The organism is Microbacterium deferens (assembly GCF_045517775.1).
In the GTDB taxonomy this organism is placed as follows: Bacteria; Actinomycetota; Actinomycetes; order Actinomycetales; family Microbacteriaceae; genus Microbacterium.
The window spans coordinates 505589-562923 of sequence record NZ_JBEUWT010000001.1 but is presented as its reverse complement, the minus strand read 5'-3'; the positions used below and the strand labels follow the sequence as shown (position 1 = coordinate 562923).

At 70.0% G+C, this 57335-nt stretch carries 50 protein-coding genes and 2 riboswitches (2 of these 52 running past the window's edge); of the genes, 28 read left to right on the top strand and 22 right to left on the bottom strand.

All coding sequences use genetic code 11. From position 1 onward, the window contains the following. The 6 genes in view from ABTU82_RS02810 to ABTU82_RS02785 are tightly spaced (at most 11 nt apart) and all read right to left on the bottom strand, a layout consistent with a single transcriptional unit that may run on beyond the window. A protein-coding gene (locus ABTU82_RS02810; protein ID WP_407171609.1) for a glycosyltransferase family 2 protein crosses the window boundary here: on the bottom strand, positions 1-300 show its start. Its footprint begins 603 nt before the window's first position; the window shows 300 of its 903 coding nt (coding positions 1-300); it begins with the start codon at positions 298-300; its stop codon lies off the left edge, out of view. Beyond that, the gene (locus ABTU82_RS02805) at positions 297-1436 is read right to left on the bottom strand and encodes a cysteine desulfurase family protein (RefSeq protein WP_407171606.1); all 1140 of its coding nucleotides are present in this window, start codon (positions 1434-1436) and stop codon (positions 297-299) included. The genes ABTU82_RS02810 and ABTU82_RS02805 overlap by 4 nt, the downstream gene beginning before the upstream one ends. 3 nt (positions 1437-1439) lie before the next feature. Continuing rightward, positions 1440-2297: a carboxylating nicotinate-nucleotide diphosphorylase gene (gene nadC, locus ABTU82_RS02800; protein WP_116646207.1), complete on the bottom strand. Its 858-nt coding sequence runs from the start codon at positions 2295-2297 to the stop codon at positions 1440-1442. Beyond that, a complete protein-coding gene (gene nadB, locus ABTU82_RS02795) occupies positions 2294-3901 on the bottom strand; it encodes an L-aspartate oxidase (RefSeq protein WP_407171601.1) in 1608 nt (535 codons plus the stop codon). The genes nadC and nadB overlap by 4 nt, the downstream gene beginning before the upstream one ends. Continuing rightward, a complete protein-coding gene (gene nadA / locus ABTU82_RS02790; protein WP_407171600.1) occupies positions 3898-5226 on the bottom strand; it encodes a quinolinate synthase NadA in 1329 nt (442 codons plus the stop codon). The genes nadB and nadA overlap by 4 nt, the downstream gene beginning before the upstream one ends. A gap of 11 nt (positions 5227-5237) precedes the next feature. Further along, positions 5238-5954 (bottom strand): NUDIX hydrolase, encoded by a 717-nt coding sequence (locus ABTU82_RS02785; protein ID WP_407171599.1) that lies wholly within the window; start codon positions 5952-5954, stop codon positions 5238-5240. Positions 5955-6054: 100 nt separating this feature from the next. Here ABTU82_RS02785 and ABTU82_RS02780 point away from each other — a divergent pair, with 100 nt between their 5' ends. The 4 genes from ABTU82_RS02780 (at position 6055) to gcvP (ending at position 11978) form a co-directional block, all read left to right on the top strand. Beyond that, positions 6055-7227, top strand: a complete 1173-nt coding sequence (locus ABTU82_RS02780) for a MarP family serine protease (RefSeq protein ID WP_116646209.1) — start codon at positions 6055-6057, stop codon at positions 7225-7227. Positions 7228-7301: 74 nt separating this feature from the next. After that, a riboswitch (glycine riboswitch) is annotated at positions 7302-7397 on the top strand. Next, positions 7398-7511, top strand: a riboswitch (glycine riboswitch). It abuts the riboswitch before it with no gap. Positions 7512-7552: 41 nt separating this feature from the next. Then, positions 7553-8725 carry an aminomethyl transferase family protein gene (locus ABTU82_RS02775; RefSeq protein WP_407171595.1) on the top strand — a complete coding sequence of 391 codons (1173 nt, stop codon included), beginning with the start codon at positions 7553-7555 and terminating at the stop codon, positions 8723-8725. Next, positions 8722-9105, top strand: a complete 384-nt coding sequence (gene gcvH / locus ABTU82_RS02770; RefSeq protein ID WP_116646210.1) for a glycine cleavage system protein GcvH — start codon at positions 8722-8724, stop codon at positions 9103-9105. The genes ABTU82_RS02775 and gcvH overlap by 4 nt, the downstream gene beginning before the upstream one ends. Before the next feature lie 53 nt (positions 9106-9158). Then, positions 9159-11978 carry an aminomethyl-transferring glycine dehydrogenase gene (gene gcvP / locus ABTU82_RS02765; RefSeq protein WP_407173281.1) on the top strand — a complete coding sequence of 940 codons (2820 nt, stop codon included), beginning with the start codon at positions 9159-9161 and terminating at the stop codon, positions 11976-11978. Between the two features lie 29 nt (positions 11979-12007). Here gcvP and ABTU82_RS02760 read toward each other — a convergent pair whose 3' ends face one another. Next, positions 12008-13030 carry a type IV toxin-antitoxin system AbiEi family antitoxin domain-containing protein gene (locus ABTU82_RS02760; protein WP_407171591.1) on the bottom strand — a complete coding sequence of 341 codons (1023 nt, stop codon included), beginning with the start codon at positions 13028-13030 and terminating at the stop codon, positions 12008-12010. 195 nt (positions 13031-13225) lie between these two features. Further along, positions 13226-14029, bottom strand: coding sequence for a CPBP family intramembrane glutamic endopeptidase (locus ABTU82_RS02755; RefSeq protein WP_116646213.1), 804 nt, complete (start codon positions 14027-14029; stop codon positions 13226-13228). A 70-nt stretch (positions 14030-14099) separates the two neighbouring features. Here ABTU82_RS02755 and ABTU82_RS02750 point away from each other — a divergent pair, with 70 nt between their 5' ends. The 6 genes from ABTU82_RS02750 (at position 14100) to typA (ending at position 23828) form a co-directional block, all read left to right on the top strand. Then, positions 14100-15824, top strand: coding sequence for an ABC transporter substrate-binding protein (locus tag ABTU82_RS02750; protein WP_407171587.1), 1725 nt, complete (start codon positions 14100-14102; stop codon positions 15822-15824). A 182-nt stretch (positions 15825-16006) separates the two neighbouring features. Next, entirely contained in the window at positions 16007-17641 is a 1635-nt protein-coding gene (locus tag ABTU82_RS02745; RefSeq protein WP_407171585.1) for a peptide ABC transporter substrate-binding protein, read from the top strand. A gap of 157 nt (positions 17642-17798) precedes the next feature. Further along, positions 17799-18728 carry an ABC transporter permease gene (locus ABTU82_RS02740; RefSeq protein WP_407171582.1) on the top strand — a complete coding sequence of 310 codons (930 nt, stop codon included), beginning with the start codon at positions 17799-17801 and terminating at the stop codon, positions 18726-18728. Then, the gene (locus tag ABTU82_RS02735) at positions 18718-19665 is read left to right on the top strand and encodes an ABC transporter permease (RefSeq protein WP_407171578.1); all 948 of its coding nucleotides are present in this window, start codon (positions 18718-18720) and stop codon (positions 19663-19665) included. The genes ABTU82_RS02740 and ABTU82_RS02735 overlap by 11 nt, the downstream gene beginning before the upstream one ends. Beyond that, a complete protein-coding gene (locus ABTU82_RS02730) occupies positions 19662-21329 on the top strand; it encodes an ABC transporter ATP-binding protein (protein WP_407171576.1) in 1668 nt (555 codons plus the stop codon). The genes ABTU82_RS02735 and ABTU82_RS02730 overlap by 4 nt, the downstream gene beginning before the upstream one ends. Positions 21330-21917: 588 nt before the next feature. Beyond that, complete coding sequence (gene typA / locus ABTU82_RS02725) at positions 21918-23828, top strand: translational GTPase TypA (protein ID WP_116646220.1); 1911 nt, start codon at positions 21918-21920, stop codon at positions 23826-23828. A 54-nt stretch (positions 23829-23882) separates the two neighbouring features. On the opposite strand, the gene ABTU82_RS02720 is transcribed toward typA, so the two are convergent. Beyond that, positions 23883-24071, bottom strand: a complete 189-nt coding sequence (locus tag ABTU82_RS02720) for a hypothetical protein (protein ID WP_407171572.1) — start codon at positions 24069-24071, stop codon at positions 23883-23885. A gap of 926 nt (positions 24072-24997) precedes the next feature. Beyond that, positions 24998-25546 carry a helix-turn-helix domain-containing protein gene (locus ABTU82_RS02715; protein ID WP_116646221.1) on the bottom strand — a complete coding sequence of 183 codons (549 nt, stop codon included), beginning with the start codon at positions 25544-25546 and terminating at the stop codon, positions 24998-25000. A gap of 65 nt (positions 25547-25611) precedes the next feature. On the opposite strand from ABTU82_RS02715, the gene ABTU82_RS02710 reads away from it, so the two are divergent. From ABTU82_RS02710 to ABTU82_RS02685, 6 genes are all read left to right on the top strand, one after another. Next, positions 25612-26379, top strand: a complete 768-nt coding sequence (locus ABTU82_RS02710) for an AzlC family ABC transporter permease (RefSeq protein ID WP_407171570.1) — start codon at positions 25612-25614, stop codon at positions 26377-26379. Then, positions 26376-26690: an AzlD domain-containing protein gene (locus tag ABTU82_RS02705; protein WP_407171569.1), complete on the top strand. Its 315-nt coding sequence runs from the start codon at positions 26376-26378 to the stop codon at positions 26688-26690. The genes ABTU82_RS02710 and ABTU82_RS02705 overlap by 4 nt, the downstream gene beginning before the upstream one ends. Before the next feature lie 35 nt (positions 26691-26725). Then, positions 26726-27121, top strand: a complete 396-nt coding sequence (locus tag ABTU82_RS02700; RefSeq protein ID WP_133241690.1) for a DUF6113 family protein — start codon at positions 26726-26728, stop codon at positions 27119-27121. Continuing rightward, positions 27118-27438: a ferredoxin gene (fdxA, locus tag ABTU82_RS02695; protein ID WP_116646225.1), complete on the top strand. Its 321-nt coding sequence runs from the start codon at positions 27118-27120 to the stop codon at positions 27436-27438. Before ABTU82_RS02700 ends, fdxA begins: the two co-directional genes overlap by 4 nt. Before the next feature lie 4 nt (positions 27439-27442). Continuing rightward, on the top strand, positions 27443-28549 hold the full coding sequence (gene dapC / locus ABTU82_RS02690) for a succinyldiaminopimelate transaminase (protein ID WP_116646226.1): 1107 nt from the start codon (positions 27443-27445) through the stop codon (positions 28547-28549). A 115-nt stretch (positions 28550-28664) separates the two neighbouring features. Next, on the top strand, positions 28665-29960 hold the full coding sequence (locus ABTU82_RS02685; protein WP_407171564.1) for a citrate synthase: 1296 nt from the start codon (positions 28665-28667) through the stop codon (positions 29958-29960). A gap of 106 nt (positions 29961-30066) precedes the next feature. Here ABTU82_RS02685 and dapD read toward each other — a convergent pair whose 3' ends face one another. Then, positions 30067-31023 carry a 2,3,4,5-tetrahydropyridine-2,6-dicarboxylate N-succinyltransferase gene (dapD, locus tag ABTU82_RS02680; protein WP_407171561.1) on the bottom strand — a complete coding sequence of 319 codons (957 nt, stop codon included), beginning with the start codon at positions 31021-31023 and terminating at the stop codon, positions 30067-30069. A 78-nt stretch (positions 31024-31101) separates the two neighbouring features. Here dapD and dapE point away from each other — a divergent pair, with 78 nt between their 5' ends. The 3 genes from dapE to ABTU82_RS02665 all read left to right on the top strand — a co-directional run bounded on the left by dapE (position 31102) and on the right by ABTU82_RS02665 (position 33620). Next, complete coding sequence (gene dapE, locus ABTU82_RS02675; RefSeq protein ID WP_407171560.1) at positions 31102-32178, top strand: succinyl-diaminopimelate desuccinylase; 1077 nt, start codon at positions 31102-31104, stop codon at positions 32176-32178. Continuing rightward, on the top strand, positions 32160-33380 hold the full coding sequence (locus ABTU82_RS02670) for a hypothetical protein (RefSeq protein ID WP_407171558.1): 1221 nt from the start codon (positions 32160-32162) through the stop codon (positions 33378-33380). Before dapE ends, ABTU82_RS02670 begins: the two co-directional genes overlap by 19 nt. A gap of 69 nt (positions 33381-33449) precedes the next feature. After that, a complete protein-coding gene (locus ABTU82_RS02665; protein ID WP_116646231.1) occupies positions 33450-33620 on the top strand; it encodes a DUF3117 domain-containing protein in 171 nt (56 codons plus the stop codon). A 54-nt stretch (positions 33621-33674) separates the two neighbouring features. Here ABTU82_RS02665 and ABTU82_RS02660 read toward each other — a convergent pair whose 3' ends face one another. Further along, positions 33675-34313: an O-methyltransferase gene (locus ABTU82_RS02660; protein WP_116646232.1), complete on the bottom strand. Its 639-nt coding sequence runs from the start codon at positions 34311-34313 to the stop codon at positions 33675-33677. Positions 34314-34385: 72 nt separating this feature from the next. Between ABTU82_RS02660 and ABTU82_RS02655 the strand changes: the two genes are divergently transcribed. Then, a complete protein-coding gene (locus tag ABTU82_RS02655; RefSeq protein WP_246134023.1) occupies positions 34386-34763 on the top strand; it encodes a twin-arginine translocase TatA/TatE family subunit in 378 nt (125 codons plus the stop codon). Positions 34764-34781: 18 nt separating this feature from the next. On the opposite strand, the gene ABTU82_RS02650 is transcribed toward ABTU82_RS02655, so the two are convergent. From ABTU82_RS02650 to ABTU82_RS02635, 4 genes are read right to left on the bottom strand one after another with little or no spacing between them, the layout of a single operon-like run. Continuing rightward, positions 34782-36317, bottom strand: a complete 1536-nt coding sequence (locus tag ABTU82_RS02650) for a carboxylesterase/lipase family protein (RefSeq protein WP_407171556.1) — start codon at positions 36315-36317, stop codon at positions 34782-34784. A gap of 55 nt (positions 36318-36372) precedes the next feature. Further along, positions 36373-37527 (bottom strand): Mrp/NBP35 family ATP-binding protein, encoded by a 1155-nt coding sequence (locus ABTU82_RS02645; protein ID WP_407171554.1) that lies wholly within the window; start codon positions 37525-37527, stop codon positions 36373-36375. Then, complete coding sequence (locus ABTU82_RS02640; RefSeq protein ID WP_116646236.1) at positions 37524-38048, bottom strand: DUF1003 domain-containing protein; 525 nt, start codon at positions 38046-38048, stop codon at positions 37524-37526. The genes ABTU82_RS02645 and ABTU82_RS02640 overlap by 4 nt, the downstream gene beginning before the upstream one ends. Further along, positions 38048-39358 carry a magnesium transporter MgtE N-terminal domain-containing protein gene (locus ABTU82_RS02635; RefSeq protein WP_116646237.1) on the bottom strand — a complete coding sequence of 437 codons (1311 nt, stop codon included), beginning with the start codon at positions 39356-39358 and terminating at the stop codon, positions 38048-38050. Before ABTU82_RS02635 ends, ABTU82_RS02640 begins: the two co-directional genes overlap by 1 nt. Before the next feature lie 64 nt (positions 39359-39422). On the opposite strand from ABTU82_RS02635, the gene ABTU82_RS02630 reads away from it, so the two are divergent. Both ABTU82_RS02630 and ABTU82_RS02625 read left to right on the top strand, forming a co-directional pair. Next, the gene (locus tag ABTU82_RS02630; protein WP_407171551.1) at positions 39423-40031 is read left to right on the top strand and encodes a YflT domain-containing protein; all 609 of its coding nucleotides are present in this window, start codon (positions 39423-39425) and stop codon (positions 40029-40031) included. Continuing rightward, a complete protein-coding gene (locus tag ABTU82_RS02625) occupies positions 40028-40693 on the top strand; it encodes an alpha/beta hydrolase family protein (protein ID WP_407171549.1) in 666 nt (221 codons plus the stop codon). Before ABTU82_RS02630 ends, ABTU82_RS02625 begins: the two co-directional genes overlap by 4 nt. Before the next feature lie 3 nt (positions 40694-40696). On the opposite strand, the gene ABTU82_RS02620 is transcribed toward ABTU82_RS02625, so the two are convergent. Continuing rightward, on the bottom strand, positions 40697-42118 hold the full coding sequence (locus tag ABTU82_RS02620; RefSeq protein WP_407171546.1) for an aminopeptidase P family protein: 1422 nt from the start codon (positions 42116-42118) through the stop codon (positions 40697-40699). 28 nt (positions 42119-42146) lie between these two features. Then, on the bottom strand, positions 42147-43178 hold the full coding sequence (locus ABTU82_RS02615; protein WP_407171544.1) for an endonuclease/exonuclease/phosphatase family protein: 1032 nt from the start codon (positions 43176-43178) through the stop codon (positions 42147-42149). Positions 43179-43235: 57 nt separating this feature from the next. Here ABTU82_RS02615 and ABTU82_RS02610 point away from each other — a divergent pair, with 57 nt between their 5' ends. Next, positions 43236-44099, top strand: coding sequence for a PHP domain-containing protein (locus ABTU82_RS02610; RefSeq protein WP_407171542.1), 864 nt, complete (start codon positions 43236-43238; stop codon positions 44097-44099). 83 nt (positions 44100-44182) lie between these two features. Here the strand turns inward: ABTU82_RS02610 and ABTU82_RS02605 are convergent, their stop codons facing one another. Further along, positions 44183-45640, bottom strand: coding sequence for a DEAD/DEAH box helicase (locus tag ABTU82_RS02605; protein ID WP_116646242.1), 1458 nt, complete (start codon positions 45638-45640; stop codon positions 44183-44185). Between the two features lie 183 nt (positions 45641-45823). Here ABTU82_RS02605 and ABTU82_RS02600 point away from each other — a divergent pair, with 183 nt between their 5' ends. Beyond that, positions 45824-46540, top strand: a complete 717-nt coding sequence (locus ABTU82_RS02600) for a ferritin-like fold-containing protein (protein WP_116646243.1) — start codon at positions 45824-45826, stop codon at positions 46538-46540. Positions 46541-46547: 7 nt separating this feature from the next. Here the strand turns inward: ABTU82_RS02600 and ABTU82_RS02595 are convergent, their stop codons facing one another. Together ABTU82_RS02595 and ABTU82_RS02590 are read right to left on the bottom strand one after the other, a co-directional pair. Further along, positions 46548-46838, bottom strand: a complete 291-nt coding sequence (locus ABTU82_RS02595; protein WP_407171539.1) for a hypothetical protein — start codon at positions 46836-46838, stop codon at positions 46548-46550. Between the two features lie 10 nt (positions 46839-46848). Then, positions 46849-47073 carry a DUF3107 domain-containing protein gene (locus tag ABTU82_RS02590; protein ID WP_116646245.1) on the bottom strand — a complete coding sequence of 75 codons (225 nt, stop codon included), beginning with the start codon at positions 47071-47073 and terminating at the stop codon, positions 46849-46851. 144 nt (positions 47074-47217) lie between these two features. Between ABTU82_RS02590 and ABTU82_RS02585 the strand changes: the two genes are divergently transcribed. Then, positions 47218-50496, top strand: coding sequence for an ATP-dependent helicase (locus ABTU82_RS02585; RefSeq protein WP_407171537.1), 3279 nt, complete (start codon positions 47218-47220; stop codon positions 50494-50496). Beyond that, entirely contained in the window at positions 50493-53879 is a 3387-nt protein-coding gene (locus tag ABTU82_RS02580) for a UvrD-helicase domain-containing protein (protein WP_407171536.1), read from the top strand. Before ABTU82_RS02585 ends, ABTU82_RS02580 begins: the two co-directional genes overlap by 4 nt. Here the strand turns inward: ABTU82_RS02580 and ABTU82_RS02575 are convergent. Beyond that, on the bottom strand, positions 53867-55222 hold the full coding sequence (locus ABTU82_RS02575) for a phosphotransferase (RefSeq protein ID WP_407171533.1): 1356 nt from the start codon (positions 55220-55222) through the stop codon (positions 53867-53869). The two genes, ABTU82_RS02580 and ABTU82_RS02575, sit on opposite strands and share 13 nt — an antisense overlap. Before the next feature lie 63 nt (positions 55223-55285). Between ABTU82_RS02575 and nudC the strand changes: the two genes are divergently transcribed. After that, entirely contained in the window at positions 55286-56194 is a 909-nt protein-coding gene (nudC, locus tag ABTU82_RS02570; RefSeq protein WP_407171531.1) for an NAD(+) diphosphatase, read from the top strand. After that, positions 56191-57335: the 5' portion of an ATP-dependent helicase gene (locus tag ABTU82_RS02565; RefSeq protein WP_407171530.1), read on the top strand. 613 nt of this gene lie beyond the right edge of the window; the window shows 1145 of its 1758 coding nt (coding positions 1-1145); the start codon lies at positions 56191-56193; its stop codon lies off the right edge, out of view. The genes nudC and ABTU82_RS02565 overlap by 4 nt, the downstream gene beginning before the upstream one ends.

Genomic DNA, 57335 nt, shown 5'->3' with positions numbered 1-57335 from the left:
CGCCGGTGTCAGCACGTCGTCGGCGTCGAGGAAGCCGAGGAAGGGCGTGTCGACGAGGTCGAGCCCGGCGTTGCGCGCGGCGCCGAGCCCGCGCTGATGCGTGTGCGTGACGACGCGGAAGCGGGGGTCGGCGTCGGCGGCGGCGCGGAAGATCGCCGCGGTGCCGTCGGTCGATCCGTCGTCGACGAGCACGGCCGTCCAGTCGCCGCGGGTCTGGCCGCGCAGAGAGTCGAGCGCGTCGGCGGCGTACTCGGCCACGTCGTAGCCGGGGACGACGATCGTGATGGCGGGGTCGCTCACGGCGCCGATCCTACGGCCGCCACGGAGGCGGCGAGGGCGTCGGCGACGTCATCGAGAGGGGCGTTCAGGTCGTGCGGGAAGGTGAACCGCACCGCCGTCCGGGCAACGTCTGCGCCGAGGCCGAGCGCGGTCAGCACGTGCGACGGATCGTCGCTGCCGGCCGCGCACGCCGACCCGCTGGAGGAGACGACCCCGCGCCTCTCGAGCTCGAGCAGGATCGCCTCGCCGCTGGTTCCGGGGAAGACGAAGCTCGCCGTGCCGGGAAGGCGCCTCGCGGGATGCCCGGTGAGGGCGGCCCGGGGGACCGTCGCGAGCACCCGGGCGACGAACGCGTCGCGGAACGCGCCCACTCGGGCGGCGGACTCCTCGCGTTCGGCCTCGGCGAGCTCGAGCGCGGTGGCGATCGCGACCGCACCCGCGACGTCTTCGGTGCCCGACCGGCGGCCGCGCTCCTGGCCGCCGCCGTGCATGAGCGGCTCGAGCGGGATGCGCCCGCGCACGGCGAGCACGCCCGTACCCTTCGGCGCCCCGAGCTTGTGGCCGGCGATCGTGAGGGCATCGGCGCCGAGATCTCGCAGGGGCAGCCAGCCGGCCGCCTGCACGGCGTCGAGGTGCAGAGGGACCCCGCGCGCCCGCGTTGCGGCGGCGAGGGCCGCAGCATCCTGGATCGCGCCGATCTCGTTGTTCGCGTACCCGATCGACACGAGCGCGGTGTCATCGCCGATCGCGGCGGCGAGATCTGCCGCGTCGACGAGGCCGGTCGCGTCGACGGGCAGCACGTCGACCTCGAATCGGTGGATCCGACGCAGGTAGTCGGCCGACTGCAGGATCGACTCGTGCTCGATCGGCGTCGTCACGACACGCCCCGCGCCGCGGTTCGCCTGCGCCGCGATCGCGATCCCCTTGAGCGCGAGATTGTTCGCCTCCGTGCCGCCGGAGGTGAAGACGACATCGCCGCGCCGCATGCCGAGAACGGCCGCGACCCGCGAGCGCGCGTCGTCGAGGGCGGATGCCGCGGCCTCGCCCACCGTGTGGTGGCTCGACGGGTTGCCGAACCAGCGGGTCAGGAACGGCATCATCGCCTCGAGAACCTCGGTGCGCACCGGGGTGGTCGCGGCGTTGTCGAGATACCGCACGGATCAGCCCGCGTCGATGGCGATGTCGAGTCCGAGGTCGAGCGCGCGCGCGGAGTGGGTGAGGGCCCCCACCGAGATGACGTCGACGCCCGTCTCTGCGATCGCCCGCACCGTCTCGAGGTTCACTCCGCCGGATGCTTCGACCGTGACACGGCCCGCTACCCGCTCGACACCGGCGCGCAGGTCGTCGAGTGAGAAGTTGTCGAGCATGATCGTTCCGATCCCCGCGGCGAGCACCGCATCGATCTGGTCGAGCCGGTCGACCTCGACCTCCACGTGCGTGGTGTGGGGGAGACGGGCGATCGCGCCCTGCAGTGCGGCGGTGACCGACAGTCCCGTCGCCGTGAGGACGGCGAGGTGGTTGTCCTTCGCCATGACCGCGTCGGACAGCGAGAAGCGGTGGTTGTGACCGCCGCCGCTGCGCACCGCGTGCCGTTCGAACGCGCGGAGCCCGGGCGTCGTCTTGCGGGTGTCGACGATGCGCGCGCCCGTGTGGGCGACCTCGGCGACGTAGGCGGCGGTGAGGGTCGCGATCCCCGACATCCGCTGGGTGAAGTTGAGCCCGATCCGCTCGGCGGTCAGCACGCCGCGGGCGGGTCCTGTCACCCGGGCGAGCACGTCGCCGGGCGCGAAGACCGCCCCATCGTCGATGAGCAGCTCGACGGCGATGCGGTCGTCGGTCAGCCGGAACGCCGCGGCGAACACCTCGCCCCCGCTGAAGACCCCGCTCTCCCGCGCGACGAGGTCGGCCCGTGCCGTGGCCGTCTCGGGAATGAGGCTCTCGCTGGTGAGGTCGCCCCAGGGGGCGTCCTCGTCGAGGGCGGCGGCGACCACGCGGTCGATCCGGGCGCGGTTCATCATGCGTTGATCCCTTCGAGAACGCGCCGCAGGGGAGCGTGCGACGCTGCGGCGGGGCGCGGCGTGCCCGGGGTCGCGCCGTCGGCGCGGTGGTGGGCTCCGACCGACAGGGGGCGACGGCGAGCGGCGTCGACGACGTGCGCGGCGACGAGCAGCAGGTGCGCGTCTTCGTGGTCGGCGACGGTGCGAGCCGTGCGCGGTTCGGCAGACCAGGCGGCCAGCACGGATGCGGCGCGGCCGAGACCTTCGGCGGTGCGGGTGAGCGCAGCATCCGCCCACATCAGCCGCTGCAGCGCGGCGCGCGAGAACGGTTCGGTGCGAGCGGTCATGGGCGGCTCGAGGAGAGGCGAGGGGAGTGCTGCGGGGACGGGCCACCGACCGGATGCCGCGTCGGCGCCGACCGCGTCGCCCACCCGCGCACCGAACACCGCGGCCTCGAGGAGCGAGTTCGACGCGAGTCGGTTCGCGCCGTGCACCCCGGTGCGCGCGGCTTCGCCCGCCGCGTACAGGCCGGGCACGGTCGTGCGGCCGTCGAGGTCGGTGACGACGCCGCCCATGAGGTAGTGCGCGGCGGGAGTGACGGGGATGGGCTCGCGCGACCAGTCGTAGCCGCGTTCGCGGACGGTGCGGTCGATGGTCGGGAAGCGCCGCGCGAGGAACTCCGCCCCGAGCGCGGTGGCGTCGAGCACGACGGGTGCGTCGTGCTGGGCCGCCATCGCGCGGTCGATCGCGCGCGCCACCACGTCGCGCGGGGCCAGCTCGCCGTCGGGGTGCGCCTCGAAGGCGAACCGGCGTCCCGTCGCGTCGCGGAGCACCGCGCCCTCGCCGCGCACGGCCTCGGAGATGAGGAACGGCGCGGCGGCGTCGCCGGCGAGGCCCGCGCGCCCCGGCAGGACGGTCGGGTGGAACTGCACGAACTCGAGGTCGGCCACCGCTGCGCCGGCGCGGAGGGCGAGCGCGATCCCGTCACCGGTCGCCACCGACGGGTTGGTGGTGTGGGCGTACAGCTGCCCTGCGCCGCCGGTGGCGAGCACGACCGCGTCTGCGGCGATCACGCGGCGCTCGCCGTCGTGGAGGATCTCGACACCCACGACACGACCGCGATCGAGGGCGAGGTCGGTGACGAGCGCGTGCTCGACGAGCGTCGCCGCGCTCTCGCGGATCCGTGCGACGAGCGCCGCCTCGATGGCCGCGCCCGTGGCGTCGCCGCCGGCGTGCAGCACGCGGGGGGCGGAGTGCGCGGCCTCGAGCCCGGCGCTCACCGTGCCGTCGGGGTCGCGGTCGAAGGCCACGCCGCGGGCGATGAGTTCTTCGACACGAGCGGGGCCCTCGGTGACGAGCGTGCGCACCGCGATCTCGTCGTTCAGGCCCGCGCCGGCGACGAGCGTGTCGTGCGCGTGGTCGTCGACGCTGTCGGTCGGCGTCCAGACCGCGGCGATGCCGCCCTGGGCGTACCGCGTGTTCGACTCGCTCACCGCTCGCTTGGTGACGACGGTGACACGGCAGCCCGTCTCGAGCGCGTGCAACGCCGCGGTCAGCCCGGCGATGCCCGAACCGACCACGACCACCGTCGAGGGGGACGCCGCGGCAGCCGACAGGTCGCTCACGGCTTGGCCGCCAGCATCCGCTCGAGGGCGACCGTCGCGGGTTCGGACACCGACGCGGGAACGGTGATGCGATTGAGCACCTCGCCTGCGACCAGCGCCTCGAGCACCCAGGCGAGGTAGCCGGGGTGGATGCGGTACATCGTCGAGCACGGGCAGACGACGGGGTCGAGGCAGAAGATCTCGTGCTGCGGGTACTGGGCGGCCAGACGCTGCACGAGGTTCACCTCGGTGCCGATCGCGAACGTCGTCGGCTCGGTCGCCGCGGCGATGGCCTTCTGGATGTAGTCGGTGGATCCGGCCTCATCCGCCGCATCCACCACCTCCATCGGGCACTCGGGGTGCACGATCACGCGGACTCCCGGGTGCTCGGCGCGCGCCTTGTCGATCTGCTCGACGGAGAAGCGTCGGTGCACCGAGCAGAAGCCGTGCCACAGGATCACGCGGCTGTCGAGCAGGGTCGCGTCGTCGTTGCCGCCGAGGGGGCGGCGGGGGTTCCACATCGGCATCTGCTCGAGCGGCACGCCCATCGCCTTGGCCGTGTTGCGGCCGAGGTGCTGGTCGGGGAAGAAGAGCACCCGGCGCCCGCGGGCGAACGCCCACTCGAGCACGGTGCGCGCGTTCGACGACGTGCAGACGATGCCGCCGTGGCGTCCGACGAAGCCCTTGATCGCGGCCGAGGAGTTCATGTAGGTGACGGGGATCACCGGTACGCGCCCGTCGGCGTCGACCGCCTCGAGGTCGCCGAAGACGTCTTCGAGCTGCTCCCAGCACTCCTCGACCTGATCGATGTCGGCCATGTCGGCCATCGAGCATCCGGCGGCGAGGTTGGGGAGGATGACCGCCTGCTCGGGCCGGGAGAGGAGGTCGGCGGTCTCGGCCATGAAGTGCACGCCGCAGAAGACGATGGCCTCGGCCTCGGGGTGGGCCTTGGCCGCGTTCGCGAGCTGGAACGAGTCGCCCACATAGTCGGCGTGGCGAACGACCTCCTCGCGCTGGTAGAAGTGCCCCAGCACCACGGCGCGGTCGCCGAGGGTCGCTTTCGCGGCTCGCACGCGCGCGTCGAGCTCGTCGTCGGAGGCATCGCGATACTCCTGCGGCAGCTCGCCCTGCCGAGGCGACCCCGTCGGGATCACATCGCCCATCGACGACCCGGGACCGTATCCGGGGCGGGTGTCGAAGTTCCACGGACCCGCGGCGAGGTCGGTGGTGCAGGTGGAGTTGAGCGACGCGCCCGCCACGATCGCCTGGATCTCGTGGTCGACCGACGGGTCGAGCGGGGGGCCGTCGCCGCGGCGAAGGTCGAGGGTCAGGGGTGTCGCGGTCATGGGGGCTCCCATCAGTGGCGTGCGGTCAACGGACCGCGCTCGGCGAGCTCGACGTCGGGGTCGTAGCGGTACAGGCGGGCGGGGCGGTGGCTTCCGGTGCGGAAGCGCTCGGTCGGGAAGAGGGTGCCGGAGCCTTCGACCTGGCGCCGGAAGTTCGCGGGGTCGAGTCGGCGGCCGAGGATCGACTCGTACACCTCGCGCAGCTCCGCGAGGGTGAACTCCGGCGGCAGCAGCCCGTGTGCGATACGGCTGTAGCCGACCTTGGAGCGCAGGCGCCAGAGGGCGTACTCGACGATCTCGTTGTGGTCGAAGGCGAGGCGGGGGAGCGAGGCGGCGTCGAACCACTCGACGTTCTCGGGGGCGTCACCCTGGGCCGCGTGCGCGTCGACCTGGGCGTCGACCTCGTCGGCGCGCAGCAGCGCCCAGTAGACGATCGAGACGACACGGGCGGGCGAGCGGCCGACGCCGCCGAACGCGTAGAGCTGCTCGAGGTAGCTGGCCGAGAGCCCGGTGGTCTCGCCGAGGGTGCGGGATGCGGCGTCCTCCAGCTCTTCGGCGGGATCGAGCCATCCGCCGGGCAGTGCCCACAGGCCGTCGAACGGGTCGCGCGTGCGACGGACGAGAGGCAGCATCAGCTCGGCCGGCGCGGAGTCTTCGGTGCGCCGCAGGCTGAAGATCACCGTGGAGACGGCGACGCGGGCGGCTTCGGGAGACGTGCTTTGTGTCATGGTGACCATTACCTCGCGACGATCTTATAGTCAGCGCGACTCGAAGCACAAACCAGGACCCGCTCAGCCACCACCCCTACGCTGTCCGGAGGAGGTACCCGTGCTCGTCGTCGATGTCGTTCTCATCGTGCTGCTCGTCGTGTCGGCGATCGTCGGACTGCGCCGCGGCCTGCTCGCCAGCGTCGGGCTGTTCGCGGGCATCGCACTCGGCGCGGCCGTCGCCTACTGGCTCATGCCGCTGGCCGGGTCGTGGGTCTCCGACCCGTCGTGGCGTCTCGTGACGGTCATCTCCGTCGGCATCGGCCTGCTGCTCCTGGGCGCGGCCGTCGGCTCGGCCATCGGTCGGTCGTTGCGACGAGGCGTCGACCGCATCAAACTCCGCGTGCCGGAACGGATCCTCGGCGGGCTCGCCAGCCTCGTCGGAGCCGCGCTCGCGATCTCGTTCCTCGGCGGGGCGCTGGTGTCCACCGGAACCCCCGTCATCTCCAGCGCCCTGGCGTCATCGACCGTCCTGCGCACCATCGACACCGTCACCCCGGCCCCCGTGCGGGCCACCCTCGCCCAGCTGCGCGGTTCGGTGTTCGGCGACGGCCTTCCCCGACTGGGCGAGCTGCTCGAGCCGGCGCTCGTGCCCGCCGCCCCCGCGGTGTCGCTCGACGACCCCGCGCTCACCGCCGCAGCCCAGTCGGTCGCGAAGATCACCGGTGTCGCCTACGCGTGCGGCATCACGGCCACCGGCACCGGCTTCGCCGTGGCCCCCGACCGCATCGTGACGAACGCCCACGTGGTGGCCGGGGTCGAGCAGCCCGTGGTCGAACTCCCCGGGCGACCGGCACAGGACGGACGCATCGTCTACTTCGACCCCGTCGACGACCTGGCCGTCATCGCGGTGGACGGACTGGATGCGACGCCCCTCGCGATCTCCGACAGCCTCCCGGTCGGATCGGCCGCCGTGGTGCAGGGGTATCCGCACGGTGGTCCGTTCACGTCGGGCAACGCGCAGGTCGTCTCGGTCGGCACGCCGAGCGTCCCCGACATCTACGACGCGAGTTCGACACCCCGTGACATCTACGCCCTGTCGGCCATCGTGCGTCCCGGCAACTCCGGCGGGCCGCTCCTCACCCCGTCGGGCGAGGTGGCCGGTGTCGTCTTCGCGCGCTCCGACAGCGACGACGACGTGGGATACGCCATGACCCCGGTCGAACTCGACCCGGTGATCGCGCGCCTGGGCGAATTCGACGCCCCGGTCGCCTCCGGAGCCTGTACCGCCTGAGGCGGTGCGGCGAGCACCTCCCGCTACGGCGAGCAGCTCCCGCTATGCTGAGCGCGACAAGTCCATACGGCCTCATGATCGTTGCGGGAGAGCCTCGGCACAATCCAGCCGGGCACCGAAGGAGCAAGCCTCCCCGCCAATCTCTCAGGTACGCGTACCGCGCCGATCGGGCCACTCTGGAAAGCGATGCCGAGCGATGCTCGGCGTCCGCCGACGGTGAAAGGCGCAGCATCCGTTCTTCGATGCCGAGCTGAAACTCTCAGGCCCATGACAGAGGGGGAGTTCCCGCCACCGAGAGGTGGCACCCGACGACCGGGAGAACTCGATGTCAGAACCCCGCTCCACCCCGCTTCACCAGCGCCATGAGTCGCTCGGCGCGACCTTCACCGACTTCGGTGGATGGCTCATGCCGGTGCGCTACGCCTCCGACCTCGCCGAGCACCGAGCCGTCCGCGAGGCCGCGGGTCTGTTCGACATCTCGCACATGGCCGAGTTCTGGGTGCACGAGGGCCGCGCCGCCGACTTCCTCGACTACGCCCTCGCCGGTCGCGTCTCGGCCATGCCGGTGGGCACGGCGAAGTACTCGCTCGTGCTCGCCGACGACGGCGGCATCGTCGACGACGTCATCGTCTACCGCACGGGCGGGGAGTACTTCCTCGTGGTCGCCAACGCCGGCAACCGAGCCGCCGTCGCGGCGGCGCTGGATGCGGCGCTCGCCGCCTGGGCTCGCGTGCACGCCTTCCTCGACGAACCCGTCGAGGGGGATTTCGCCGGCGTGCCCGGAGCCGAGCTGCCCCGCGTCGAAGACGTCAGCGACCAGACCGCGCTCCTGGCCGTCCAGGGGCCGCGGGCGCGCGCGATCGTCGAGGCCACGGCCGGTGTCGACATCACCGGCACCGCGCTCGGCGACCTGGGGTACTACGCCTGGATCGGCGGCACCTTCGACGGGGCCTCCCTCTTCGTTGCGCGCACCGGGTACACCGGGGAGGACGGCTTCGAGCTCCTCGTGCCGAACCGGGTCGCCGTCGCCCTGTGGGACGCCCTGCTGGCCGCGGGCGAGGCGTTCGGCCTCGTGCCCGCCGGTCTCGCGGCGCGCGACACGCTGCGCCTCGAGGCGGGCATGCCGCTCTATGGTCACGAGCTCACGCGCGACGTCGTGCCCGCCCAGGCGGGGCTCGCGCGCGCGGTCGCGCTCGACAAGGACGACTTCATCGGCAAGGGTGCGCTCGCCGCCGACATCGCGGATCGGCCGGTGCTCGTCGGTCTCGTGTCCGACGGCAAGCGCGCGGGGCGCGCGGGCTACGCCGTGTACGACGCAGACACCCGGGTCGGCGAGATCACCAGCGGTGCGCTGAGCCCGACCCTGCAGCATCCGATCGCCCTCGCCTTCATCTCGCCCGAGTCGAGCGCGCTCGGAACCGAACTCGCCATCGATGTGCGCGGCACGCGCATCCCCGCAACCGTGACCGCTCTGCCGTTCTACCGGAGGAAGAAATGACCGATCTCGACGCCCTCTCCTACACCGCCGAGCACGAGTGGATCGCGTCGGACGACGCCGTCGCCACCGTCGGCATCACCGACTTCGCCGCCGACAAGCTGGGCGACGTGGTCTTCGTCGACCTTCCCGCGGTCGGCTCGGTCGTCTCCGCCGCCGAGGTCTGCGGAGAGATCGAGTCGACGAAGTCGGTCGGCGAGCTCTACGCGCCGCTCTCGGGCGAGGTCGTCGAGATCAACGCCGCCGTCGTCGATGACCCCTCGCTCGTCAACAGCGACCCGTTCGGCGATGGGTGGCTGCTGAAGATCCGCGTCGACTCCTCGGCATCGGCCGACCTGCTCGACCGCGCGGCGTACGTCGCCCTCACCGGGGGCGCGGCGTGACCACGCCCTTCGTCGACCGGCACATCGGAACGGATGCTGCCGCCCAGCGCCGCATGCTCGACACGCTCGGCTACGACTCGGTCGACGCCCTCGTGCGGGCGGCCGTCCCGGCGTCGATCCACGTGCGACCTCGCGAGACCACCTCGATCCCCGAGGCCGCGAGCGAGGCCGAGACCCTCGCCGAGCTGCGGGAGCTGGCGGGCGACAACCGGCCGGCGCGCCCCATGATCGGCCTCGGCTACTACGACACCGTCACCCCGTCGGTCATCACGCGGAACGTGCTGGAGAACCCCTCCTGGTACACCGCGTACACGCCCTACCAGCCCGAGATCTCGCAGGGCCGGCTCGAGGCCCTGATCACCTTTCAAACGATGGTGAGCGACCTCACCGGCCTCCCCACGGCGAACGCCTCGATGCTCGACGAGGCCACCGCGGCCGTCGAGGGGATGCTGCTGGCCCGTCGTGCGTCGCGGTCGAAGAGCGACGTGTTCCTCGTCGACGCCGACGCGCTTCCTCAGACGAAGGCCGTGCTCGAGCACCGCGCCGCCGCCGTGGGGGTGGAGATCGTCGTGGTCGACTTCCGCGTCTGGGAGGCGGCGGGAGGTCAGGGCGACCGTGCGCTCCCCGACGCGTTCGGGGTGTTCATCCAGTACCCGGGTGCGTCCGGCCGCGTCTGGGATCCGACGGCGGCGATCGGCGCGGTGCAGGAGCGCGGCGGACTCGCCGTCGTGGCGGCCGACCTGCTGGCGCTGACGTTGCTGCGTTCGCCGGGCTCGCTCGGAGCCGACGTCGCCGTGGGCACCACGCAGCGCTTCGGCGTGCCGCTCGGGTTCGGCGGCCCGCACGCGGGATACATGGCCGTTCGCGGCGGTCTCGAGCGTCAGCTGCCCGGGCGCCTCGTGGGCGTGTCGCAGGATGCTGCGGGAAACCCCGCTTACCGCCTGTCGCTGCAGACCCGCGAGCAGCACATCCGCCGCGAGAAGGCCACGTCGAACATCTGCACCGCGCAGGTGCTGCTGGCCGTGATGGCCGCGATGTACGCCGTGTATCACGGTGCCGACGGACTCCGGGAGATCGCGACCGATGTGGCACGCAAGGCCGATGCGCTCTCGGCCGAGCTGCGCGCGTTCGGGCTGTCGACAGCATCCGAGTCGTTCTTCGACACGATCCGCGTGACCACCCCCGGTCCGGCGGGGCGCGTCATCGACCGTGCCCGCGCGCTGGGCTACCAGCTGCTGTGGGTCGACGACGCCACGGTCGGCATCTCGGTCGACGAGACCACCACCGCGCGCGATCTCGCGGCCGTGGCGGAGGCCTTCGGGCTGCCGCGTTCCGAGCGGCTCTCGCTCGACGACGCCCTGCCGCTGCGCGGGGTGAGCGGCGGGATGCGGCGCATCGACGAGTTCCTGACGCACGCGGTGTTCTCGAGCCACCGCAGCGAGACCGCGATGATGCGCTACCTGAAGCAGCTCGCCGACCGCGACTACGCGCTCGATCGCGGCATGATCCCGCTCGGGTCGTGCACGATGAAGCTCAACGCGGCGACCGAGATGGCCGCGGTGTCGTGGCCGGAGTTCTCGCGCGTGCACCCCTTCGCGCCCGAGGCCGACGTGCACGGCTACCTCACGATGATCGAGCAGCTCGAGACGTGGCTCGCCGAGATGACCGGGTACGACGCGGTGTCGCTGCAGCCCAACGCCGGGTCGCAGGGTGAGCTCGCCGGGCTCCTGGCGATCCGCGGCTACCACCGGGCCAACGGAGACGCGGGTCGCACGGTGTGCCTCATCCCGTCGTCGGCGCACGGCACGAACGCCGCGTCTGCGGTGCTGGCGGGCATGCGGGTCGTCGTCGTCGCGTGCGACGAGGCCGGCAACGTCGATCTCGACGACCTGCGGGCGAAGATCGCGCTGCACGCCGCCGAGCTCGCCGCGCTCATGATCACGTATCCCTCGACCCACGGGGTGTACGAGCACGACGTGCTCGAGATCACGCGGGCGGTGCACGACGCGGGCGGGCAGGTGTACGTCGACGGGGCGAACCTCAACGCCCTGCTCGGATACGCGCGGTTCGGCGATCTGGGCGGCGACGTGTCGCACCTGAACCTGCACAAGACGTTCGCCATCCCGCACGGCGGCGGCGGGCCCGGTGTGGGACCGGTGGCGGCCAAGGCCCATCTGGCGCCCTACCTGCCGTCCCACCCGTTCTCCCCGCGCCGCGCGTCGTACGGCGTCGACGGCGGACCGGTGTCGGCCGCCGCCCACGGTTCCGCCGGGATCCTCCCGATCTCGTGGGCCTACGTGCGGATGATGGGCGCCGCCGGGCTGCGGGAGGCCACCGGTGCCGCCGTGCTGTCGGCGAACTACCTCGCCGCGCGGCTCCGCGCGCACTACCCGGTGCTGTACACCGGCGCCGACGGCCTGGTCGCGCACGAGTGCATCCTCGATCTGCGGCCCCTCCGCGAGGAGACCGGCATCACCGTCGACGACGTCGCCAAGCGCTTGATCGACTACGGCTTCCACGCCCCGACGATGTCGTTCCCCGTCGCGGGCACGCTCATGATCGAGCCGACCGAGTCGGAGGACCTCGCCGAGCTCGAGCGCTTCGTCGAGGCCATGATCGCGATCAAGGCCGAGGCGGTTGCCGTGGCCGAGGGGGAGTGGCCCGCCGCCGACAACCCGCTCGTGAACGCCCCGCACACGGCCGAGTCGACGATCTCGGGCCCGTGGCAGCATCCGTACTCCCGCGAACGGGCGGTGTACCCGGTGCGGTCGCTCATCCGCACGAAGTACTGGCCGCCGGTGCGCCGCATCGACCAGGCCTACGGCGACCGCAACCTGGTCTGCGCCTGCCCGCCGCCCGAGGCCTTCGCCTGACCCGCGGGTGGGTTCCTGACCGCGAGACTTCAACCTGGCGACGAGACAGCGGCGTAGCGCTGCAGTCTCGTCGCTGGGGTGAAGTCTCGCGGCTGGGTCGAGGACCGGAGAGCGCGTCGGAGAGAGAACAGCTGGGCCGAGTCTTCGGGGCCGATCAGCGGCAGACCGGCGGAGCGCAGCATGGCACGCAGGGGTGTGGCGGCGATCGCCTCCGCCCACCCCCAGTGCACGACCGCTCGAGCACCGCGTTCGAAGAGCCGGGCATCGCGGGCATGGCGCTCGCGCATGACGGTGTTGTGCGCGCCAAATCGACCGTCGTACTTGAGGTCGCCGTCGCCCTCGCCGACGATCCGCATCTCGGGCCACCACTTATCGACACGATCCCCCGCGGATGCTTCGTCCCCGAGCCAGACCTGGAGCTCGGGTCGAGGAAAGCCCAGCCATTCGAGCACGGCTCTGTCGACGGATTCGAGCGGAGACTCGGCCGATGGCGACACGCGGTCCAAGACCCACCGCGCGCGGAGTCGACCGCGCGACGAGGCGCGCGATTCGTTCTCTCCGACGAGGGAGGCCGTCCCGATCCCGGTGTCCTGCCGCAGCGCCGCGTCGCCGACGGCAAGAGCCACGGCGTTGTGCCGCGAGCGGGCGAGATCGATCACCGTGTCGCGGACGGTGGTGCGCAGCATCCCACCTGCGGTGTCCATCGAACGGTGCTCCGACGTGGTGTGGACCAGCACGCCTCCCGACACGCGCGACGTCGACGAGTCGTCGCGAAGGACATGGACGGTGCCGGGATCACCGAACACTGGCAGGCCGTGGAGCACGCTGGCCGATTCGAGACAGAACACGCTGTCGGGATGCCGTAGAGCGGCCGCGTGCACCCGCGCCGCGTAACGATCCCACGGAGCGAGGGCGTTCCATTCGTCGCTGAGTGCGTACACGCCACGGAACACGCGCGTCAGTTCTCCCGATCGCACGCCCCGTGACGCGTCGCGGACTTCTGCGGTGGGGATGAGGGCGATGGGACTTCGGGCGACGTCGGGCTCGTTCATGAGGGAAGGCTCTCGCTCTCTGCCCGGTCGTCGGCGGCGATCTCCGAATGCTGTGGATCGCCGCCACCTCTTCGTGCCCTGTGCAGGCGCGGGCGCCCGCCCGCCGCCCGCCCGCCCGCCGACCCCGAGACTTCATCCCGTATACGAGACTGCGCGTGAGGGTAGCTGTCTCGTATAGGGGATGAAGTCTCGGGGTCAGGATGCGGGGGCGAAGACGCCGGGCCAGAGGGACGCCGCCAGGGGGTACCCCACGAAGGCGACGACGTCGAGCAGGGTGTGGGCGATGACGAGGGGCATGACGCGCCCCCAGCGCTTGTAGCACCAGCCGAAGACGACGCCCATGACGACGTTGCCGAGCACCGCTCCGAGGCCCTGGTACGCGTGGTAGGCGCCGCGGAGCGCGGCGGTGGAGAGAATGATCGTCCACCACGACCAGCCGATGCGACGCAGCCGGTCGAAGAGGTACGCGATGAAGATGACCTCTTCGGTCAGGCCGGCACGCATGGCCGAGAGGACGAGCAGAGGCACCGCCCACCAGGCGGAGTCGATCGGCGACGCCACCACGGCGACGTTGAAGCCGGTCACGCGGGCCAGTGCATAGAGCCCGAGGCCGGGGATGCCGATGATGGCCGCCAGCGCGACGCCGCGGCCGAGGTCGCCGCCGAAGCGCGTGAAGTCGAGCCCGATGCGCCGCAGCGCGTTCGTGCCGGGCTCCCACAGCAGGTAGATGACCAGCGCGACCGTCGCCAGGGCGAAGCCGACGGAGAGCAGGCGGTAGAACGCGTCCCAGAGAGCCTCGGCGTCCTGCGCCGGGTTCAGCTGCGTCTGCTGCTGCCCGATCGGAGTCGTCCGCAGCGATGCACGGATCAGCGAGAGCACCGAGTACAGCGCCGACTGCCCGACGCTGATCGCCAGGACGAGCGAGACCTCCCAGATCCAGCGCGTCCGCGCCGCCGGGGTGATCGGGGTGGGTCCCGAGGGCGGGGCATCCGTGGGCATCCTCCCAGGGTGCCACAGGGCGATGTGCGACGATTCTCAAGGTTTTTCACGCAGGAGGTCGACAAGCTTTATGGGTTCGGGACGAAAGCCGAAGAACATCGTGCGGGCAGCGGTCGCCGCCGTCGCCGTGGTGGCGCTGCTGAGCGGCTGCACCGCCGCGGCGCCGCCGACCGAACCGGAGCCGACCCCACCGCCCACGACGGCGACGGTCGGCGTCGTCGGCCAGTTCACCAGCTTCAACCCCGAGACGTCGCAGGGTGCGACCCACGCGAACCTCGCCGTCTCGCAGTATCTCCACGAGTCGTTCGCCTACATCGGAGACGACCTCCAGGTCACCGGCAACACGGGGTTCGGCGAGGTCGAGAAGATCTCCGACGACCCGCTGACCGTGGTCTATTCGCTCCACGAGGGGCGCAAGTGGTCGGACGGCACCCTCGTGACCATGGAGGACCTGCTGTTCGGCTGGGCGGTCAACACCGGATGGTTCGACGACGCCGCCTACGACGAGCAGGGCAACGTCGTCAGCGGCACGCGCTACTTCGACACGGCGAAGACCGAATCGCTGAACAGCGGCACCGAGCGCGCCGAGATCGACACGCGCAAGCGCATCATGACGGTCACCTACGACGACCCGTTCGCCGACTGGAACCGCCAGTGGCTGCTCGACCGCCCGCTCCACGTCGTCGCCCAGAAGGCGGGCGTCTCCGCCGGTGACATCCTGCGAGTCATCCGCGAGGCGCCGAAGGGCGACCCCGAGGCGCCCGCCGAGCCGAACGCGACTCTTCTCGCAGCCGGACGCGCGTGGTCGACCGGGTTCGACGTCGACCCCGCCGCGCCCGATCTGTCCGGCGCGGTCTCGAACGGTCCGTACATGGTGGAGTCGCTGCAGAGCGACCGCCTCGAACTCGTCCGCAATCCCGTCTACGAGGGCGCCAACTATCCGGCCATCGATCGCCTCACGGTGCGCTTCTTCCCCGATGAGCAATCGCAGCTCGACGCGGTCCAGGCGGGCGAGGTCGACGTGGCCAACCTGGGGGCCGTCTCGGAGGCGACGATCGGACGCCTCGAGTCGGCCGGCGCCGAGGTGCTGACCGGGGCGCGCCCGCGCACCCTCAGCCTCATCTTCGTCGACGAGGCCGAACGCATGGACGACACGACCCGCGAGGCGCTGATGTTGTCCCTCGACAGGAAGCACCTCGTGGAGGAGTCGGTCGGTGGGGTGAATGCGGATGCGGCGCCCCTGCGCTCGTTCATCTCCTCTGCCGCGTCGGGGTCGGCGTACCGCGACGTGATCGCCGACAACGGTTCGCCCGGCGACGGGCCCGACGTCGACCGGGCGACCTCCCTGCTCGACGGGGAGGAGCCGCAGGTGCGCATCCGTTACGAGCCGACCGACACGGTCGCCGCCGATCTTTTCGCAGAGATCGCGCGCATGGCCGAGGCTGCGGGCATCGACGTCCGCCCCGCCGGCGACGACGACCAGGCCGACGCGGAGCTCGTCTCGGCCGACGTGAGCGGTTCGCTCTACGAGACGGCCCGCCAGCGCGTGACGGAAGGTGCCGGGGGAGTGGACGCCGTTCGGGCTCTGCTGGAGATGCGTCGGAGCACTGATCCCGAGCAGGTCATCGAGGTCGGGCAGGACGTGGACCGTGCGCTGTTCGATGATCTGTACGGGATGCCGCTCGTCGAAGCGTCGGGGGTCGTCGCTCACTCCGCGAAGGTGAGCGGGGTCTCGTACACGAGCTCGCTGTGGGCCGCTCCGAGCCAGTTCTGGACGTGGCAGCCTGTCAAATGACCTGAAGGCGGGTCGTTTTTGTCAGATTGCTACATCAGACGCGCCGCGAGTTAAGGGTATGTAACGTTTGCGCCGATAGTTTTGACCAAGGCTGATCGTTTACTTATCGTTTCCCTATCTGTGTCCCGCCGAGGCCCCCCCGATTCGGCGTGGACGCGCTCACCCCTTGCACAGGAGGAAATGTGTCGAAGAACACGTGGCGCAAACGCGCCCTCGTGACCGGAGCGGGAGTGGCCGTCACGGCGCTCGCGCTCGCCGGTTGCACCGGAGGCGGCGAATCGGCCGACTCGTCGAACAGCGGCGAAGCAACAGCGTCGATCATCACGACGAACGGATCCGAGCCGGAGAACCCGCTGATCCCCACCGCTACCAACGAAACCGGTGGCGGCAAGATCCTCGACGCGATCTTCGCGGGCCTGGTGTCCTACGAGGCCGACGGCACCGCCGTCAATGATCTCGCCGAGGAAATCACGGTTGACGACCCGCAGAACCTCACCGTCAAGATCAAAGAGGGTCAGACCTTCTCCGACGGCGAGGAGGTCACGGCCGACAACTTCATCAAGGCGTGGAACGACGGCGCCCTGTTGTCGAACGAGCGCAAGAACAGTTACTTCTTCGAGGACATCGAGGGATTCAGCTACGACGAAGACAGCGAGCTGACCGGCCTCGTGCAGGTCGATGACTACACCTTTACGATCGCACTGAACAAGCCCGCCTCCGACTTCGCTCAGCGCCTGGGCTACTCTGCGTTCTACCCGCTCCCCGATGTCGCATTCGAAGACTTCGACGCGTTCGGTGAGAACCCGATCGGTAACGGCCCCTACAAGCTCGCTAGTGACGGCGCGTGGCAGCACGACGTGCAGATCGACCTTGTCAAGAATGACGCCTACCAGGGCGTACGTCAGGCGCAGAACGGTGGCCTCACCATTACGTTCTACGCCTCGCAGGATTCGGCATACGCCGATCTGCTTGACGGGGCCGTCGATGTCATCGACGCCATTCCGCCGGCAGCCATGGCATCGTACGAGTCCGATCTCGGCGATCGTGCAGTGAACCAGCCCGCCGCCATCTTCCAGTCCTTCACGATCCCCGGACGCCTGGAGCACTTCTCGGGCGAAGAGGGTCAACTACGTCGTCAGGCTCTGTCGATGGCCATCAACCGTGATGAGATCACCGACACGGTCTTCCAGGGCAGCCGTACGCCGGCCAGCGACTTCACCTCGCCGGTCATCGACGGCTGGTCCGACAGCCTTGAGGGCGCCGAGGTGCTCGAGTTCAACCCCGACCGCGCCGTCGAGCTGTGGGCCGAAGCCGATGCGATCTCGCCCTGGAGCGGAACCTTCCAGATCGCTTACAACGCCGATGGCGGCCACGATGTGTGGGTCGACGCGGTGTCGAACTCGATCAAGAACACGCTCGGCATCGACGCGTCGGGTGCCGCGTACCCCACATTTGCCGAGCAGCGCGAACTCGTTACGTCGCGCGCGATCCAGACGGCGTTCCGGACCGGATGGCAGGCCGACTACCCCGGTCTGTACAACTTCCTGGGCCCGCTGTACGCGACCAACGCATCGTCTAACGACGGTGACTACTCGAGCCCCGAGTTTGACGACCTGCTCGCGCAGGGTATTTCGGCCACGGACCCGGCTCAGGCGAACGAGTTCTACCAGCAGGCTCAGACTGTCTTGCTGCAGGATCTTCCCGCCATCCCACTGTGGTACTCGAACGTCACCGGCGGATACGCCGAGGGCGTTGGGAACGTCGAGTTCGGCTGGAACTCGGTGCCGCTCTATAACGAGATCACCAAGGGGGAGTAGCTCCTTCGTCATACACCTCGCGAGGCGGTGGCGTCAGCCACCGCCTCGCGACATGTGTCGCCGGTAATCTTGTCGCTTCGGTGACGTGCGGGCGATGACTTCAGGTGCGCAGACCATTCCGCGTCTGCGTGCCGACTGATCTCGGAGGGAGATGAGGATGGCCACTTACATCCTCAGACGCATTCTGCAGGTGATCCCGGTGTTCTTCGGAGCCACCCTGCTGATCTATTTCATGGTGTTCGCCATGCCCGGCGACCCGATCGCCGCCCTATTCGGCGATCGTCCGCCGAACCCTGCTCTGCTCGCTCAGATCCGGGCCCAATACCATCTCGACGACCCGTTCATCGTGCAGTACTTCTACTACATCATCGGCGTGTTCCAGGGTGATCTCGGCGTCAGCTACTCGGGCCAGCAGGTGAGTGAGGTCCTCGCGCGCACGTTCCCCGTCACCCTTCGTCTGGCCGTCATGGCGATCGCGATCGAGCTCATCCTGGCGATCGTCATCGGAACGATTTCGGCGCTCCGCAAGGGTAAGTTCTTCGACAACACGTCGTTGGTCGTCGCACTCACGTTCGTTGGTGTACCCGTCTTCGTGTTGGCGTTCCTCGCCCAGTACTTCCTAGCGATCCAACTGGGCTGGTTCCGAGCCACCGTCGGCGCACAGAACGGGTGGTTCGATCTTCTTCTACCGGCGATCGTGCTCGGCATCAGTCTTTACGCGACGAGCATGAGGCTCACCCGGGCTTCGGTCATCGATACCCTGAACCAGGATTGGGTGCGTACCGCCTACAGCAAGGGTCTCTCGCGTCGCCGCGTAATCCCCGTACATGTGCTGCGCAACTCACTCATCCCAACGATCACCAATACCGCAACCAACTTCGGCGTGCTGCTCGTGGGTGCAACCGTGACCGAGGGTATCTTCAACGTGCCCGGTGTTGGCAACACGCTTTACCAGGCCACCATCCGCCAGGAGGGGCCGACCGTCGTCTCCTTCGTGACGGTATTCGTCATCGTGTACGTGCTGGTCAACCTCGTGGTCGACCTGCTCTACGGCCTGCTCGACCCGAGGATCCGCTATGCCAAGTGATCGCCTCTCTCCCACGCACTATGTCGCACCCTTAAAGGACGCGGTCGTCGAGGTGGATGCCGTCCGCGTCGACGAGAAACCGAGCAACCTCTGGCGTGACGCCTGGATCGACATTCGGCGGCGTCCGACGTTCTGGGTCACCGCCGTCGTTGTCGTCATCATCATCGCGATGGCTTTGATGCCGACGCTTTTCACGCAGGTCCCGCCGAACAACGACTGCCAGCTGTCCAATAGCAATGGCGGCCCGACTGCCGGACACCCGCTGGGGTTCACGTTCCAAGGCTGCGATATTTGGTCGCGCATCGTCTGGGGTGCGCAGACCTCACTCCTTGTGGGGCTCCTCGCGACGATCATTGGCTCCGTCGTCGGCGTCGTTGTGGGCGCCCTCGCGGGCTTCTACGGCGGATGGCTCGACTCGGTGCTCTCGCGAGTCGGCGACATCTTCTTCTCAATCCCCTACATCCTGGCCGCGATCGTCGTCATGAGCGTGTTCTCGCAGAACCGCACACCGCTCGTCCTCGCTCTTGCCATCGGCGGTTTCGCCTGGGCGTCGACGGCTCGTGTCATCAGAGCCGAGGTACTGCGCGTGCGTCAAGCCGACTTCGTGATGGCGTCGCGTGCTCTCGGCCTCTCCCGGTTCCGGACACTGCTCGCTCACGTTTTTCCGAACGCGCTTGCCCCTGTGATCGTCGTCTCGACTATCACGCTGGGTGCGGCGATCTCGGCCGAAGCGACTTTGTCGTTCCTCGGCGTCGGTCTCGGTAGCAGCACGATGTCATGGGGGCTCGACATCAGCGCGGCTCAGGCGTCGCTGCGCGTGGCCCCCATGGCGCTCATTTACCCGTCGATTGCGTTGACCGTCACGGTCCTTGCATTCATCATCCTGGGCGAGTTGCTTCGCGACGCCCTCGACCCGAAGGCGAGGGCACGCCGATGAGCGCTGTCGAGAACGCACCGTTGCTCTCCATCCGCGACCTGCGCGTCGCGTTCGATGCAGGCAAGGTTTCCCGTGAGGTTCTTCACGGCGTTAACTTGGATGTGCATCGCGGCGAGACAGTCGCGATCGTAGGGGAGTCGGGCTCCGGTAAGTCGACGACTGCGTCAGCGATCATCGATTTGCTGCCCGGCACCGGTCACGTCACGTCGGGGTCCATCATGCTCGACGGGAAAGACCTCACGGGCCTGACGAGGACGCAGATGGAGCGCATTCGTGGTCGTGAGGTCGGCTACGTTCCCCAAGACCCCATGTCTAACCTCAATCCGGTGTGGAGCATCGGGTTCCAGGTGAAGGAGGCCATCAAGGCGAATGGGGTCGCGGCTGGGCGTAAGGAGATCGAGCAGCGGGCGATAGAGGTTTTGCAGCAGGCAGGACTGAAGGATGCTGCGCGCCGCCTCCACCAGTTCCCGCACCAGTTCTCCGGAGGTATGCGTCAAAGGGCGCTCATCGGCATCGGTCTCGCGGCCGACCCGAAGCTGCTGATCGCCGACGAGCCGACGTCTGCTCTCGACGTCACCGTGCAGCGCGTCATCCTCGACCACATGGCGACCCTTACGCGCGACAAGGGCACCTCGGTGCTCCTTATCACCCACGACCTGGGATTGGCCGCGGAGCGCGCCGACACCATCGTGGTGATGAGTCAGGGCGAGATCGTGGAGTCTGGCCCCAGCCGCGAGATTCTCGAGAATCCGCAGCACCCATACACACGCAAACTGGTCGCGGCGGCGCCTAGCCTGGCATCGAAGCGCATCCAGGCGCGTGCCGAAGACCGCGGTATCACGCATGCGAAGAATGCGTCGGGAGCGGTAGCGATCGAGGTGAAGAATCTCGCCAAGGAGTACAAGATCCGCCAGGGCGGTTTCCGAAGCGAACCGTTCAGGGCCGTCGATGGTGTTTCGTTCGAGATCCCGCGCGGCAAGACTCTCGCGCTCGTCGGTGAGTCTGGGTCGGGTAAGTCGACGGTCGCAAAGATGGTTCTGATGCTCGAACCGCCGACGTCGGGGACGATCTTGATCGATGGTCAGGACGTCGCCGCATCGTCGCGTCGCCAGACCTTCGATCTGCGGCGTCGGATGCAGCCCGTCTTCCAAGACCCTTACGGTTCGCTCGATCCACTACGCAATATCGGGAACACCATCTCCGAGCCGCTCGAGATTCACAAGGTGGGCGACAGTAAGACGCGACGCGCGCGTGTGCTTGAGCTGCTCGATCAGGTATCCCTCCCGCGAGAACTCGCGGCGCGCTACCCGAACGAACTCTCCGGCGGCCAGCGACAGCGTGTCGCGATCGCGCGGGCGCTCGCCCTCAAGCCCGACATCCTCGTCCTCGACGAGGCTGTCTCCGCGCTGGACGTCCTCGTGCAGGACCAGATCCTCAACCTTCTTTCCGATCTGCAGAGCGAGCTCGGCCTGAGCTACCTCTTCATCACGCACGACCTCGCAGTCGTGCGTGTGGTGGCTGACTTCGTCGCCGTTATGGAGCGAGGCAAGATTGTCGAGCAGGGCACGGTGGACGAGATCTTCGCAAACCCCTCCGAGGATTACACACGGCGGCTGCTCGACGCGATCCCCGGCGCCTCGATCCCGACAGGTCGCTTGTCCTGACACGCGCGAACTGTCGGTCGACCGGGCGTCCTGGCCCCTTGGTCTCATTTCCGCGCTGAGCCTCGCTCCTAGCAGATGTGGTGGTGCACGGCAGCTTCGCGCAGGCGCTTATCGTCGCGCCCTGGCTCTTGCTGGCGCTGTGGATGGCGTAGGTGATCTGGGTCGCGTCGCGCATCTCGACCGACAGGACCGGCGTGACGGTGCAGAATCTGCTACGTCGCACGCGTGTTCTGCGGGGGCGAGTGAAGGGCATAGAGCTTCGTTGGTAGATGGTGCTCATGCTCGACGACGGATCGCCGGTGCGTGTGTTCGGTGGGCCATCGCCATCCTGCCAAAGGGCGCTGCGCGGGCGTACCGGCCCAGACGGCTCTACCCGTCAGACCGGGCAGATCGTTGTCGATTGGATGGCCGCGGAGGACGGTGACGCTGGGCTCGTGCGGCCGAGCTGGGACGTCCGCGCGTTCATCGTCGTGGCTGCGATCGTGGTGTGGCTCGTCTGCGCGGCTGTCGTGCCCGCTTGCCCTGTCGGGCCGGATAGACTAGAGGGGCCCGATTCCGGGCGCCCTCCCCGAACCGCAAGGATTATTCATGGCGCACGCCCTCCGTTCCGATTTGCGCAACGTCGCGATCGTCGCGCACGTCGACCACGGCAAGACGACGCTCGTGGATGCGATGTTGCGCCAGACGGGCTCGTTCGGCTCGCACGAGCACATGGAAGAACGCGCCATGGACTCGAACGATCTCGAGCGCGAGAAGGGCATCACGATCCTCGCGAAGAACACGACGATCACGTACAACGGTGCCCACACCGAAGAGCCCATCACGATCAACGTGATCGACACCCCCGGTCACGCCGACTTCGGCGGCGAGGTCGAGCGCGGTCTGTCGATGGTCGACGGCGTCGTGCTGCTGGTCGACGCGTCGGAGGGTCCCCTCCCGCAGACCCGCTTCGTGCTGCGCAAGGCGCTCGAAGCCAAGCTCCCCGTCATCCTCCTGGTCAACAAGACCGACCGGCCCGACGCCCGCATCGCCGAGGTCGAGGAAGAGGCGCACGACCTGCTTCTCGGTCTCGCCTCCGACCTGCAGGACGACGTGCCCGACCTCGACGTCGACGCCCTGCTCGACGTTCCCGTCGTCTACGCGTCCGGCCGCGCCGGCGCCGCCTCGCGCAACCGCCCCGACAACGGCGCGCTGCCCGACAACGACGACCTCGAGCCCCTCTTCGGCGCGATCCTCGAGCACGTTCCCGCTCCCGCGTACGACGACGAGGCGCCGCTGCAGGCGTGGGTCACCAACCTCGACTCCTCGCCCTTCCTCGGCCGCCTGGCGCTCCTGCGCGTCTTCAACGGAACGCTCAAGAAGGGCCAGACGGTGGCCTGGGTGCGCGCCGACGGCTCGACGAGCAACGCGCGCATCACCGAGCTCCTCAAGACCCGCGCACTCGAGCGCTACCCCGCCGAGTCGGCGGGCCCCGGCGACATCGTCGCCATCGCCGGCTTCGAAGACATCACGATCGGTGAGACGATCGCCGACCCCGACGACGTGCGTCCGCTCGCGCAGATCCACGTCGACGACCCGGCCATCTCGATGACGATCGGTACGAACACCTCGCCGCTCATGGGCAAGGTGAAGGGCCACAAGCTCACCGCCCGCATGGTGAAGGATCGCCTCGACCGCGAGCTCATCGGTAACGTCTCGATCAAGGTCGTCGACATCGGACGCCCGGATGCCTGGGAGGTCCAGGGTCGTGGCGAACTCGCCCTGGCGATCCTCGTCGAGAACATGCGTCGCGAGGGCTTCGAGCTCACGGTCGGCAAGCCCCAGGTGGTCACGAAGAAGGTCGACGGCAAGACGTACGAGCCCTTCGAGCACCTGACCATCGACGCCCCCGAGGAGTACCTCGGCGCCATCACGCAGCTGCTCGCCGGCCGCAAGGGGCGCATGGAGGGCATGACGAACCACGGCACCGGCTGGGTGCGCATGGAGTTCGTCGTCCCCTCGCGCGGCCTCATCGGCTTCCGCACCGAGTTCCTCACCACCACGCGCGGCACCGGCATCGCCAACGCGATCTCGCACGGCTACGAGCCGTGGGCCGGCGCCATCTCGACCCGTCAGAACGGGTCGATCGTGGCCGACCGCTCCGGTGTGGTGACCCCGTTCGCGATGATCGCCCTGCAGGAGCGCATGTCGTTCTTCGTGCAGCCGACCCAGGAGGTCTACGAGGGCATGGTCGTCGGCGAGAACTCGCGCGCCGACGACATGGACGTCAACATCACGAAGGAGAAGAAGCTCACGAACATGCGTGCCGCGAGCTCCGACACCTTCGAGTCGATGACCCCGCCCCGACTGCTGACGCTGGAGGAGAGCCTGGAGTTCGCCCGCGACGACGAATGCGTCGAGGTGACCCCGGAGGCCGTCCGCATCCGCAAGGTCGAGCTCGACGCGAACGTGCGCGGCCGCACCGCGTCGCAGCGCAAGCGCCAGGACGCCGGGGCCTGAGACTCCCGCACCCACGACGAAGGCCCCCGGATCCGTCCGGGGGCCTTCGTCGTGTCAGCGCAGTTCCGACACCATCACCGCGCTGGTCCCCGGCAGGAGCGCCTCGAACACGTGGGCGGCGTCTCCGGCGTACGACAGGTAGTCCCCGGGCTCGAGCACGACGGCCGCATCGGACGGACCCACGCGCGCTTGTCCGCCGATCAGCACGACGTGCTCGGTGGTTCCGCGCTGGTGCGACTTCAATAGACGTGGTTCGCCGGCCCTGAACCGTGCCGAGGAGCGCGCCGTACGAAGCCTGATCTAGTGAAGGCGACGACTCAAGTAACTCGGATCGACTCGCCCACGACGCATTCATAGCCGCTCACAGACGGTACAATCCAGGCTTTTGCGGTGCTTGAATCCACAAATGTTACTGAACCGGAACTGACGCAGGTCGCCATTCCTCCGTCGACTCCGATTGTCTCGGTCACGAGGAACTTGTCTTCCCCGTATCCATTCTCTATTCCTGCAAACTGGCCACTGGACGGAAATGACGGCATTGCGTTGACGTACACGGTTGTCGACTGGCCAGATACTGGGCCGTTGGTGGTGGCGTACGTGCTCGTCACCAAGTCTTTTCCGACGAGAAATGGTTGGCTATGCACCTGGGCTTGAGCTGCACCCGCGGGGAGTAGGCAAGCCATCGAGATCACCGCACCGGCCGCGATAAGTGGTGCTGTTCTAGTTGTCTTCATTTTGACCTCCGATCTGCAAAACGGATTTTCGGTAATTCCGAGTCAACGTTCTAATGAGGCTCACTGCAACGGGTTGAGGATCGCCATCAGGTGGCATAGGGTCCGAGCGATCGCGTCAGTTAATGTTCGCGCCGTAGCGGCATGGGCTTCGAGGCGGTCGGCTGCGAAGCCCCAAGGCCCCCGCCACATGCGTGAATTTTTGTACGACTCAAGCTTGTCGTGATGTCCTGTACTTAATGGCTCACCCCATCGAGCTCTCGCTAAAGCTCACCTTCTCTTTGAAGCGCCGATGGTGCTTTCGGGCGGGGCTAGTGATCATTGACGGCTCGCTACTGGAGGCGTGAATCGTCGCAGCGCAAGCGCCAGGACGCCGGGGCCTGAGACTCCCGCACCCACGACGAAGGCCCCCGGATCCGTCCGGGGGCCTTCGTCGTGTCAGCGCAGTTCCGACACCATCACCGCGCTGGTCCCCGGCAGGAGCGCCTCGAACACGTGGGCGGCGTCTCCGGCGTACGACAGGTAGTCCCCGGGCTCGAGCACGACGGCCGCATCGGACGGACCCACGCGCGCTTGTCCGCCGATCAGCACGACGTGCTCGGTGGTTCCGCGCTGGTGCGGTGTGGACAGGCGTGGTTCACCGGGCTCGGCCCGGATCAGGTAGATGTCCCGCCGCGCGTTCGGAGGACTCGCAGACAGCAGCGACGCGAGGTACGGCGCGGCCGAAGAGGGAACGCCGGGCGCCTCGGCGGCGCGCACCAGGGTCGGCGCGCCCGTCTCCCGGTCGACGAAGACGGCGAACGGCACGCCGAGTGCATCGGCGAGGGCCCAGAGCGTCTCGACGCTGGGATTGCCCGATCCGCCCTCCAACTGCGACACGGTCGCCTTCGACACCCCGGCGCGCCGGGCGAGCTCGGAGACGGAGACGCCGGCCGCCTCGCGTTCACGGCGCAGGGTGTGAGCGATGCGGGGTCCCAGGATCGTCATGCGTTCAGTATGTCAAACGATCGTTCAGCTTGACTAGCCACCCGAGCGCGTTCACACTGTCAGTCATGCGTTCATTCCGGCGAACAGACGGGCAGCGCGACGCCCAGTCGCGTCGGGCCGCCCGTCAGGGGCTCGCGGTGGCCCTGGCGACGAGCGCCTACGGCATCTCGTTCGGCGCGCTCTCCGTCGCGTCCGGTCTCGACGTCTGGCAGACCTGCGTGCTGAGCCTGTTCATGTTCACCGGCGGATCGCAGTTCGCGTTTGTCGGGGTCATCGGCGCGGGAGGGCCCGCCGCGGCGCCCGCCGCGATCGCGTCGTCGGCGCTCCTGGGAGTACGAAACGCCGCGTATGCGATGCGCATGTCGCCGGTGGTCGGACGCGGCTTCTGGCGTCGAGCGGCGGCGACCCCCTTCACCATCGACGAGTCGACGGCGGTCTCGCTCGCGCAGACGACGACCCGGGCGCGCGCGGTCGGGTTCTGGGTCACCGGCATCGCGATCTACGTCGGCTGGAACATCTCCACTCTGGTGGGCGCGCTCCTGGGCGACGTCCTGGGGGATCCGAGACAGTACGGGCTGGATGCTGCGGCCGCCGCCGCTTTCCTCGCTCTGCTCTGGCCGCGACTGAGGGGTCGGCAGGCGATCGCCGTGGGAGCCGCGGCGGCCGTCGTCGCTGTGCTCCTCACGCCGGGCCTCATGCCCGGCGTGCCCGTGATCGTCGCGGCGCTCGTCGCACTGGCGGTCGGGTGGTTCAACCTGCTCTGTGAATCCGACCGGCGCGGGGGAGCAGCATCCGAGCCGGTCGACATCCCCGAACGGAAGGGCCTGCCGTGAGTCTGTGGAACGCCGTGCTGCTCGCCTCGGTCATCTGCGTCGCCGTGAAGGCCGTCGGCTATGCGGTGCCGGGCCACTGGCTCGAAGCCCCCCGCCCCGCTCGGATCGCCGATCTGCTCACGGTGGCGCTCTTGGCTGCCCTGGTCGCCGTGCAGACCCTCGGGGTCGGGCAGGCCATCGTCTTCGACGCGCGCCTGCCGGCCGTGCTGGTGGCGGGAGGGCTCCTCGCCGTCCGAGCGCCGTTCCTCGTCGTGGTGGCCGCTGCTGCGGCTGTCGCTGCGCTCCTGCGTCTGTGGGGCTGGGCGAGCTGAGAGGGGCGCTGAGACGCCGCGGATACACTGACGCGGTGACGACCACGGTATCCCGCCTGCTGACCTGGCTGATCGCGGCGGTGATCGGTGTCGTGTACGGCACGGCGGCCACCGTCGCGCAGGCCTTCACGATCGGTGTGCTCCCCGTGGGGCTCGTGCTCGCCACCGTCGGCACGACCGCGCTCTTCGTCGCGCTGCGCCTGCTGGTGAGCGACCGGTGGACGACCCTGGCCGCAGGCCTCGGCGCCATCCTCGCGATGGTCGTCTTCTCGGGTACCGGCCCGGGCGGATCGGTGATCGTGGCGGCTCCGACACCCGACACGGAGTGGATTCCGCTCACGTGGACCTTCGTCGTCCCGATCATCGTCGCGCTGGTGTTCGCGTGGCCCGACACCTCACGCCTCCCCGCGCCCCGTAAACTGGACGAGTGACGTATGTGATCGCTCTTCCGTGCGTGGATGTCAAAGACCGCGCCTGCATCGACGAATGCCCGGTCGACTGCATCTACGAGGGTGAACGGTCGCTCTACATCCACCCCGACGAATGCGTCGACTGCGGTGCGTGTGAGCCGGTCTGCCCCGTCGAGGCCATCTACTACGAAGACGACCTGCCCGAAGAGTGGTCGGACTACTACAAGGCCAACGTCGAGTTTTTCGACGACATCGGCTCTCCGGGCGGTGCCGCCAAGGTCGGCGTGATCGCGAAAGATCACCCCGTCATCTCGGTTCTTCCGCCCCAGGGCGAGTAGGCCGATGGGCGTCGCCGATCTCGCCGACTACCCCTGGGATGCCGTCGCTCCGTACGCCGAGACGGCCCGGCGTCACCCGGGCGGCATCGTCGATCTCTCGATCGGTTCGCCGGTCGACCCCACGCCCGACGTGATCGCCGACGCGCTGAAAGCCTCGACCGACGCGCACGCGTATCCGCAGACCGCGGGAACACCGCTCCTGCGCGAGGCGATCGCGCACTGGTACGCGCGCCGGCGCGGGGTCGCGGGTCTCGCGCCAGAACACGTGCTCCCGACGGTCGGCTCCAAAGAGCTGGTCGCGCTGCTGCCCCTCCTGCTCGGCGTGGGCGCTGGAGACACCGTCGTGCATCCACGGGCTGCCTACCCCACTTACGAGGTCGGTGCGCGACTGGTGGGTGCGACGCCGGTCGCAGCCGACGATCCCGCCGACTGGCCGACCGGCACGAAGCTCGTCTGGATCAATTCCCCCGGAAATCCCGACGGGCGCGTGCTCGGGGTCGACGACCTCCGCCGTGCGGTGGCGCGTGCGCGCGAGCTCGGCGCGGTGCTCGCCTCCGACGAGTGCTATGCCGAACTCGGCTGGGAAGGGGAGTGGGCGGATGCCGCGGTCCCCAGCATCCTCGATCCCCGTGTCGTCGCCGACGACCTCACCGGCGTGATCTCGGTCTACTCCCTCAGCAAGCAGTCGAACCTCGCGGGATACCGCGCGGCTTTCCTCGCCGGCGATCCGACGATCGTGGCGAAGCTCCTCACGGGTCGCAAGCATCTCGGTCTCATGCCGCCGGCGCCGGTGCAAGCGGCGATGGTCACGGCCCTCGGCGACGACGAGCATGTCCGCGCCCAGAAGGCCCGCTACGCGGCGCGCCGGGCCGTGCTGAAGCCGGCGATCGAGGCCGCCGGGTTCCGCATCGACCGCAGCGAGGCGGGTCTCTACCTCTGGGCCACGGAGGGGCGCGATGCCTGGGAGAGCCTGGGCAGGCTCGCCGATATCGGCATTCTCGCCGGCCCCGGCCACTTCTACGGGTCGCACTTTCCGCAGCACGTTCGCCTGTCGCTCACCGCGACCGACGAACGGATCCGCACAGCCGCCGAGCGGTTGCGGTCGGCGTAGATCCGTCCATTTGGTTGCGACCTCCATCAGACCGGTCCATCCTTTGGCGGTGTCCGCCGTACCCGCCGACGACTTATAGGCTGTAAGAACCGATCTGATTTCGCGAGGAGGCGCCATGAGCGACGCGGCAGCGCAGGACGACAAGGCCACCGTCACCGTCGGCGGCACCACTGCTGAATTCCCGGTCATCCGAGGAACCGACGGCGCCCCGAGCGTCGACATCTCGACTTTCACCCGGCAGACGGGTCACACGACCCTCGACTACGGGTTCGTCAACACGGCGTCGACGAAGTCGGAGATCACCTTCATCGACGGAGACCAGGGCATCCTGCGATACCGCGGCTATCCGATCAGCCAGCTGGCGCAGAACAGCACCTATCTCGAGGTCGCGTGGCTGCTGATCTACGGTGAGCTGCCGACCGCCGACGAGCTGGCCGCGTTCGACGAGCGCATCCGTCGCCACACCCTTCTCCACGAAGACCTGAAGCGCTTCTTCTCGGCGCTTCCCCACACCGCGCACCCCATGTCGGTGCTCTCGGCGGCCACGGCGGCGCTCTCGACGTACTACGAGGGCGAGTCCGACCCCCACAACCCCGAGCACGTCGAACTCAACACCGTGCGCATGCTGGCGAAGCTGCCCGTCATCGCGGCCTACGCGCACAAGAAGAGCGTCGGCCAGGCGTTCCTCTACCCCGACAACTCGCTGGGCTTCGTCGACAACTTCCTCAAGCTCAACTTCGGCGTGCACTCCGAGCACTACGAGGTCAACCCCGTGATGTCGCGCGCACTCGAGCGACTGCTCATCCTCCACGAAGACCACGAGCAGAACGCGTCGACGTCGACCGTGCGCCTGGTCGGTTCGACGGGTGCCAACCAGTTCTCGTCCATCTCCGCCGGCATCAATGCCCTCTACGGTCCGCTCCACGGCGGCGCCAACGAGGCGGTGCTGGCCATGCTCGGCCGCATCCGAGACTCCGGTGAGAGCGTCGAGCGTTTCGTCGAGCGCGTGAAGAACAAGGAAGACGGCGTGAAGCTCATGGGCTTCGGGCACCGGGTCTACAAGAACTACGACCCGCGCGCCAAGCTCGTGAAGGAGTCGGCCGACGAGGTGCTGCAGGCCCTCGGCGTGAGCGATCCGCTGCTCGATCTGGCGAAGGAACTCGAGGAGATCGCCCTCCACGACGATTACTTCAAGGAGCGCCGTCTCTACCCGAACGTCGACTTCTACACCGGCGTCATCTACAAGGCGATGGGCTTCCCGACGCGCATGTTCACCGTGCTGTTCGCCATCGGCCGACTGCCCGGGTGGCTCGCGCACTGGCGTGAGATGCAGCACGACCCGCAGACCAAGATCGGTCGCCCGCAGCAGCTCTACACCGGAGCGCCCGAGCGCACCTACCCCGGCGCCTGAGCGCGCTCGCCCGTCTGACGACGAAACCCGTTCCTCGCAGCGAAACCCCCGCAGAACGTCGGGGTCTCGCCGGGGGAACGGGTTTCGTCGTTCTCGCCGGGCGGCGCTATGCGTGCAGCGCCTCGTTGAGGGTGACGCCGACACCCGAGCGGACGGATGCCTCGACCGCGCCGGTGAGCGAGTTGCGTCGGAACAGCAGCCCATCGCGACCCGACAGGTCGGAGCCCTTCGCGGTCGGGCGGGCGCCGTCGGCGTTCGCGGGCTGGTCGGCGAGCACGATCTTCGATCCGGCGGTGACGTAGAGGCCCGCCTCGACGATGCAGTCGTCGCCGAGCGAGATGCCGATGCCCGCGTTGGCGCCGAGAAGCGTGCGGGCGCCGATCGACACGCGGTGCGACCCGCCGCCCGAGAGGGTGCCCATGATCGACGCCCCGCCCCCGATGTCGCTGCCGTCGCCGACGACGACGCCCTGCGAGATGCGGCCCTCGACCATCGAGGCGCCCAGGGTGCCGGCGTTGAAGTTGACGAAGCCCTCGTGCATGACGGTCGTGCCGGGGGAGAGGTAGGCGCCCAGGCGCACGCGCGAGGCATCGGCGATGCGGACGCCCGCCGGCGTGACGTAGTCGAGCAGGCGGGGGAACTTGTCGAGGCTCTGCACCTGGATGCCCTCGCGCAGGAGGAACGGGCGCAGACGCGTCGCGTCGTCCGGATGCATCGGGCCCGCGTTGGTCCACGCGACGTTGGGCAGGTGGGCGAAGATCCCCGTCAGATCGACCTCGTTGGGCGCCGCGAGCCGGTGGGAGAGCGCGTGCAGACGCAGGTAGGCGTCCGCGGTCGAGGTGGGCGCAGCATCCAGGTCGACCTCGATCGCGATGACCTCGGTAGTCACCGCGCGCCGAGGGTCGGCCACAGCCAGCTGGTCGAGGGTCGCGGGCGGGATCGCCGGGTCGAGTCCGAGTGGCAGTCGCCCGAGCGCGGGTTCGGGGAACCACGCGTCGAGGACCGTGCCGCTCTCGGTCACAGTCGAAAGGCCGAATCCCCATACCCAACGGTTGTCGCTCATGCTTCCACGGTACTGGTCCCGCCGAGGCGGGCCGTCCTCCGGGCGGGAGGCGGTGCGCGCGGTCGGTAGAATCGGGCCATGCCGGTACTCGACCTGTCATCGTCCGCGGTCGATCTCACCCGCACCATCTGCGACATCCCCAGCGTCTCCGACGACGAGGGAGCACTGGCAGACGCCATCGCGTCCGCCGTCGCCGACCTCCCGCACCTCGAGGTCTACCGCGACGGAGACACGATCGTGGCTCGGACGAACCTCGGTCGCGCCCAGCGCGTGGTGATCGCGGGGCACATCGACACGGTTCCGATCAACGCGAATCTCCCCACCCGGGTGATCGACATCGACGGCGAGCCGCACCTCTGGGGGCGCGGCACCGTCGACATGAAAGCCGGCGTTGCCGTGCAGCTGAAGCTCGCGGCCGAGCTGACCGAGCCTCGCGTCGACATCACCTGGATGTGGTACGACCACGAGGAGGTCGCCGCCGACCTCAACGGGCTCACGCGTCTCGCCCGCACGCGGCCCGACCTGTTCGCGGGTGACTTCGCCATCCTCGGTGAGCCGTCGAACGGTCAGGTCGAGGGCGGCTGCAACGGCAACCTGCGCGCGATCGTTCGCACCAGCGGCACGCGGGCGCACAGCGCGCGGGCGTGGATCGGTGACAACGCCATCCATCGCGCGGCACCGATCCTCGGACGCCTCGCCGAGTACCGCCCCCGCGATGTCGAGGTCGAGGGGCTCGTCTACCGTGAGGGGCTGAACGCGGTCCGCATCGCCGGCGGCGTCGCCGGGAACGTCATCCCCGACACGTGCGAGGTCGAGGTCAACTACCGCTTCGCTCCCAGTCGCGACGGTGAAGAGGCCTCGCGCCACGTCCGCGACGTCTTCGACGGTTTCGACGTGGAGGTCATCGACCTCGCCGAGGGCGCCCGCCCGGGCCTGGACGCGGCACTCGCGCAGGAGTTCGTCCGCGCGGTCGGGGCGGAACCCCGCCCGAAGTACGGCTGGACCGACGTCGCCCGGTTCTCGGCGTTGGGGGTGCCCGCGGTGAACTTCGGGCCCGGCGACCCGAGCCTGGCCCACCACGACGAAGAGCGCGTCCCGCTGCGCCAGATCGGCGACGTCGAGCGCGGACTCCGGGCGTGGCTGACGCAGTCCTGACACGCGCGGGGCGCGGCTGGAGGCACCTGCCGGTCGCCGCTCGGATCGGTATCGTCTACGTGCTCGCGCGCGTCGTGACGACCCTGTTCCTGCTGCTCGCCGCCCACCTCTCGGTGCAGGGCTCGCGTTTCGGCGACGGCGCCGGCTTGGGCGACTTCGCGGTCGGGTGGGATGCGACGTGGTACTGGTTCACCGCGGTCAACGGCTACCCGTCCGATCTGCCGCTGACCGACGCCGGAGCGGTCGCCGAGAACTCGTGGGCGTTCATGCCGCTGTACGCGTACGCGTCGGCCGGCCTCGGCGCGCTCCTGGGGTCGTGGGGTGCCGGAGCCCTGGTGATCTCCGTGACGGCCGGGTACGGCGCATCCGTCGCTCTGTACGCCCTGATGCGCCCGCGACTCGATCGCTCTGCGGCGATGTGGGCCGTGGTGTTCTTCGCCTCGGGCCCGCTGGCGGCGCTGTTCCAGGTGGGGTACGCGGAGTCGTTGTTCCTCTTCTTCCTCCTCGTCGCGCTCTGGTGCCTGCGGGAGCGACGGTACGGATGGCTGTACCTGTTGATCCCGCTCATGGGGTACACCCGGCCGGGGATCCTCGCGTTCGCCCTGCTGCTCGGTCTGTACGGCGTGTGGCGCTGGTTCCGGCGTCGGAGCGAGACGTTGCCGGCCCGCGAGATCATCCACATCGTCGCGCTCGGAGCGCTGGCGACGGTCGTGGGCTTCTCCTGGCAGCTGATCGCGGCGGCGGTCACGGGCGACTCCGGCGCCTACCTGGCGACGGAGCTCGCGTGGCGCCGCAACTGGCTCGGTGAGACGTCGCCGCATTTCGTGCCGTTCGACGGATTCGTCCAGGCGTCGGCCTTCTGGTTCCGCACCTGGGGGCTCGGCGAGATCGCGGGGTACGTCGCCCTCGTCCTGCTGGTCGTCGGGCTCGCCGCGGCGCTCCTCCTGCTACCCCAGGTGCGCAGGCTCGGAATCGAAGTGCGCCTGTGGTCGGCCAGCTATCTGCTTTACCTTCTGGCGGTGTTCTTCCCGCAATCGAGCATCTTCCGGTTGCTCGTTCCGCTGTCGCCTTTATGGGGCGCTCTCGCTGTCCCGACGTCGCTCGTCTGGCGCCTGAGCGTGCTCGCGCTCGCGCTCCTGGGGCAGTGGTGGTGGATCTACAACATGTACGCCCTGGGCAACACCTATTGGCAGATCCCTTGAGCCCGCCGTTATGTTGCGTTCGCTCACGATAAACTACTTAAGCAGACCTAACGACGAAAAGGAGCCACTATGGCAGCCATGAAGCCGAGAACCGGGGACGGGCCGATGGAGGCCGTGAAGGAGGGGCGCCTCATCATCGTGCGTGTTCCGCTCGAGGGCGGCGGGCGCCTGGTCGTGTCCGTCAACGATGCAGAAGCCAAGGAGCTCTACGACGTGCTCAGCGGGGTCGTCAGCGCCTGACGTCTCTTCCTTCACGATGGCGATCGCTCTCCGGAGCGGTCGCCATCGCCGTTCTCACGGGGTTTCGGGGAGCGTGGTGAGCTGGAGGAGACCCTCGCCCGTGATCGACAGGGCACCGATGACCGCGGGCGACGCCTGCGTCTCCTGGATCAGGGAACGGTAGGCGGCGGTCTGAGGATCGCGGCGCACCGGATCGGAGACGGCACCGCCGGCGAGCACCCGGGGGACCAGCACGGTGCCGCCGGCGCGGACGAGTCGCAGACCGTGCTCGACGTACTCGATGACGCCCTCGGGATCGGCGTCGATCAGCACGATGTCGTACGACGCCTCGTTCATGCGGGGGAGCACGTCGGAGGCGCGACCGGTGATGAAACGGGCGCGTGCGGCGGGGATCTTCGCGTCGGCGAAGGCCTGGCGGGCGGCGCCGAGGTGCTCGGGCTCGCTGTCGATCGTGGTGAGGGTCGCGCCGGGTGCGCCGCGCAGGAGCCAGAGCCCCGAGACGCCGCCGCCCGTGCCTACCTCGATGATGCTCCGGGCTCGGGATGCTGCGGCGATGACCGCCATCTGAGCACCCACCGGCGCGCTCACGGGCTGGGCTCCGAGTTCAAGGGCGTGCGCGCGCGCCCGCGCGATGTGCTCGGGCTCCACCGTCGCCTCCGACACGAATCGCTGGTTCGCTTCGCTACCGCTCATCTCGACCTCCTCGCACAGATTACGTGGGCGAGGCACAGCACGCGGGTAGGCGCGACGACTACGCTGAGACCCATGTTCTTCGGGCTCACGATCGAGAAGCTGCTGCTGATCGGGGTGATCGCCGCGCTCCTGATCGGACCCGAAAGGCTCCCTCGCTACGCCGAGGGGCTCGCGCGTCTGACGACCCGCGCGAAGGAGATGCTGCAGGGCGCCCGATCGCGGGTCCGTGACGAGATGGGCTCCGAGTTCGACGACGTCGACTGGCGCAAGCTCGACCCCCGTCAGTACGACCCTCGACGCATCATCCGCGAGGCTCTTCTCGACGACGCGCCGGTCGCGAGCGTGCAGGCCGCGAGCGTCGCGGCCACGATGGCTGCGGCAGGGACGGAACCGACCCGCGGGGCCTTCTCGCCCGACGTCCGACCGCCGTTCGACTCCGAGGCCACCTGACGGGCCCCCGGCCCTCCCTCACGGGAACGCCAGGGGGGTCGTGCCCCACACGCTCAGGCCCTCGGCGTCGAGGTCGGTGACCGCGGCATCCGTCCTGTCGATGACGAGAGAACGGCGTTCGGGCACGGTATACGGCTGCCACGGTGCGCTGTCGTCGTCGGCCGCGGGCACCCCGTCGACGGCGAACCCGATCCATCTCGACTGCATGCGGGTCGATACGGCCCGGCCGGTGCGCAGCCCGCCGAGCCGGAAGGTGATGTCTTTGCGCGACGTGGCGAGGTTGCCCCAGACGTAGGGGAGCTCCGTGCCGTGGGAGGCACCGATTCCGAGGAGGCGCAGGAGCGGTGTCGTCCAGTCGAACCGGTAGAGGTACGTGGGTGCGACGCGGCTGTGACCCTCGGCGACCCAGACGGTAGGCATCCGGAACCCCAGATCGCGCGAGATCGCCGGTCCGCGGGCGGGAGCCCTGAGGCCGCTGTAGGCGCCGGCGATCTCGGCGTCGGCGGGCACGTCGAGATCCGGGCGTTCGGCGCGCAGATCGGCCGTCATGGCGGCGAGGGCTTCGGTGCTGACCGGCATCAACGGCGACTTCATGCGCGTGAACAGCGTCGCCTCGTCGCGGTTGGTGCCGATGATGAGGGGAACCGGAAGCGAGCCGCCGCGAGCGAAGACAGCGGGCGGATGCTGCGGGACCAGGTCGCCGTCGACGACGGGGGCGAAGGCGAGCGTGCCCGGGTCGTCGTGCGGGATACGCGAGAAGATGTCCATGCCCGCCGAGGTGATCCGATCCGCGTCGAGACCTCGAAGTGAGGCGGCGTCGGACGCGTCGACCCCCAGGTCGTGCAACAGAGTGCGGGCGACGTGCTCGGAGCGGTCCTGGCCGTAGACGGACGTCGCGGGGGAGCTCTCGGCGATGGCGCGGGCGAAGAGTCCGCTCGCCTCCGGCACCGTGAGCAGCGTGGTGACGATCCCGCCGCCGGCCGATTCGCCGAAGAGCGTGACCCGGTCGGGATCGCCGCCGAAGGCGCCGATGTTCTGCTGCACCCACCGGAGGGCTGCCATCACGTCACGGAGCGCCGGATTCGGATCGGCGTCATCCAGAAGGCGGGACAGGTCGAGGAATCCCAGTGCGCCGACCCGGTACGCGAGGGTCACGACGATGACTTCGCCGGTGTGCGCGAACGACCGCCCGTCGAACAACGGCTGGGCCGTCCCGCCGAACATGTACGCGCCGCCGTGCACCCACGCCATCACCGGCAGGTCGTCGCCCGGGCGGGCCGAATCGGGGGTCCAGACGTTGAGGAAGAGGCAGTCCTCGCTCTGTGAGACGCCGTCTGGGAACACGATGATCTGGTTCGGGGGCTGCACGGGCATGGGTCCGAACGCGGTCGCATCCGCGGGTTCCGTCCACGGATCGGGGGGCAGGGGCGCACGCCACCGCAGCTCTCCGACGGGAGGAGCGGCGAACCGGATGCCCCGGAAGCTGCGGACAGACCCGTCGGAGGTGCCCCGGACCGGTCCGTGAACGGTGTCGACGACGTCGTTATCTGCCACGCGGCATCCTTTCCTCGGATGGCGTCAGGCTATCGGGCGCCGCCGCGTGCGCTGCTCAGCGGGGAGCGAAAGGCAGGCTGCGCCCCGAGAGGCCGCGACCCTGGCGGGCGAGCGTTGCCGCCACGGCGTCGATGGCGCGAGCTGCGGGGTCGGCCGGGTCGGCGACGACGACGGGGACTCCGACGTCGCCGCCCGTGCGCAGTGCCGGGCTCAGTGGCACCGTGCCGAGCAGGGGAACCGTGTCGCCCGCCGCGGAGAGCGCTGTCGCGACCTCGGAACCGCCCCCGGCGCCGAAGAGGTCGAGCGTGCTGCCGTCGGGGAGGGTCATCGCCGACATGGTCTCGACGACACCGATGATCCGCTGCCCCGTCTGGCGTGCGACGAGCCCGCTGCGGACGGCGACGTCGGATGCTGCCGACTGGGGCGTCGTGACCACAAGCACCTCCGCGTGGGGGAGCAATTGTCCGACGGAGATCGCGACATCGCCGGTGCCGGGAGGCATGTCTATGAGGAGGAGGTCGAGATCGCCGAAGAAGACGTCGGTGAGGAACTGCTGCACCGTGCGGTGAAGCATCGGCCCTCGCCAGGCCACGGCGCCCGCGGCGTCCTCGCCGGGACGGCGGAGGAACATGCCGATCGAGATGACCTTCACGTCGTAGGCCACCGGCGGCAGCATCAGGTCGTCGATGCGGGTCGGTGCCGGCGGCAGGCCGTCGTCGTCGACGAGTCCGAGCAGGGCGGGGATCGAGAACCCGTGAACGTCGGCATCGATGAGCCCCACACGCAGCCCGCGGCGGGCCAGCGCCACCGCGAGGTTCGCGGTCATCGTCGACTTGCCGACACCGCCCTTGCCGCTCGTGACGGCGATGACCCGGGTGAGGGAATCGGGGCCGAACGGCATCTGGCGCGCAGGCCGTCCGTCGCGCAGCTTCTCGGTCAGGGCCCTGCGCTCGTCGGGACTCATGACGCCGAGCTCGACATCGACCGCCCCGATGCCGGCGACACCGGCCGCGGCGGCGCGCACCTCGCGCTCGATCCTGTCGGCGGCCGGGCAGCCCACGATCGTGAGAGCGATGCCGACGCGGGCAAGGTCGCCCTGTACCTCGATCTCACGCAGCATGTCGAGTTCGCCGAGGGGGCGGCGCAGTTCTGGATCGACGACGCCGGCGACCGCAGAGCGCACCGCGTCGGTCAGCGCGGCGTCGCTCACGTGGCGGTCGACTCGCGGTCGTCGCGTCGGTCGAGCTTCTTCAGCAGGCTCTTGAGTTCGGCGCGAAGCACCTCTCGGGTGACGACCTCGTCGGTCGATTCGCGCACCGCCATGCGCAGCGCGACGACCTCGCGCGCCAGGTACTCGGTGTTCTCGAGATTGCGCTCGGCACGCTGTCGATCCTGCTCGATCTGCACCCGGTCGCGGTCGTCCTGCCGGTTCTGCGCGAGCAGGATGAGGGGCGCGGCATAGGAGGCCTGAAGCGAGAGGATCAGCGTGAGCAGCGTGAAGTTCGTCGCGACCGGGTCGAACTGCCACTCGACGGGTGCGGTGGAGTTCCACGTCAGCCAGACGACCACGAAGACCGTCATTCCGATCAGGAAGCCCGAGGTGCCCATCGCCCGGGCGAACGCCTCGGAGAACTTGCCGAAACGGTCGCGCGACGGATGCGCGGTGCGGCCGAGCTTCCCGCCGCGGTCGCGAGGAGCGTCGAGGGCGGTGCGGCGTTTCTGGCGGGCCATCATCGCCTCCTCGGGGGCACGGTCGGAATACTGGTGGTCGCGAGCGGCCGCACGGGGGCCGATGACTTCGGATCATCGCTGTCGTGCGAGCGCCAGTCATCGGGCAGCAGGTAGTCGAGCACGTCGTCGACGCTCACCGCGCCGACGAGGCGATGGGCCTGATCGACCACGGGCAGCGACACGAGGTTGTAGCTCGCGAGGAGGCGCGCGACCTCGGCCGCCGACGCGGTGGCCGGCACGGCCGAGACGGTGTCGTCGATGATCGCCCCGAGGCGCTCATGCGGGGGGTACCGCAGCATCCGCTGGAAGTGCACGGTGCCCAGAAGCCGGCCGGTCGGGGTCTCGTACGGGGGAAGCGTGACGAACACGGAGGCGGCGAGGGCGGGATGCAGCTCGTGCCTGCGGATGAGCGCGAGAGCCTCGGCGATCGTGGCGTCGGCCGACAGCACGATCGGCTCGGGGGTCATGAGGCCCCCGGCCGTGTCGGGGCTGTACTTCAGCAGCGCGCGGACGTCGTCGGCCTCCTCGGGCTCCATGAGGTCGAGGAGTTGCTCGAGACGGCCTTCGGGGAGCTGGCCGAGGAGGTCGGCGGCGTCGTCCGGCTCCATCGCGTCGAGGATGTCGGCGGCGCGCTCGTCTCCGAGCTGCTCGAGGATGTGCACCTGCTCCTCTTCGGGCATCTCTTCGAGGGCGTCGGCGAGACGATTGTCGGGGAGCTCCTCCGCGACCTCGATGAGGCGGTCGCCGGGGAGGTCGAGCAGGGTGTTGGCGAGATCGGCGGGCTTGAGGTCGGCATAGGTCGCGACGAGCTGCTCCGCCGACTGGGACTCGCCCGGCACCTGCTGCTCGCGCACCTCGGACCACGACGCGAACGTCGTCGCACCGCGCGCGAACGGCGAGGCGCTCGTCTTCGGTCGACGAAGGAACAGTTGTCCGACGTCCCAGTCGCCCAGCCGATTGCGCTCGATCGCGACGTCTTCGATGACCGCGTCGCCCGAGCCGTCGACGAGGAAGACGCGCCGACCGAGGAGCTCGGCCATCACCCGCACCTCTCCGCCGCGCTGCTGGAAGCGGCGGACGTTGATGAGCCCCGTCGTGATGACCTGACCCGTGGCGATGGAGGTCACACGACCGATCGAGACGAACACGTGCCGTCGCCCGGGGATCTCGACGACCAGCCCCACGACCCGGGGCGGATCGGAGGACCGGTAGATCACCACCACGTCGCGCACCTTGCCGAGCCGGTCACCGGCAGGATCGAATACCGTACAGCCCGCGAGGCGAGCGACGAAGACTCGTTGCGTGCTCACTCCTCCAGAGTAGCCCGCGACCTCCGCCGATCGGGTGCGCGCCGCTGCGTGAGACAATGAACGCATGAGCATGCTCGGCGGACGCGTCCCCTCCGGTCGCGAAGAAGTCGGGGAGCAGGTGGCGTCCTTCCCCACGTACGAGGGCGCGCAGAAGGCGGTCTCGGCTCTCATCGCCGCCGACGTCCCCGCGCGCGACATCGCGATCGTCGGCAAGGGCCTGCGCTCCATCGAACGCGTGACCGGCCGGCTCGGCTACGCGACGGCGGCCCGCTCGGGCGCGGTGAACGGCGTTCTGCTCGGTCTGCTCTTCTCGTTCATCTTCGTTCTCGGCGAACCGACGGTGCAGATCGGTGCGTTCCTGGGTGTCATGTTCGTGGGCATCGCGATCGGCATGCTGCTGAGCCTCATCACCTACTCGATCGTGCGTCGTCGACGCGATTTCGCCTCGGTCATGCAGGTCGTCGCCGACCACTACGAGGTGTGCGTGACCGCGTCGAGCCTTCACCGCGCGCGGCAGATCGTCGGTCCGGGCTCCGCACCCGCGCCCGACACGTCGACGACGGCAGACCCGGCGCCCGTACCCGTGGCGCCCCAGCCCGAGGAGCCGCCCCGCTACGGCGAGCGTCTGCCGCCGACCGCGCCCTCGCCGGAACGGATCGAACCTCCCGCGTGAGCGACCGGCCGTTGACCGTCGGGCTCCCCGCCGGCTCGGTGACCGTCTCGACGGTCTGGGAGCGACCCGGCGGCGCCTGGGCGACGATCGCCGTCGCGCACGGTGCGGGGGCGGGCTACCGGCATCCGTTCCTCGAAGGACTCGCGCGTTCGCTCGTCGACGCCGGCATCGCCACCCTGCGCTTCAACTTCCCCTACGTCGAGGCGGGACGGCGGATGCCGGGACCCGCCGCTCATGCGATCGAGACCTGGGGTGCGGTCTTCGCATGGCTGGACGACGCCGCTGCCCCCGGGCCCGTGTGGGCTGCCGGCAAGTCGTACGGCGGGCGGATGGCCTCGATGGCGGCGGCCGCCGGAACGATCGCCCCGGCGGGGCTCGTCTACCTCGGTTATCCGCTGCATCCGCCCGGCGACCCGTCGAAGGCGCGGACCGCCCACCTCCCCGACATCGCGCAGCGGCAGGTCTTCATCGAAGGCACGAACGACCCGTTCATCGACCCGCACGATCAGCTCGAGGCGGCGGTCGCCGCCTGCCGTGATGCGACGCTGCGGTGGGTCGACGGCGGCGGTCATTCGTTCGAGGTGAAGGGCCGCAAGCGCCCCGCCGACGAGGTCGGCGCCGGCATCGCCTCGATCGTCGTCGAGGCGATGCGAGCGGGCTGACGCTCAGCGCTGCGACAGGCGCGCCACCCACTCCTCGACTTCGTCGGCCGTGCGGGGGATGCCCGCCGAGAGGTTCTCGGGTCCGTCGACGGTCATGAGGATGTCGTCTTCGATCCGCACACCGATGCCGCGGTACTCCTCGGGCACGGTGAGGTCGTCGACCTGGAAGTAGAGACCGGGCTCGATCGTGAACACCATGCCGGGCTCGAGCTCGCCGTCGTAGTACATGTCGCGACGGGCCTGAGCGCAGTCGTGCACGTCGATACCGAGGTGATGGCTCGTGCCGTGCACCATGTAGCGGCGGTGCTGGCCGCCGCGCCGCGGATCGAGCGCCTCATCGGCCGACACCGGCAGCAGACCCCATTCGGCCACGCGCGCGGCGATGACCTTCATGGCGGCTTCGTGGACGGAACGGAACTTCGCGCCGGGTTTCGCCGCGGCGAATGCCGCGTCGGCGGCCTCGCGCACCGTCTCGTAGATCCTCCGCTGAACGGGCGAGAACGTCCCGTCGACGGGGATCGTGCGCGTGATGTCGGCGGTGTACAGGCTGTCCACCTCGACCCCGGCGTCGACGAGCAGCAGGTCGCCGGGCACCACGGCGCCGTCGTTGCGCGTCCAGTGCAGGTAGCACGCGTGCGGGCCGGATGCGGCGATGGTGTCGTAGCCCTCGGTGTTGCCGTCGCTGCGCGCCCGCTGGTGGAACACGCCCTCGATGATCCGCTCGCCGCGGGGGTGCGCGATGATCCGGGGGAGATCGGCGACGATGTCGTCGAACCCCTTCGCGGTGACGTCGACGGCGAGGCGCATCTGCGAGATCTCCCAGTCGTCCTTGACGAGCCGCAGCTCGGAGACGGCGCGCGTCAGATCGTCGTCGTCGCCGAGGATGACGTCGTCGTCGCCGTGCTCGAGCGAGTCGAGGTGGGCGGTCGTGAGGCCGAGGTCGGCGGACACCCCGGCGAGCGAGGGGCGCGGGCCGATCCAGAACTCGCCGATCGAGGCGTCGGCGTAGAACTCCGGGGTCGTGCGGTCGGCGCGTTCGCGGAAGTAGAGCACGGCGTCGTGCCCGCCGTCGCGCGGCTCGAAGACGAGCACGGAGTCGGGCTCGGACTCGGTCTCCCACCCCGTGAGATGCGCGAAGGCGGAGTGCGGACGGAACGGATAGTCGGTGTCGTTGCTGCGCTGCTTCAGACCGCCGGCCGGGATGACGAGCCGCTTGCCCGGGAACGCGCGTGAGACGGCATCCCTGCGGCGAGCCGCCCAGGCGGCCTGCTCGCGCGGCTGGGGGACGCCGTCCGGACGCGTCGCCCAGCCTTCGGCGATCGCGTCGAGGAATCCCTGCGGGAAGGGCTGCCGTCGATTCGTCGTGGTCTCGGCCGACGTGCCGTCGGTCGCGGTCGTCGTCTCGTTCTGGCCTGCGTCGCTCATACTCCCAGTGTCTCACCGGGAGGGTGGGTCATCCCTGGACGGGCTCGAGCTGGACGACGAGCGGACGGTGGTCACTACCCGAGGCGTCGAGGGATTTCAGCACCGCGGATCCCGTGGCCCGCCATCTCGGTGAGACGAGGATGTGGTCGATCGGGGCGCCGAAGAGCGCGGGGAACTGCGTCGTCCAGGTTCCGACTCCGCCGTTGCCGGTGTCTGCGGCGGCATCGTGGCATCGACCGAGAGCCCCACCGTCGACGCCGAGCCCCGCCATGTGGTCGAGCGTGGCGTTGAAGTCGCCCGCCAGGATGACGTTGTCGGCGGCGCACTGGTCGGCGAGCCATTGGAGGTCGTTGCGCCAGTGCTGCATGTACGACTGCCGGGGTGCCACCGCGTGCGCGGCCACCACGATCGGACCGTCGCCGGAGGTCGGCATGGCGACGGCGCTCGGCACGGTGGAGGTGTTGCTGGTGCCGTCCTGCGACGACTCGATGACGGAGTAGTCGCCCAGCTCGGGACTGATGAGCACGGTGGTGGAGGTGGCGTCCCATCCGTCGATGCCGTACTCGCCGTACTCGGCGTGGTGAGCCCACATGGGCCGGCCGAGCTCGCCCATGACGATCGCCACCTTCTCGCCGGTGTCGATCGTCGTCTCGGGGAGCGTGATGATGTCGGCGTTCATCGCGACGGCGATCTGAGCGATGGTGTCCGGGGCTGTCGCGGAACCCGCGGTGTTCCAGGTCATCACGCGCAGGCTCGTGTCGGTCTTGTCGGGCAGCGCGTCGGTGCCGATCCCCCGGGAGGCCAGGATGCCGGCGTTGGCTCCCGCTGCGACGAGCGAAGCGACCGCCAGGGTGAGCGCGAGGGCGCGGATCGGGCGCGCCAGGGCGAAGATCAGCGCGAGGATCGCGAGGGCCGCGAAGGCGGCGGCCAGCGGGCCACGGAACGACACGATCTGCGCGATCGGAAAGGTGCGTTCGAGCTTGAACAGCTGGGGCCAGGTGAGCACCGCCGCCCCGCTTGTGCAGAGCAGCGCGATGAGGACCCCCCAGACGCGACGCACCCCGTGACTCTAGGACAGCAGTCTGGGAGATCGGCGGATGCGGCTACCCTCGGGGGAGTGGAGTCGGTGCGCAGGTTCGAGGGTCCGAGTGACCTGCATCTGCATTCGGCATGCTCGGACGGCACCGAGGCCCCCGCGCTCGTCATGGCGGCCGCCCACCGTCACGGGCTGAGGACGGCAGCACTGACCGACCACGACACGACCACCGGGTGGGCGGAGGCCGCCGAGGCCGCGTCGTCGCTCGGCATGACATTTCTCCCGGGTATGGAGCTCTCCGCTCTGCACGAGTGGCGCAGCGTGCACCTCTTGGCCTACCTCTTCGATCCCGACGAGCCGTCGCTGCGCGCGATGACCGATCGCATCCGCTCCTCGAGGGTCGACCGCGCGAGGGTGATGGCCGATCGCATCTCCCGCGACTACGACCTGGTGTGGGACGACATCGTCGCCCAGACCTCCGACGGGGCCACCGTCGGCCGCCCGCACATCGCCGACGCCCTCGTCGCGCGCGGACTCGTCCGCGACCGTGCCGAGGCGTTCGCGGGCATTCTGAGCCCGGCGGGCGACTACTACGTGGCGCTGTACGCGCCGGATCCGGTCACGGCGGTCTCGCTCGTCGTGGGGGCCGGGGGAGTGCCGATCATCGCGCACCCGGCCGGGCGCGCGGGTCTTCTCCCGTCCCGGCTGCTCGACCGCATGCTCGAGGCCGGTCTCGCCGGCTTCGAGCTCGGCCACCGCGAGAACCTCGCTCCCGGCATCCGCACGCTCCGGCGCATCGCCGACGATCGCGGACTCATCGTCACCGGCTCGAGCGACTACCACGGTCTGGGCAAGCCGAATCAGCCCGGTGAGAACACCACCGCCGACGCGGAGGTCGCGAAGATCATCGCCCTCGCGAGCGGCACCACGCCCGTCTACCCCTGACGCACCGCCCACGACGAAGGGGCGCCCGGTCGTCGGACGCCCCCTCGGGAGATTCGGATGCTGCGCCCGGCGGACGCTGCGGATCAGGCGGCGGGTGCGCCGCCCCCAGTGCGGGCTCCGCCGCGACGACGACGCCGGCGCCGCGGCGCGGCGTTGCCATCGTGGTGCTCGGAGCCCCCGCCGTCGTGCGTGCCGGCGCCCTCAGGCGTGGCGTCCGCGGCGGCGCCGTGCTCGGCGATCGGCTGGGGTTCGCGCGAGGACTGCTCCGGACGCGAACGGCGACGACGGCCGCCGTTCTCTCCCGAGCCGGAGTCGGAGCGCGGCTTCGAGGTCTCGGCCGCCTGGGCGCGGGGAGCCGTGGTCAGACGCCCCTTCGTGCCCTCGGGGATGTTCAGGTCGGTGAACAGGTGCGGGCTCGACGAGTAGGTCTCGGTGGGCTCGGGCTGCCCGAAGTCGAGCGCGCGGTTGATGAGCGCCCACTTGTGCAGGTCGTCCCAGTCGACGAACGTGACGGCGATGCCCGTCTTGCCCGCGCGGCCGGTGCGGCCGGCGCGGTGCAGGTAGGTCTTCTCGTCGTCGGGGATCGTGTGGTTGATGACGTGGGTCACGTCGTCGACGTCGATGCCGCGAGCGGCGACGTCGGTGGCGATCAGCACGTCTTTCTTGCCGGCCTTGAAGGCGGCCATCGAGCGCTCGCGTGCCTCCTGGCTCATGTCGCCGTGCACGGAGGCGGTGTTGAAGCCCCGGTCGCCCAGCTCGTCGGAGAGGCGCTGCGCGGCGCGCTTGGTGCGCGTGAAGATGACGGTCTTGCCGCGTTCGTCGGCCTGCAGGATGCGGGCGATGACCTCGTCCTTGTCGAGCGAGTGCGCCCGGTACACGAGGTGCTGGATGTTCGCCTGCGTCAGACCCTCGTCGGGGTCGGTGGCGCGGATGTGGATGGGGTTCGACATGAACCGGCGGGCGAGGGCGACGATCGGCCCCGGCATGGTCGCGGAGAACAGCTGCGTGTGGCGCACCGGCGCGACCTTGGTGAAGATCTTCTCGATGTCGGCGAGGAAGCCGAGGTCGAGCATCTTGTCGGCTTCGTCGAGCACGACCTCCACGGCGCTCGACAGGTCGAGCAGGCGCTGGTTGTTCAGGTCGATCAGGCGACCCGGGGTGCCGACGACGATCTGTGCGCCGGCCTTCAGCTGGTCGATCTGACCCTCGTAGGCCTTGCCGCCGTAGATCGCCACGACGCTGGTCGAGCGGCCCGACGTGAGCATGTCCATGTCTTCGTAGACCTGCACGGCGAGTTCGCGCGTGGGGACGACGATGAGCGCCTTCACACCGGGCTCGGGGTTCAGGCCGAGTCGCTGCACCACGGGGATGCCGAAGCCGAAGGTCTTTCCGGTGCCGGTCTTGGCCTGGCCGATGATGTCCTGGCCGGGAAGGCCCAGCGGAATCGTCTGCTCCTGGATGGGGAAGGCATCGACGATGCCTTTCGACGCGAGCACGTCGACGATGTCCTGGTCTACGCCGAGCTCGGCGAAGGTCGTCACGATATGAGCCTGTCCGGCGGAAGAGAGCCGCCTAGAGTGATCGGTCCACGCCCTCACTCAGCCGCAGGCGCGGGGGTCCCGATCCGACGCCGGGACCCCTCAACGATACCGGAGCGGTCTGGATGCGGCGGAAAGGCGCGTACCGCGGCGGGGCGGAGCGGCCGCGGGCTTAGGCTTTCGTACGTGTTCGAGTGGTTGCGTCGTCGTGGTCGCCCTGCCGGTCGCACCCTCACTCTGAGGTCGCGCGGCGATTTCGGCGACGCCGTGCGGGTCGATTTCGCCGAGTTGGCCCCGGAGGTCGACACCTTCCTCGGCCAGGCTGCCTACCTGCAGCTGGGCTTCTTCGAGACGTTGAGCGAGCTGATCGCCTCGACGCCCGAGCTCGCCCAGAAGGAGGCGCTGTCCCGCGCCGCGGGCGCGGCTCTGACGAAGCACGAAGCGCTCGTCTCGCTCATCCGGGAGCGGGGCGACGATCCGACCGCCCTCATGCTGCCGTTCCGCGAATCTCTCGACGCCTTCCGCCGCGCCACGCACGGGGTCCGGCCCCAGGAGACGATGGTCTCGGTGCACATCACCGCCGGGATGCTCGACGACTTCTACCTGGCCCTGTCGGCGAGCTACGGCGACACCGGTCGTCGCGTCGCACGCATCCTCCGCGCCGACGACGACCGCCAGGCCATCGTCGAGATCATCGCGTCCACGATCGACAGCGACGAGGAGTGGCGCTCGCTCCTGGCGATGTGGGGCCGTCGGCTCGTCGGCGACACCCTTCTCGTCGCGCGAGCGGCGCTCCGTCCGACGACGCTCGGCGCCGCCGACGAGGAGAGGGTCGAGCCCGTGTTCACCGAGCTGATGGCCGCTCACTCGCGGCGCATGGACGCCACCGGCCTCGCGGCCTGACGTCGGATCAGACCAGACCGAGGCGCTGGCGCTCGCGGTCGTCCCCCCGCACCCGGGCGGCGCCCAGTGCGAGCACGACGGGCGCGGTGACCACGGCCGGCACGATGATCGCCGACAGCCAGATCCAGGGATTGTCGATACCGACGCCGGCCCAGGTGAGGGCGGCCCACGTGATGACGCCCGCGGCGGCGGCGGTCGCCGGGGCGACCACCCCGCCCCGCTTTTGACGGTGGGGGAGCGCGAAGTGCAGGGCGATGCCGATCACCACGGCGATCAGCAGAGCGAGCGCGATCTGCATGGTGTCGGAATCAGGCCACGAAGCCGACGCGGCGCGACTCTTCGGTGCCGAATTCGATGTAAGCGAGGGTCGCGGTGGGCACGAGGTAGCTGTTGCCCTTCACGTCGGTGAAGTTCAGGTGCGACGCCTTGGCGTCGAGGGCGTCGGCGACGGACTTCTTCACGGCGTCCGATGCCTCGGAGGTTTCGAAGCTGAGCTCGCGGCCGGTGTTCGCGATGCCGATGCGGATCTCCACGGTGGTGCCCTTTCCGGCCCGGGTCTGCCCCGGGCGCACCAAAACTCTACGACAGGGCGCGTATCGCTCCGGCCGTTCCCCGAACGCTCTCGGCGAACGACGTCCGTCGCCCCGGTGTCGGTCGTGCCGGTTAGCGTGGTGGGCATGGGATCAGCCGATGCGTCACAGCCGCGCATCACGCTCGACGAGGTGCAACGAGCGGTCGTGCGGCTGCCGGCGGGTTCCTCCGGCGTCGTGCTGGGTGCCCCGGGAACGGGAAAGACCGAGACCCTCGTGGCGCGGTTGCGCGCACTGGTCGATGCCGGGGTGTCGGTCGACGACGTCCTCGTGCTCACCCCGTCACGGCAGACCGCGACGGCGCTGCGCGATCGCCTCTCGATCGTCGTCGACCGCGCGTCGTCGGGTGCTCTCGCCCGCTCCATGGCCTCGTTCGCCTACCAGGTCGTGCGCGCCGCCGAAGTGCGGGCCGGTGGTCAACCGCCGCAGCTCCTGGCGGCGAGCGATCACGACCGCATCCTGGCCGATCTGCTCGCCGGCGACATCGCCGACGAGGCGACGGGAGAGGCGGTCGTGCCCTGGCCGGCCACGATCGGCGCCGAGGTGAGGGGCTCGCGCGAGTTCCGGGGCGAGCTGCGTCAGTTCATCGCGGCCTGCACCGAGCTCGACCTCGATGCGGCCGAGCTGGGCCGGCTCGCGGCCGATCGGGGTGAAGCCGGGTGGGGGGCCGCAGCATCCTTCCTCCGGGAGTACCGCGATGCCGTCGACCAGATGCACACCCGTGCGCGCGACGCGGCCGACCTGTTGCGCGAGGCCGCCGCGGTGCTGCACCGCACCCCCTCGGGCGCGGAGGGCGAGCGACAGCTCGGGGCGGCCGGTCGCTTGCGGGCGGTGCTCATCGACGACGGGCAGGAGCTCACCCGTGGCGGCCTCGAGGTCGTGGCGGCTCTGCGCGCCCGGGGCGTCGCGGTCGTCGCCTTCGGCGATCCCGACATCGCCTCCGGTGCCTTCCGCGGTTCGAGTCCGGCGCTCTTCGCCGACCTCTGCGCGCTGCTGGGTACGGCGTTCGTGCTCGACGCTCCGCATCGCGCCGCGCCCGCACTGACCCGACTCACGCGCGTCGTGACGCAGTCCATCGGTGCGGCCGGACGCATCGACCATCGGCGGCCCCCGGGCGATCTCGACCCCGACGACCGGTCGGTGCGCGCCATCGTCGCGGGGTCGCCCTTCGAAGAGATCGACGCGATCGCCCGCATCGTTCGCGAGTGGCATCTGCTCGACGAGATCCCCTGGTCGAGGATCGCCGTGATCGCCCACGACACCCGTCAGGTGGCCACGCTCGAGACCGAGCTGGCGGCGCGCGAGGTGCCGACGCGGGCCGCCGGCGTGCAGCGCCCGCTCGGACGAGAGCAGGTCGTGCGCGATCTGCTCGAGCTCGTGCGGATCGCTCTGATCGACCCCGCCGATCGCGACCCCGATGCCCTGGCGGGCGTGCTCGTCTCGCCGTTCGGTGGTCTCGACGCGGTGGGCCTCCGACGCCTGCGCGGGCGACTGCGCCACGCGGAGCTCGCCGACGGAGGAACCCGGGCCGCCCGGCATCTGCTCGCCGACGCCCTGGCGCACCCCCTCGAGCTGGCGCTGATCGATTCGCCGGAGGCTCGGGCCGCCGAGCGCCTGGCGACGACGCTGGCGCGGATCGCGGCCGACGCGGATCGGGGGGCCACCGTTCACGAACTCCTCTGGGTGGCGTGGGATCGCGCCCGCGACGGGACCGGCCGTCCATTGGCGCGCTCCTGGCACGACACGGCCGTCGGCGGCGGCGTGCTGGCCGCCGAGACGGGGCAGGCGCTCGATGCACTGGTGGCGTTGTTCGACGCCGCGAAGCGATTCCTGGAGCGCGATCCCGACGCGAAGACATCGGACTTCATCCGGCGGATCCTCGACAGCGACGTGCCCGAAGACATCCTCGCCTCTCCCGATCGCGCGGCGACGGTGACCGTACTCACCCCGGCGACGGCGCTCGGCACGGAGTTCGACGCCGTCATCGTGGCCGGCGTGCAGGACGGCGTGTGGCCGAACCTGCGCCTGCGCGGCGGGATCCTCGATGCCTGGCGCTTGGGCGACGAGGTCGAAGCGTGGCGGCAGGGGCTCGCCGCCCCGACCGCACCCGCGGTGCTGGATCGACGGCGGGCGGCGCTGCACGACGAGCTGCGACTGTTCGCTCGCGCACTGTCGCGCGCACGACGGCACCTCGTGGTCACCGCGGTCGACGACGACGACCTCGGCCCGAGCCCCCTGTTCGAGCTCCTGCCCGAGCCCGAGCCGCCGGTGCTCGATGAGGTCGACGCCGGACACCCCCTCACGCTCCGCGGCCTGGTGTCGCAGTATCGCCGCACGCTGACCGCGTCATCATCGCTCGGAGCCCGTGAGCACGCCGCTTCTCAGCTCGTCGTCCTCGCGCGCGAGGGAGTCGCCGGCGCCGCGCCGGAGCAATGGTTCGGGGTGGCGCCGGCGTCGTCTGACGGACCGCTGCGCGACCCCGACCGCGCGCCGGTGCCGATCTCTCCCTCGAAGATGACGACGTTCGCGGATTGCCAGGTCGACTGGGCGGTGCGCGCGCTCGGCGGCGAGACGCGCACCTGGTCTGCGGGGGCCGGGGTCATCCTCCACGCCGCGATGGAGGAGGTGCCGTCGGGCGACCTCGACGAGATCCGCCGTATCGTCGATGAGCGGTGGGGCGAACTCGACTTCGAGGCGCCCTGGCTGTCACGCAAAGAGCACGCGTGGGCCCACCTCCTCGCCGACCGCCTGCACTCCTACCTGCGCACCTTCCACGCCGAGGGCGGCCGCACGATCGGTGCCGAGGCACGCTTCCGTCTGGCCGTCGACCTCGACGCCACCGCCGACGGTGTGCCGCGGGTCGTGGCGGTCGATCCCGAAGCGCGGCATCCCGAGGGCCGCTTCGCTCTGCTCACCGGATCGATCGACCGTGTCGAGGTCTATCCGGCGGGGCGAGGCGAGAGGGTGCCGGTGCGTGAGGGCATCGATGAGAACGTGCTGATCGTCGACCTGAAGACAGGCCGCTCAGAGGCTCGGGTCAGCGACGACAAGGTCGCCGACGACCCGCAGCTCGCCGCTTATCAGCTGGCCTTCCTCGAGGGGCTCGTCCCGGGCGCCCACCCGCAGACGAACGCCGGGGCGCGGTTGATCGTGCTCTCGCGGACCACGACCAAGGAGCCCCACTACCGCCTCGCACGTCAGGCGCCGATGGCCGCCGCCGAGCGCGCCGACTTCCTCGGCAGCATCGTCGAGACCGCACGGATGATGGCGGCCGACACGTTCGAGGCGCCCGTCGACGCGCACTGCGCCACCTCGCGATTCGGTGTCTGCGCGCTGCACACGGTGAAGGCGGTGTCGTCGTCATGACCCTCTCCGCCGAGACGATCGCCCGCGCCCTGGGGCTTCCCGCGCCGACCGCCGATCAGCGCGCCGTCATCGAGGCGCCGGCGAGCCCCGCTCTCGTGGTCGCCGGCGCGGGCAGCGGCAAGACCGAGACCATGGCCGGTCGCGTCGTGTGGCTCGTGGCCAACGATCACGTCGCACCCGATGAAGTGCTCGGTCTCACCTTCACGCGCAAGGCGGCGGGCGAGCTCGCCGAGCGCATCGGCCGTCGATTGGCGGTCGTGCGCGAGTACGCCCGCCGCGATCTGCTGCCCCACCTCGAGCGGCTCGTCGCGGATGGCACACTCCCGGCGTTCTGGGAGACGCACGCGGCCTCTCCGCCGCGGGTGCGCGACGCCGCCTTCGCCTCGCTTCTGGATCGCCTCGCCGACGCCCTGGTCCCCGCGCGCAGCATCCGCTCCCTCGACGGGGAAGAGCTCGCGTTCCGTCCGCGCGTCGCCACCTACAACGCGTTCGCCGATGCCCTCGTGCGCGAGCACGGGGCGCGGATCGGACGCGACCCGGATTCGGCTCTTCTCAGTCAGTCGGGGTCGTGGCTGCTCGCTCGACGCGTGGTCATCGCCTCGGACGACGAGCGGCTCGCCGAGAGGGAGGAGGCCTTCTCGACCGTCGTGGACGCCGTGCATCGCCTCTCGGGCGACGTGCTCGACAACCGGGTCGACCTCGATGACCTCATCGCATTCGCGGATACCTGGGACGCGCGACTGTCGACCGTGACCTGCCGCAGGAAGGTCGATCAGGACCGCGTCGACAAGGCGCGGCGCAGCATGACGGGTCTTCCCGTGCTCGCCGAGCTCGTGCGCGAGTACGCACGCCGCAAGCGCGCGGACGACACGCTCGATTTCGCCGATCAGGTGGCGGACGCCCTGACGATCGTGGAGCGCGCCCCCGAGGTCGGTGAGGCACTGCGCGCGCAGTACCGGGTCGTGCTGCTCGACGAGTACCAGGACACGTCCGTGCTCCAGACACGGCTGCTGGCGGCGATCTTCCGGGACACGGCGGTGATGGCGGTCGGCGATCCGCATCAATCGATCTACGGGTGGCGCGGCGCGTCGGCCGATAACCTCATCGCCTTCCCGAGTGCGTTCTCATCGACGGGCGAGGCCGAACGGTTCCGCCTCATGATCAGTTGGCGCAACGACGTGGCCATCCTCACCGCCGCCAACGCGCTGCTCTCCGCGGCGGACGGCGCCGACGTCGACGAGCTCGCACCGCGCCCGGGAGCGGCGACCGGTCGCGTGTCGCGCGTGTTCGCGGCGTCGGCGGAGGACGAGGCGCGGGAGGTCGCCGAGTGGTTCGTCGCAGTCCGCGCCGCCCACACCGCGTCGGGTGCCCCGCACCCGCACTCGGGCGCGGTCCTGTTCCGCACGAAGCGGCACATGCAGCTGTTCGCCGACGCCCTCGATGCGGCCGGCGTGCCCAACCGCATCCTCGGTCTCGGAGGGCTCCTGTCCACGCCGGAGGTCGTCGACGTCGTCTCCGCGCTGCGGGTGGTGCACGACCCCGCCCAGGGGTCGTCGCTGATCCGTCTGCTCGCCGGCCCGCGGTTCTCCATCGGCGTGGCCGATCTCGCCGCCCTCCACGCTCTCGCCGACACCCTCTCGCGACGCGACGCCGCTCTCGACCCGCTCCCGGCCGAGCTCGCTGCGCGCGTGCGAGCCTCGGCGGGCGCCGACGAGCAGCTGTCGATCATCGACGCGCTCGAGTTCGTGCGTCGGTCCAACGACGATCACGGATTTCTGCGCGACATCACGCCCGAGGGGCGGCGGCGTCTGCGCGACGCGGGCGAGATGTTCGAGCGCCTTCGACGCGCGGTCGGCCAGCCCATCCCCGACCTCCTGCGTCTGATCGAGATCGAGCTGCGTCTCGACATCGAGCTGGCCGCCAACGAGGCGCGTGGTCCCGCGCGCGTCGCCAGCGCGCGCCTTCGCACCTTCCTCGACGAGGTGCGAGCCTTTCTCCTCGCCGACGATCGCGGCTCGGTCGGCAGTCTCCTCGCGTGGCTCGACCATGCGGAGGAGACCGACGAGCTCATGCCGCGCCCCGAGCCTCCCGAGCCGGGCGTCGTGCAACTGCTCACCGTGCACGGTTCGAAGGGGCTCGAGTGGGACGCCGTCGCCGTGGTGCGTCTCGTCGACAAAGAACTGCCCAAGGCGCCCCGCACGGTCAACGGATGGCTCGGATTCGGGGTTCTGCCCTACCCATTGCGAGGCGATCGCGATGCGCTCCCGCGGCTGGACTGGTCGTTCGACGACGACGACGCCGATCTGCCCGACGCTATCGAGCAGCTCCGCGAGGCCGATCGCGCGCACCAGGAGCGCGAGGAAAGACGTCTCGCCTACGTCGCGGTCACGCGGGCCCGGTCGGAACTGCTGCTCACGGGCGCGCACTGGGCCGGCCAGAAAGAGCCCCGCACACCCAGCCGATACCTCGTCGAGATGCTCGACGCCCTCGGTGCTCCACCCATCGAGGAGTCGGCGCCCGACGACAATCCCTACCTCGACAAGGGCGGACGCATCGTCCAGTGGCCGCTCGACCCGCTCGGAGCCCGGCGGGAGGCGGTGCTCTCCGCGGCAGATGCCGTGCGGGCCGCCGCCGACCACGATCCGGTGCCCGACGACACGCTCGCGCGCCTTCTCGCCGAGTGGGAGCAGCGCCGCAGAGGAGCGCCCGTGCGCCCCCCGGCCCGCATCCCCGCCTCCCGGTTCAAGGACTACGTCACCGACTACCGCGCGACCGTGTCAGCGGTCACCCGCCCGCTCCCCGAACGCCCGTTCCGCCAGACGCGCCTCGGCACGCTCTTCCACTCTTGGGTCGAACAGCGGTCGGGTCGTGCCGGCACGGCCGGATCGATCGACGACGCGCTCTGGGAGATCGACGACGACGGCGACGCGTCGGAGGCATCCGCCTCGGACGCCGCCGACCTCGCTCGCCTGAAGGAGGTCTTCGAGAGGTCGGAGTGGGCCGACCTCGCCCCGCTCGAAGTGGAGACCGAGATCGACTTCGCGATGTCGACGGGCGACGGCGAGCAGCACGTCATGATCTGCAAGCTCGACGCCGTGTACCGCCGAGCCGATCGCGGCGGACGCCTCGAGATCGTCGACTGGAAGACCGGCCGCGCGCCGATCTCGGCCGCCGAGAAAGACGAGCGGATGCTGCAGCTCGCGCTCTACCGGCTGGCCTACCACAAGAAGCACGGTGTGCCCCTGGACGACATCGACGTCGCGCTGTACTACGTCGCGGACGATCTCGTCATCCGGTCGGACCGGGTCTGGGAGGAAGCGGAGCTCGTCACGCGATGGCGCCGCGCCCGCGACACGGCCGGCGGACGGACTCAGGTGCCCTGACCGACTCGGGTGTCGTCGCCACCGGCGCCCCATCGGCGCAACGCTGCGCGCGTCGCCCGCTGCGCCTCGTCTCGGAGGTCTTCGTCGTCGCTCACGGTGTCGTCGACCCGGGCGGGCGCATCGGCGGGCGCCGGCTGCTCCTGGGGGTCTCGCCCGGTGGCATCCGAGTCGCGCAGCGACGACCAGCCCTCCATGTCGATCGGCGCCGTCGACTGCTCTTCGGGCTCGCGAAGTCCGTCGAGGCCGAAATCGGGCGCGGACGCCGCGGTCTGCCGGTCGCGCTCGGCCGCGAGGAACAGAGACATCATCTGCGGATCGTAGGCGTCGGTCTGCATGGACGTGTCGACGGAGGTCGGCGCGGACTCGGGGATCAGATGCGCGTACGACAGCGCAGCATCCACATCCGGACGTGCCTCCGGCACGATCTCGTCGCCGCGCACCCCGTCGGCGAGCGACTCGAGCAGGGCGACGGCGTCGGTCACGACCTCTGGGCGTCCGTTGTCGTGACCGTGAACCAGCCACCTCACGAACTCGAGCTCGGCGTACATCCGCGCCCTCTCGCGCAGAAGCGCGTCGGGCGCCCTCGATGCGTCGGCGGTGTAGCCCGCGTAGACGTCGTCGGCCGCGATCGGGGCCGATGCGAGCCAGCGCAGATCGGTCGCCGGATCGCCGACGCTCAGGCCGCCCCAGTCGAGCAGGCCCGTGACCGTCGCCGTGTCGTCTTCGGAGAGCAGGAACGATGCGGAGGTCGCCCCGCCGAGGACGACGGCCGACTCGAACCGCCACAGGTCGTCGGAGTCCACGGCGCGTCGCCAGCGCTCGATCAGGACGTCGGGGACGCGTCGAGTGGCCTCGGCGCGATCGAGGAGCCGCGAGACGTCGTCGCGCACCTGGTCGGGAGTGCGGACGGGCAGGCCGTCGGTGCGCACGATCGACGGCGGGAGCGCGTGGACGGCCGCGAGGGCACTGCCGATGGCGGTCGCGAAACCGGACCCCTGGGGCAGGTGCGCCGGGTCGACCCGGTAGCCCTCGAGGCGGTCGACCACGAGAACGCGCGCGGCTCCCGACCCGGCTTCGCCGAGCACCTCGGGAACCCGGAACGGGAGGAGGGCGCGGACGCCGGGGGTGAGGGCGTGGAGGGCGCGCGATTCCGCCGCGAGCTCTCCCGCCGAATCGTCGTCGGCGGGGGTGCGCACCACGACTTCGCGGCCGTCGTCGAGACGGGCGACGGCCGAATCGAACCGCCCCGCGCCGTTCTCGGTGAGCAGGCCCACACCCACCACCCCTGCCCCGGGAAGGGCGGCCGTGACCGACGCGGCTAGAGTGAGAGGGGAGCGTGCCATGGGCCCAGGGTAGGCCGGGCTCGCCTCCGAACCCCCGCGCCACGCCCTTGGAAGAGGTCATCGATGACGGCGCCAGCTACGCCACCCGCTGCGGATCCGAACGACCTCGTCGTCGACCGACGCGCCGAGGAGCGCACCGTTCCCGGACTCCTCGACACCCTTCGCGCCGACCCCGCCACACGTGCGCTCGTCGTCCACGGCGACGCCGCTCCGCTGACCCCCGACGGACGGCTCGAGCTCCTCGCCGTCGACGCCGTACCCGTCGACGCCGAGTGGGCTTTCCTCGGACGCGCGTCCGACGGATCAGCGGTGCTGCTGGCCGCCTTCGATGCGGCAGCCGGCGCCCCCGTCTCGGTCTCGTGGGGCTCCTTGCGCACGATCGCCGGGTCGCTTCCGGCCGGCGAGGCCTCGCTGCTGGTGACCGCGGTCTCGCTCGCGCGCTGGCTGATCGACTCGCCGTTCTGTCCCGCGTGCGGTGGTCGCACCGAGGAACGGGACGCCGGATGGTCGAGGAAGTGCCCGTCCTGCGGTCGCCAGCACTTCCCGCGCACCGATCCCGCGGTGATCGTCGCCGTCACGCGTGCCGACGATCCGGAGCTGCTCCTCCTCGGTTCGAACGCCCTCTGGGACGACAACCGCTATTCGTGCTTCGCCGGGTTCGCCGAGGCCGGCGAATCGCTGGAGGAGGCCGTCGCCCGCGAGGTGGGCGAGGAGGCCGGGGTGGTCGTCGCAGATGTGGTCTACCGCGGCTCGCAGGGCTGGCCGTACCCTCGATCGCTGATGCTGGGGTTCCGCGCCACGGCCACGGTTCCGGCCGACGCCCACGCCGACGGGGAGGAGATCCTCGACGTGCGGTGGTTCACCCGCGCCGAGATCGCCGCCGGTCTCGCCGGTGAGAGCGAGCTCCGCCTCCCGGGGCCGGCGTCGATCGCCCACCGACTGATTCTCGAGTGGCTGGCCGAGGCGCGATGAGCGCAAGCGCTCTCGATGGTCTGGACGAGCGGCAGCGGGACGCCGCATCCGTGCTCCGCGGTCCGCTGTGCGTGCTCGCCGGCGCGGGCACGGGTAAGACACGCGTGATCACTCACCGCATCGCTCACGGCGTCGACACCGGGGCGTATTCGCCGGGTCGGGTCATGGCGGTGACGTTCACCGCGAAGGCGGCGGGGGAGATGCGGGGGCGCCTGCGGGCGCTCGGCGTCGAGGGGGTGTCGGCGCGCACGTTCCATGCGAGTGCGCTCGCTCAGGTCAACTACTTCTGGCCGACGCTCGCGGGCGACTCGGCGCCGTCGATCATCGACAACAAGGTCAAGATGCTCGCCCACGCGGCCGACGGCATCGGGATGAACCTCGACACCGCGACACTGCGCGACGTCGCGGGTCAGATCGAGTGGCGCAAGGTCACCATGCGCTCGATCGACGCCTACGCGGCGGCGCGTCCGGACGGCATCGGACGCTTGAGTCTGGAGCGGGTCGTCGATCTGCAGCGTGCGTACGAGAAGCTCAAGGACGAACGTCGTCAGATGGACTTCGAAGACGTGCTCCTCGCCTGCGCGGGGATGATCGAGGCCGAACCGCGTGTCGCCGCCGCGGTCCGCGAGCAGTATCGGCACTTCACGGTCGACGAGTTCCAGGACGTCTCGCCCCTCCAGCACCACCTCCTCGAGCTCTGGGTCGGGGAGAGGCACGACCTCTGCGTGGTCGGCGACGCCAGTCAGACCATCTACTCCTTCACCGGAGCAGACGCGTCGTTCCTGCTCGACTTCCCTCGCCGGCACGAGGACGCCCGCGTGGTGAGGCTCGAGACGAACTACCGCTCGTCGGAGCCCATCCTGGCGGTGGCGAACGAGCTCATGCGCGACCGGCCCGGCTCCCTGCACCTGCATGCGGCCCAGGACGCCGACGGGCCGATCCCCGTGGTGCGAGCTTTCGACGACGACGCGGCCGAGGCCGCGGGCGTCGCACGATCGGTGTCGACCGCGATCGCCTCGGGCGTCGAACCGGCGTCGATCGCCGTCCTCTACCGCGCGCACGCCCAGTCCGCCGCCCTCATCTCCGCACTCTCATCGGCGGGCGTGGCGTCCACGGTGCTCGGCGGCAAGCGCTTCTTCGA

Excerpts from the sequence above, each read along its gene's own strand:
- ABTU82_RS02685 (WP_407171564.1), top strand. The coding sequence starts at position 28,665 with ATGAGCGACGCGGCAGCGCAGGACGACAAGGCCACCGTCACCGTCGGC.
- ABTU82_RS02755 (WP_116646213.1), bottom strand. The coding sequence starts at position 14,029 with ATGCCCACGGATGCCCCGCCCTCGGGACCCACCCCGATCACCCCGGCG.
- ABTU82_RS02730 (WP_407171576.1), top strand. The coding sequence starts at position 19,662 with ATGAGCGCTGTCGAGAACGCACCGTTGCTCTCCATCCGCGACCTGCGC.
- ABTU82_RS02580 (WP_407171536.1), top strand. The coding sequence starts at position 50,493 with ATGACCCTCTCCGCCGAGACGATCGCCCGCGCCCTGGGGCTTCCCGCG.
- nadA (WP_407171600.1), bottom strand. The coding sequence starts at position 5,226 with ATGACCGCGACACCCCTGACCCTCGACCTTCGCCGCGGCGACGGCCCC.
- gcvH (WP_116646210.1), top strand. The coding sequence starts at position 8,722 with ATGACCGATCTCGACGCCCTCTCCTACACCGCCGAGCACGAGTGGATC.
- ABTU82_RS02660 (WP_116646232.1), bottom strand. The coding sequence starts at position 34,313 with ATGAGCGGTAGCGAAGCGAACCAGCGATTCGTGTCGGAGGCGACGGTG.
- dapE (WP_407171560.1), top strand. The coding sequence starts at position 31,102 with ATGCCGGTACTCGACCTGTCATCGTCCGCGGTCGATCTCACCCGCACC.
- ABTU82_RS02620 (WP_407171546.1), bottom strand. The coding sequence starts at position 42,118 with ATGAGCGACGCAGGCCAGAACGAGACGACGACCGCGACCGACGGCACG.
- typA (WP_116646220.1), top strand. The coding sequence starts at position 21,918 with ATGGCGCACGCCCTCCGTTCCGATTTGCGCAACGTCGCGATCGTCGCG.
- ABTU82_RS02785 (WP_407171599.1), bottom strand. The coding sequence starts at position 5,954 with ATGACACAAAGCACGTCTCCCGAAGCCGCCCGCGTCGCCGTCTCCACG.
- ABTU82_RS02585 (WP_407171537.1), top strand. The coding sequence starts at position 47,218 with ATGGGATCAGCCGATGCGTCACAGCCGCGCATCACGCTCGACGAGGTG.
- dapD (WP_407171561.1), bottom strand. The coding sequence starts at position 31,023 with ATGAGCGACAACCGTTGGGTATGGGGATTCGGCCTTTCGACTGTGACC.
- ABTU82_RS02715 (WP_116646221.1), bottom strand. The coding sequence starts at position 25,546 with ATGACGATCCTGGGACCCCGCATCGCTCACACCCTGCGCCGTGAACGC.
- ABTU82_RS02750 (WP_407171587.1), top strand. The coding sequence starts at position 14,100 with ATGGGTTCGGGACGAAAGCCGAAGAACATCGTGCGGGCAGCGGTCGCC.
- ABTU82_RS02665 (WP_116646231.1), top strand. The coding sequence starts at position 33,450 with ATGGCAGCCATGAAGCCGAGAACCGGGGACGGGCCGATGGAGGCCGTG.
- nudC (WP_407171531.1), top strand. The coding sequence starts at position 55,286 with ATGACGGCGCCAGCTACGCCACCCGCTGCGGATCCGAACGACCTCGTC.
- ABTU82_RS02775 (WP_407171595.1), top strand. The coding sequence starts at position 7,553 with ATGTCAGAACCCCGCTCCACCCCGCTTCACCAGCGCCATGAGTCGCTC.
- ABTU82_RS02655 (WP_246134023.1), top strand. The coding sequence starts at position 34,386 with ATGTTCTTCGGGCTCACGATCGAGAAGCTGCTGCTGATCGGGGTGATC.
- ABTU82_RS02640 (WP_116646236.1), bottom strand. The coding sequence starts at position 38,048 with ATGGCCCGCCAGAAACGCCGCACCGCCCTCGACGCTCCTCGCGACCGC.
- ABTU82_RS02735 (WP_407171578.1), top strand. The coding sequence starts at position 18,718 with ATGCCAAGTGATCGCCTCTCTCCCACGCACTATGTCGCACCCTTAAAG.
- ABTU82_RS02630 (WP_407171551.1), top strand. The coding sequence starts at position 39,423 with ATGAGCATGCTCGGCGGACGCGTCCCCTCCGGTCGCGAAGAAGTCGGG.
- ABTU82_RS02740 (WP_407171582.1), top strand. The coding sequence starts at position 17,799 with ATGGCCACTTACATCCTCAGACGCATTCTGCAGGTGATCCCGGTGTTC.
- ABTU82_RS02575 (WP_407171533.1), bottom strand. The coding sequence starts at position 55,222 with ATGGCACGCTCCCCTCTCACTCTAGCCGCGTCGGTCACGGCCGCCCTT.
- gcvP (WP_407173281.1), top strand. The coding sequence starts at position 9,159 with ATGCTCGACACGCTCGGCTACGACTCGGTCGACGCCCTCGTGCGGGCG.
- dapC (WP_116646226.1), top strand. The coding sequence starts at position 27,443 with ATGGGCGTCGCCGATCTCGCCGACTACCCCTGGGATGCCGTCGCTCCG.
- ABTU82_RS02595 (WP_407171539.1), bottom strand. The coding sequence starts at position 46,838 with ATGCAGATCGCGCTCGCTCTGCTGATCGCCGTGGTGATCGGCATCGCC.
- ABTU82_RS02710 (WP_407171570.1), top strand. The coding sequence starts at position 25,612 with ATGCGTTCATTCCGGCGAACAGACGGGCAGCGCGACGCCCAGTCGCGT.
- nadC (WP_116646207.1), bottom strand. The coding sequence starts at position 2,297 with ATGATGAACCGCGCCCGGATCGACCGCGTGGTCGCCGCCGCCCTCGAC.
- ABTU82_RS02760 (WP_407171591.1), bottom strand. The coding sequence starts at position 13,030 with ATGAACGAGCCCGACGTCGCCCGAAGTCCCATCGCCCTCATCCCCACC.